This window comes from Enterobacter cloacae complex sp. 385G4 (assembly GCF_057320665.1).
On sequence record NZ_JBXWDD010000002.1, the window covers coordinates 458,030 to 514,377 of the forward strand.

A 56,348-nucleotide genomic window follows, 5' to 3' on the forward strand; every position below is an offset into this window, starting at 1 on the left:
GTTGAAGTTTTTGTTGAAGTAGTAAGTGGTACCAACCTGGATGAATTTAGCCAGGTCTGCATCGCCACCGCTGAAGCCGCCGACGGCAGCCAGGTCTTTACCTTTGGTCTGCACGTAGGAGATTGCTGGACGCAGGCCGAAGTCGAACTGGTACTGAGCAACCACTTCGAAGTTCTGAGTTTTGTTAGCAAAACCTGCATCACCGCTAGAACCGGTACGGGTGGTGTTACGGGTTTCTGCATAGGTAGTTGCCAGGTAGAGGTTGTTAGCGTCGTATTTCAGACCCACGCCCCATGCTTCAGCTTTATCACCCTGGCCATCAGCTTTCTGGTTCAGAGTACGGTTAGCGTTGCTGTAAGATGCGATTGCACCGAAGCCTTCGCCGAAGTCGTAACCCAGGGAGTAACCTACGCCGTCACCGTTAGAGGTTTTAACGTCAGCACGGTCATTTTTACCCTGATACTGTACGCCCAGGCTCAGACCGTCAACCAGACCGAAGAAATCGCTGTTACGGTAGGTCAGCAGGCCGGTGCTGCGGCTGGTCATAAAGTTATCAACGTAGTTACCGCCCCAGGTCATACCGGAGAAGGACGGCGCCATATCGGTGTATGACTCAACGTCGTATACGATACCGTAGTTACGACCGTAGTCGATGCTGCCAGCGTCGCCCGCTTTCAGACCAGCAAAGGCCAGACGGTTTTTGTTAGACTGAGCGGTGTTCTCAGCCTGGTTAGCCATGAAGCGGTATTCCCACTGGCCGTAACCGGTCAGCTGGTCGTTGATCTGAGTTTCGCCTTTGAAACCGATCTGCGCGTAGGTAGCGTCGTTATTGTTAGTGTCATCGCCGGAGGTCACGAAATCGTGCTCGGCGTTAACTTTACCGTAGAAGTCCAGTTTGTTGCCGTTCTTGTTATAGATTTCTGCAGCGTTAGCTGCACCGGCTACCAGCAGGGCAGGGATTACCACTGCCAGAATATTGCGCTTCATCATTATTTATTACCCTCATTGGTTTTTTTATGACACTCGCCACTGCCGTCAATAAATTCTGTCAATAAATATTTCCGGAACTATTGATGAGAGTTTGGTGTCTTTATGTATCTGACAGGCATCTTTCCATTCACCGAAGCGTTTCGCTAGCCTGAAAGTGCTACAATTCTCAAGATTGAGTTACAGAAAGAAAATATGTGTAACTAAATGTGTATTTTTGGGAACTTTGTGAACCATCTCAAATTTCAGAACCCCCTGGCGAATTAAGCATCGGTTTGTTTCCTATATATATGAATTCCTTATGTTTAATTTGGATAAAGGCAATTCCTATAAACGAATGTTAAACGACTCGTTTTTTCTTATGACCCAATAAAGACTTCTGGATGGCTGAAAAATTGGTTGAAATTTGTGCTATTACTTCAGGATGTAGTAATCGCAATAAGAATGAGGTTAATTTTTTGTGGCTGGATATTTCGCGGAAACAAAACGTAACAGGTAGCGGTTGTGACGGGGTAGTGGTTTAAAAACGCTGACTTTACGCTGACAAAAACTGACAGGGCAGAATAAAATAATGGCCAGCAAATGCTGGCCATTGTCTGTTGCGTTGCTTAGAAGCTGGCGTTGCGTGGTGTACGCGGGAACGGAATTACGTCACGCACGTTCTGAACGCCAGTAACGTAGGCGATCAGACGCTCGAAGCCCAGACCGAACCCAGCGTGCGGAACGGTGCCATAACGGCGCAGATCGCGATACCAGCTATAGTCCGCAGGGTTGAGCCCCATCTCTGCCATGCGCGTGTCAAGCACGTCCAGACGCTCTTCACGCTGAGAACCACCAATGATTTCACCGATGCCCGGCGCCAGTACGTCCATCGCTGCCACGGTTTTCCCGTCTTCGTTAAGGCGCATATAGAAGGCCTTAATGTCTTTCGGGTAGTTTTTAACGACAACCGGCGCTTTGAAATGTTTCTCGGCGAGATAGCGTTCGTGCTCAGACGCCAGATCGACGCCCCAGTAAACCGGGTTCTCGAACTTCTCACCGCATTTCTCGAGGATCGCCACCGCATCGGTGTAGTCCACCTGCGCAAAGTCGGCAGAGACGAAACGCTCCAGACGTGCTACAGCATCGCTGTCTACGCGTTCGGCGAAGAACTTCATGTCGTCAGGACGCTCTTCCAGCACCGCTTTGAAGACGTACTTCAGCATCGCTTCTGCGAGACCTGCAACGTCATTCAGATCGGCAAACGCCACTTCCGGCTCCAGCATCCAGAATTCCGCCAGGTGGCGGCTGGTGTTGGAGTTTTCGGCGCGGAAGGTTGGGCCGAAGGTATAGATCTTAGACAGCGCACAGGCGTAGGTTTCGCCGTTGAGCTGGCCGGATACCGTCAGGAAGGCTTCTTTACCAAAGAAGTCTTTGTCGTAGTCGACTTTACCTTCCGGCGTGCGCGGCAGGTTTTCCATGTCCAGCGTCGAGACGCGGAACATTTCGCCTGCGCCTTCCGTATCGGACGCGGTGATCAGCGGGGTAGACACCCAGAAATAACCCTGCTCATCGAAGAAGCGATGCAGCGCCTGGGCCAGCGTATGGCGCACGCGAGCCACCGCACCAATCAGGTTGGTACGCGGACGCAGGTGTGCGACTTCACGCAGGTATTCAATGCTGTGACGTTTTGCCGCCATCGGGTAGGTGTCCGGATCTTCAACCCAGCCAGTCACTTCAATGGCAGAAGCCTGGATCTCGAAACTCTGGCCCTGGCCCGGGGATGCCACAACCACACCGGTGACGATAACGGAACAACCCGTTGTCAGGCGCAGAACGTCATCATTGTAATTGGGCAGAGAATTATTAATGACGGCCTGTACAGGATCAAAGCAGGAACCGTCATAGACGGCAAGGAAGGAGATGCCAGCTTTAGAATCTCGGCGAGTACGCACCCATCCGCGCACGGTGACCTCCTGGTCAACGGCGACACGGCCCTGGAGTACGTCGGCTACAGGCACAACGCTCATAATATTCTCTCTGTTAATAGTCGGAAAAAATAAACACTTGTCCACCCCAAGACGGGGGGATATCTATGTTACCTGCCAACCGCTATCAGACAAGTAAATTTCGCAGTCAAAAGAGAAGAATTGAGAAATAAATAAGGGAAGGGAGCCCTGAAGGCTCCCGTAAGCGCTTAACTGGCTTTTTTGATCTGGGGGAGATCGAACGCTTTGCGCAATGCGCGAACAAACGCTTTGTCATGGCATATGGTTTTACCCGGGCTGTCAGAGAGCTTAGCCACCGGCTTGCCGTTACATTCCACCAGCTTTATCACAATATTCAGAGGTTTTACCTGAGGAATGTCGCAGGTCAACCGGGTACCGATCCCGAAGCCCAGGTTAATTCTGGCATTGAAATGACGATACAGTTCGACGGCTTTTGCCAGGTCGAGATTATCGGAGAAGACCAGCACCTTGCTCATCGGGTCAATGCCGAGTTTTTGGTAATGAGCAATCGCCTTTTCGCCCCATTCAACCGGATCCCCTGAGTCGTGGCGTAACCCCTGGTAACGCTCAGCGAACTCGGGACCAAAGTCGCGCAGGAAGGCATCCATCGTAATACAGTCGGTCAGGGCGATCCCGAGTTGATTCGGGTACTCTTCAAGCCACGCAGCCAGCGCCGCACGCTGGCTGTTAGCCAGGTCCGGGCTAATTTGCTGATGCGCCTGGAACCACTCGTGCGCCTGGGTGCCCATTGGCGTCAGGTTGAGGCGACGCGCCAAATCGTAGTTGCTGGTACCCACGAACCACGGCTCCTGCTGCAAACGTTCAACGATAGCTTGCTGAACCTCGCGAGAGAAGCGGCGACGGGTGCCGAAATCCATCAGGCGGAAGCGGGACATATCCAGCCCTTCGGTCAGCGATGAGAATGCCTCAAGTTTGTTCTCCAGCGAGGCGACCGCCTGTTCGACGCCCGTTTCAGGCGAACGGTAGCGGTGAGCCAGCTCGCTGATGACGGCCAGAAGCGGCACTTCCCACATGATCACTTCCCGCCACGGACCTTCAAGACGAATATCCAGCTTGCCGTTCTCGTTGGTCACGGTGACCTGTTCAGGCTTATAGCGGAAGTCGCGCAGCCAGTTCAGATAGTCCGCTTTAAAGAAAGGCAGGCCAGAAAGCCACTGATATTCGTCATCGGTGAGCGCCAGATGCTGCATCGCATCGACCTGTTCACGAATGGAGTCTGCGTAGATACCGAGCAAGTCGTCACCACGGCAGCGGAATTCCGCCGCGACGTGAACGTCATAGTAATGGTGGAAAACGGCTTGCTGCATATGCAGTTTATACGCGTCGGTATCCAGCAACGTATGCAGAACCGGAGAAGCGAATTGAGTCATAGGTGCGCTGTAGCATCCTCTCACGGGAGCGTTTAGTACAATAAACAACTCCGGAGTATACCTTGTTTAGTGATTTATTGAACCCCGATCACAACATAAGCACACTTTATGGTCGAGAGCATTTCGTGCCCCGTGTTATACAAATGTAGCGAAAAAGGTGTTTAAGCCTGAAAAGATGAACATTCTGCATAGCGCGTTTTACGCAACAGGAATATATTGAAACGTTACTCGACAAACGATGCATAAGGTTTTCTATGACACAACAGCCACAAGCCAAATACCGCCACGACTACCGTGCGCCGGAATACCTGATTAGCGATATCGACCTGACTTTTGACCTGGATGCCACAAAAACCGTTGTGACGGCGGTAAGCCAGGTGACGCGCCACAGCGCGACTGCCGTACCGCTGCGTCTGGATGGCGAAGACCTGACGCTGGTCTCCCTGCACATTAACGATGAAGCCTGGTCAGATTATAAAGAAGAAGGCAACCAGCTGGTCATCGACAACCTGCCGGAACGCTTTACGCTGCGCATCGTGAATGAAATCAGCCCTGCCGCCAACACGGCGCTGGAAGGGCTCTACCAGTCAGGCGTGGCCCTGTGTACCCAGTGTGAAGCCGAAGGTTTCCGCCACATTACCTGGTACCTGGACCGCCCGGACGTGCTGGCGCGTTTTACCACCAAAATCATTGCCGATAAAACCCTCTATCCGTTCCTGCTCTCCAACGGTAACCGCGTGGGTGAGGGCGAGCTGGAAAATGGCCGTCACTGGGTGCAGTGGCAGGATCCGTTCCCGAAACCGTGCTACCTGTTTGCGCTGGTGGCGGGTGATTTCGACGTGCTGCGCGATACCTTCAAAACCCGCTCTGGCCGCGAAGTGGCGCTGGAGCTGTTCGTTGACCGCGGCAACCTTGATCGCGCGCCGTGGGCGATGACTTCACTCATTAACTCCATGAAATGGGACGAAGAGCGTTTCGGCCTCGAATACGATCTCGACATCTATATGATCGTCGCTGTCGACTTCTTCAACATGGGCGCGATGGAGAATAAAGGCCTTAACATCTTTAACTCCAAGTACGTGCTGGCGCGTACCGATACCGCCACCGATAAAGACTACCTCGATATCGAACGCGTTATCGGCCACGAGTATTTCCATAACTGGACCGGTAACCGCGTCACTTGCCGCGACTGGTTCCAGCTGAGCCTGAAAGAGGGGCTGACCGTCTTCCGCGATCAGGAGTTCAGCTCCGATCTGGGCTCGCGGGCGGTCAACCGCATCAACAACGTGCGCACCATGCGCGGCCTGCAGTTTGCGGAAGATGCCAGCCCAATGGCGCACCCGATCCGTCCGGATAAAGTCATTGAGATGAATAACTTTTACACCCTGACGGTGTACGAGAAGGGCGCTGAAATTATCCGCATGATCCACACCCTGCTGGGTGAAGAGAATTTCCAGAAAGGGATGCAGCTTTACTTCGAACGTCACGACGGCAGCGCGGCTACCTGCGACGACTTCGTGCAGGCGATGGAAGACGCGTCCAACGTTGATCTTTCTCACTTCCGCCGCTGGTACAGCCAGGCCGGGACCCCGATTGTCACCGTTAAGGACGACTACAACCCGGAAACCGAGCAATACACTCTGACCATCAGCCAGCGCACGCCGCCAACCGCCGAGCAGGAAGAAAAATATCCGCTGCACATTCCGTTCAGCATTGAGCTGTACGACAACGAAGGCAACGTCATCCCGCTGCAGAAGGGCGGCCACCCGGTGCACCACGTGCTGAACGTGACCCAGGCAGAGCAGACCTTTATCTTCGATAACGTCTACTTCCAGCCGGTGCCTGCGCTGCTGTGCGAGTTCTCCGCGCCGGTGAAGCTGGAGTACAAGTGGAGCGACCAGCAGCTGACGTTCCTGATGCGTCACGCCCGCAACGATTTCTCCCGCTGGGACGCGGCGCAGAGCCTGCTGGCAACCTACATCAAGCTTAACGTGAACCGTTACCAGCAGGGCCAGCCGCTGACGCTGCCGGTGCATGTGGCAGACGCGTTCCGCGCCATCCTGCTGGACGAGAAGATTGACCCGGCGCTGGCGGCTGAAATTCTGACGCTGCCGTCCGCGACTGAAATTGCGGAGCTGTTCGACATTATCGACCCGATTGCCATCGTGGCGGTGCGCGAAGCGCTGACCCGCACGCTGGCGACCGAACTGGCGGATGAATTCCTGGCGCTCTACAACGCTAACAAGCTTGACGCGTATCGCGTGGAGCATGCGGATATCGGCAAGCGTAGCCTGCGCAATACCTGCCTGCGCTATCTTGCGTTTGGTGAGCCCGAATTGGCGAACGCGCTGGTGAGCAAGCAGTATCACGAAGCGGATAACATGACTGATGCGCTCGCGGCCCTGGCGGCAAGCGTTGCCGCTGAACTGCCGTGCCGCGATGCGCTGATGCAGGAGTATGACGACAAGTGGCACCAGGATGGTCTGGTGATGGACAAGTGGTTTATTCTGCAGGCGACCAGCCCGGCGGCCGATGCGCTTAGCAAAGTTCGCAGCCTGCTTAAGCACCGTTCGTTCACCATGAGCAACCCGAACCGCGTTCGCTCGCTGATTGGCGCATTTGCCAGCAGTAACCCGGCCGCGTTCCACGCCGAAGACGGCAGCGGATACCAGTTTATGGTGGAAATGCTGACCGAGCTGAACAGCCGTAACCCGCAGGTTGCATCACGTCTGATTGAGCCGCTGATCCGCCTGAAACGCTATGATGCGCAGCGTCAGGCGAAAATGCGCACCGCGCTTGAGCAGCTGAAAGGGCTGGAAAATCTGTCTGGCGATCTGTACGAGAAGATTGCTAAGGCGCTGGCCTGATGTAAAAAAGCCCGGTGGCGCTACGCTAACCGGGCCTACGTGAGGGCGCGGGACATCGGTTTTCTCCCTCTCCCTGTGGGAGAGGGCATCAGGCATTGGCCTTTATCCGCTGAATCTCCGCTTCCCCACGTTTCATCACCCGATTCAGCACTTCGGCTTCCAGCTCCGCCAGTCTGGCCGATCCCACGCGGCGAGGACGTGGAATATCTACCGTCAGATCCAAACCGATTTTCCCGTTTTCTATAAGCAATACCCGGTCCGCCATCGCCACGGCTTCGCTGACGTCATGCGTCACCAGCAGTACCGTAAAGCCGTGCGCCTGCCAGAGGGATTCAATCAGATCCTGCATTTCTATCCGCGTCAGGGCATCAAGAGCGCCGAGCGGCTCATCAAGCAGCAGCAGGCCGGGACGGTGAATCAACGCTCGCGCCAGCGCCACGCGCTGCTTCTGGCCGCCCGACAGCGCCGCAGGCCATTCACCTGCACGGTTTTCCAGCCCGACGGCGGCCAGCGCCTGACGGGCTTCATCCCGCCAGTTGCCTTTGAGCCCCAGCCCGACGTTATCAATCACCGTTTTCCACGGCAGCAGGCGCGCATCCTGAAACATCATGCGCGTATCGTCCTGAATATTGGCCAGCGGCGTGGTTCCTGCCAGAATCTCTCCACCGTTGGGGGCCTCCAGCCCGGCTAAAAGACGCAGGAGTGTGCTTTTTCCGCCGCCGCTGCGCCCGACTACAGCCACAAACTGGCCGGCGGGAATGTGCAGATCCAGCCCGTTAAGAATGGTGTTTTCGCCGTAGCGTTTGGTTACGCCGTTCAGCAGCAGCGGCGTGCCCTGATTTAGTCGTGCGGTATTCATGCTTTCGCCTCCTGAAGGGTATAGGCCGGATTCCAGCGCAGCCAGCTGCGCTCCAGCCACTGTGCGCTGACGTCGGCGAGTTTGCCGAGCAGTGCATACAGAATGATGGCGACCACCACCACGTCCGTTTGCAGGAATTCGCGGGCGTTCATCGCCAGGTAGCCAATACCGGAGTTGGCTGAGATGGTTTCCGCCACAATCAGCGTCAGCCACATCAGGCCGAGCGCAAAGCGCACCCCGACCATAATGGAGGGCAGGGCGCCCGGCAGAATCACGTGAGCAAAGAGGGAAAAACCCGATAAGCCGTAGCTGCGTGCCATCTCCACCAGACCGCGATCGATATTGCGGATGCCGTGCCAGGTGTTGATGTATATCGGGAACAGCGTGCCCAGCGCCACGAGGAAGATTTTGGCGCTCTCATCGATCCCAAACCACAAAATGACCAGCGGGATCAGCGCCAGATGCGGCACGTTGCGCAGCATCTGGATGGAGGTATCCAGCAGCCTTTCCCCCCAGCGTGAAAGGCCGCTGATCAGACCCAGCACCAGACCGATGCTGCCGCCGATGGAAAACCCAATCACCGCGCGCCAGGAGCTGATCGCCAGATGTTGCCACAGCTCTCCGCTGACGCTCAGCGACCAGAACGCTTCGATAACGCCCTCCGGAGAGGGCAAAATGCGGCTCGACAGCCAGCCGGTGGTCGACGCGAGCTGCCAGAGCGCCACGATGCCGACGGGCAAAAACCACGGGGCGGCGCGCAGCAGCCATTTTTGTGAGGTGGCAGACATGGTCACTCCTTAGCTCTGTGCGGCTTTGCGCGGAATAAACTCGTTTGCCACGGCTTCGCCCTGCAGCTGGAGCCGCTGCGGCTGCGGAATTTCCGGAACGGCGACATCCAGATGCGGGAATAACAGCTCGCCCACCCTGTAGGCCTCTTCCAGGTGCGGATAGCCGGAGAGAATAAAGCTGTCGATGCCCAGGTCAGCGTATTCATTAATACGTGCAGCCACGGTTGGCCCGTCGCCGACCAGCGCCGTGCCCGCGCCGCCGCGTACCAGACCCACGCCCGCCCACAGGTTCGGGCTGATTTCCAGATTCTCGCGCTTGCCGTTGTGCAGAGAGGCCATGCGGTGCTGCCCGACGGAGTCGGTTTTGGCAAACGCAGCCTGCGCCTTCGCAATGGTCTCATCGTCCAGATGGGAGATCAGACGGTCTGCCGCCTGCCAGGCTTCTTCATTGGTTTCGCGCACAATCACGTGCAGGCGAATCCCGAAGCGCACCTTGCGGCCATGGGCGGCGGCTTTGGCGCGGACCTGGGCAATTTTCTCTTTCACCAGCTCGGGCGGCTCGCCCCAGGTCAGATAGAGATCGACCTGCTCGGCGGCCAGATCCTGGGCCACATCCGACGATCCGCCAAAATAGAGCGGAGGGCGCGGCTGCTGCACTGGCGGGAAGTAGAGCTTCGCGTCGCGAACGTGAATATGCTTACCTTCAAAGGTGACGGTTTCGCCTTCCAGCAGGCGTCGCCAGACGCGGGTAAATTCGGCGGAGGCTTCATAGCGCTCGGTATGGTCGAGGAACACGCCGTCACCCGCCAGCTCCTGCGGATCGCTGCCCGTCACCAGGTTAAACAGAGCGCGGCCGTTGGAGAGCCTGTCCAGCGTTGCTGCCTGACGCGCCGCCACGGTGGGTGAAACGACGCTCGGACGCAATGCAACCAGGAATTTAAGGCGCTGGGTGACCGGGATCATCGACGCGGCCACCAGCCAGGCATCCTCGCACGAGCGTCCGGTCGGGATCAGCACGCCGGTAAAACCGATTCGGTCCGCCGCCTGGGCAATCTGCTGAAGATAGCCATGGTCAACCGGGCGCGAGCCCTCTTCTGTACCAAGATAGTGTCCATCACCGTGGGTGGGTAAAAACCAGAAAAGATTCAGACTCATGATTTAGCTCCTTCTTTGCCAGCGGGCTGCCAGATGCGTTCGCGAATATCGACCTGTTTTGGTACCAGGCGGTTTTGATAGAAGAGGTCAGCAGTCTGTTGCTGAAGCGCGGCGACGTGTGCGTCGACAGGCGCAATGGTGGTGGGCGGACGGTGACTGAGGTAGCTCGCGATCACCGGCTCAGGTAAGCCCATGGTTTTTGCCAGCAGGGCGATGCTCGCCTGACGCTGGCTCTGGGTCAGGGCATCTGCCTGCGTAAAGGTATCCAGTACGCCCTGAATAAACGCGCCGTTTTTTTCGGCGTAAGGGCGTGAGGCGAGGTAGAACGAACCGGTTTGCTTCAGCGTGGTACCGTCTTTCAGCACCCGTACGCCACCCTGCAGTAATGCCGCGGAGTAGTACGGATCCCAGATAGCCCAGGCATCAACGTTTTTCTGCTGGAACGCGGCGCGCGCGTCGGCGGGCGTCAGGTAAACGGGCTGAATGTCGGTGAACTTGAGCCCAGCTTCCTGTAAGGCGCGCAGCAGCAGGTTGTGCGAGCTGGAACCTTTCTGGAAAGCGACCTTACGCCCTTTAAGGTCGGAGACGCTTTTAATGTCACTGTTTTCAGGTACCAGGATGACTTCGGCTTTCGGCTTAGCGGGTTCTACACCGACGTATACCAGGTCTGCCCCGGCAGCCTGAGCGAAAATAGGCGGGATGTCGCCCGTACTGCCCAGATCGATACTGCCGACGTTCAGGGCTTCAAGCATCTGCGGCCCTGCCGGGAACTCCACCCATGAGAATTTGGTGTCCGGGAAGCGTTTTTCCAGCAGCTGGTGGCTTTTTGCCAGCACCATACTGACGCTGCCTTTTTGGTAGCCAATCCGTAAACTGTCCGGTGCGGTTTCTGCGGCATGTGCCAGCGCGGTAAACGCCATCAGGCCAGCCAGTCCGAGGCGGGTTAAGGTTTTAAACATGTGCGACTCCCTGCGGCGGATTAAAAGAAGGAACCTGGATATCCCGGCGATGCAGCGCGTGCCAGAAAGTTTCCAGCGAGGCATCAAGGCGCGTTTGCAGATTCGGCGTGAAGTGCGGCTTATGCTGGTAGTCAATGACCTGCGAATCATCCGCGAAAACGCCGTGAAGGATCTCCTGCGCCTTCAGGGCGTTTAGCACCGGCTTCAGGGCGTAATCTACCGCCAGTAAATGGGCCACCGTGCCGCCCGTTGCCAGCGGCAGAACCACTTTGCCGTCCAGTGCGCGCTCGGGGAGAAGATCGAGCAGCGTTTTCAGCGCGCCCGAAAAAGAGGCTTTATAAATCGGGGTCGCAACGATGAGGCCGTCCGCTTCCTTGAGCTGCTCAGTGAGGGTTTTCAGCGCGGGGCTGTCGAAGCGGGCATACAGCAAATCTTCAGGTTCGAAGTTATGCAGATTCCAGTGGCACACTTCCACGTCCAGGGCATTGAGCTTGTCGCGGGCATATTCCAGCAGGGCGCTGGAACGCGAAGGGAATCGTGGACTTCCGGCCAGGGTAATGACGCGCATACTTCCTCCTTATAACTAATTGTTTGCTTTTATCTAACATTCATAACAATTTTCAGGAGTGTGACACCGCGCGGTTATTCCACTAAATGATTTATCCGCAATTAAACTGCGAAAAACTGCATAAGAAAGAGAGTGGGAGGTAAACGATTGCGTTTTACACCGATTTTTTTGCCGCAGGTCAATTCCCTTTCGTGACGGGATCGCCCATAATCCCCTCCCGGTTTGCACACCGGGAATCCAGGAGAGTTCATGTACTACCCCTTCGTTCGTAAAGCCCTTTTCCAGCTCGACCCCGAGCGCGCTCATGAATTTACATTCCAGCAATTACGTCGTATTACAGGAACGCCTCTGGCGGCCCTGGTGCGTCAAAACGTGCCGGAAAAGCCTGTGCAGTGCATGGGGCTGACCTTTAAAAATCCGCTGGGTCTGGCGGCCGGTCTGGACAAAAATGGCGAGTGCATTGATGCCCTGGGCGCGATGGGCTTTGGCTCCATCGAAATTGGTACCGTCACGCCGCGCCCGCAGCCGGGAAATGACAAGCCGCGCCTGTTCCGCCTGGTCGAAGCCGAAGGGTTGATCAACCGCATGGGCTTTAATAACCTCGGCGTTGATCATCTGGTAGAGAACGTGAAGAAAGCCCATTTTGATGGGGTGTTAGGCATCAATATTGGCAAAAATAAAGATACGCCCGTTGAGCAGGGTAAAGATGACTACCTGATTTGTATGGAAAAAGTCTACGCCTATGCCGGGTATATCGCGGTGAATATTTCCTCACCCAATACCCCGGGGCTGCGCTCCTTACAATATGGCGAAGCGCTGGACGATCTTCTGAGTGCCATTAAAAATAAACAAAATGAACTCCAGGCGATCCACCATAAATATGTTCCGGTCGCGGTGAAGATCGCGCCGGATCTTTCTGTCGAAGAATTGATCCAGGTTGCCGACAGTTTGGTTCGCCATAATATTGACGGGGTGATTGCAACGAATACCACGCTCGATCGTTCGCTCGTTCAGGGAATGAAAAACTGTGACGAAGCGGGTGGGTTAAGTGGCCGTCCGGTACAATTAAAAAGCACCGAAATTATTCGCGCGCTGTCTGCGGAATTAAAAGGCCGTTTACCGATTATTGGCGTCGGCGGTATCGACTCGGTGATTGCTGCGCGCGAGAAGATGGCGGCCGGTGCGTCACTGGTGCAAATCTATTCCGGCTTTATTTTTAAAGGCCCGCCTTTGATTAAAGAAATCGTTACGCATATCTAATCTTTTTTCTTAATCAGACAACCAGGGCTTTATTTCCAGCCCTGGTTGTTTTATATTCCGTCACTGTTGCTTATTTAGACATTATCGTCTTTTATTACTAGTGTTATAAACGAAGCGGCGAACAGGACATTTTTAGTACAGGACGTTTGGGGACGGGAGAGGCACATGCGAATTAAACCTGACGATAACTGGCGCTGGTATTTTTGCGACGAGCATGACCGTATGATGCTCGATTTAGCCAATGGCATGTTGTTTCGTTCTCGTTTTGCCCGCCGAATGTTAACCCCGGACGCGTTTTCTCCATCGGGCTTTTGCGTTGACGATGCGGCGCTTTATTTCTCCTTCGAAGAAAAATGCCGCGACCTGATGCTCTCTAAAGAGCAGCGTGCCGAACTGGTATTAAATGCGCTGGTGGCTATCCGTTTCCTGAAACCGCAAATGCCGAAAAGCTGGCATTTCCTGCCTCACGGCATGGACTGGACGCCAGCAACGGGCGATGCGGCCAGCGTTAACCTGAGCGATACCGCCGAAGAGGTGAGCCTGTTAGTGGTTGAACCGGGCGAAAACGCCGCACTCTGTCTGCTGGCGCAGCCCGGCGTGACGATTGCCGGGCGCGTAATGCAGTTAGGTGATGCGATCAAAGTCATGAATGACAGGCTGAAGCCACAGCTGCGCGTCGATGCCTTCCGCCTCGAACAAGCGGTTTAAGCTTCCAGTTGTACCGACGTTTTCGGTACGCAGCTACAGCACAGGATTGTGCCGTCATTTCCAATTGCAGATTTTTTCAGTGCACTCACTTCTCCCTCCAGCAGCTTGATGCGGCAGCATCCGCAAATTCCCGCGCGGCAGGAATACGGTACGCGAATACCGGCTTGCTCCAGCTGCTCCAGTAAAACCTGTTGATTGTTGCCACGAATAACCTTGCCCTGCCAGTGAATATCCACCCCAGTGGCGACATTCGTCTCAACCTCGACCATTTCTTCTTCCTGGCCTGAGCCGTACACTCGCGCCGGCCCGCGGGCGAGAATTTCAACCTCATCGCCTACGCGGATTGCGCCGCTGGATCGCGGGATCAGGTTCTGGCCGAAATCGACATCGCCGTTGTCCTGCGCGGTACGGAACGATTGCAGCGTTTTCAGCGGCTCGCCGGAAGGATGCTTTTGGCCTTTCTCAGGACTTACCGTGGTGAAAATGCAGCGGCTGCAGGGTTTGACGACATCAAAGATGACGCTGCCAATGCGGATGACTTTCCAGGTGTCTTCATCCCAGGCGTCCGCTCCGGTCACGACCAGATTCGGGCGGAACTGTTCCATCTGTACGCTGGCTTTACAGCGATTCTGTAAATCACGCAGAGACGCTTCGTTGGTGAGCAGGAACGGGAAGCCATCCGCGAAGGAGAGGGGAACGGCGTCGTGGCGCTTTACGCGACGCGTCAGTTCCGGCCCAACCCACCGCAGCTGCACGTCGCGGGAGAAGAAGCCGCTCAGCCAGCGGTTAATTTCATCCGGGGCGATGCGCGCGGTAAAATGGTTGCCCCATACTTCCGTTGGCGCGTCGACAGCCGCAAAATCCGCAAAGCGAATCACCGCGCTGGAACCGTCCGGCGCGGTAAGGTGCAAACCGTCGTGAAGCGGGGAAGGGGTAAAGCGAACCATCTGAGGGAACTGGCGTGCGGTGATAAACGTACCGTCAGGCTCGGTGACCATAAAAATACGATCGAAGGCGAACCCGCTCATGTCTGCCAGCGCGTGAGTGACGCCGATGCCGCGCATGGATTTCACCGGATGAATAAAAAGCCTGGATAACGTCGCCACTGCACACTCCCTCGAATGAAAATAAGCCTTCAACTTTATGACATACACGCCATATTAGCTATAATGCGCGACAATTTTCTAAGAGTAAAAGTGACGATATGAATTCTCTGTTTGCCAGTACGGCCCGTGGGCTGGAAGAGCTGTTAAAAACTGAACTGGAAAGCCTGGGCGCGCAAGAGTGTCAGGTGGTTCAGGGTGGTGTCCATTTTGAGGGCGACACGCGGCTTATTTACCAGAGCCTGATGTGGAGCCGTCTGGCGTCGCGCATCATGCTGCCGATGAAGGAATGCAAGGTCTATAGCGACCTGGATCTCTACACCGGCGTACAGATGATCGACTGGACAGAGATCTTCACGCCTAACGCCACCTTCGCGGTGCATTTCAACGGCGTGAACGACGAGATCCGCAACAGCCAGTACGGCGCCCTGCGCGTAAAAGACGCCATTGTGGACTGCTTCACGCGTAAAAATAAGGAACGTCCGAACGTTGATCGCGAAAACCCGGACCTGCGTATCAACGTCTGGCTGAACGGCGACACGGCGAGCATCTCCCTCGATCTGAGCGGCGCGGGTCTGCACCTGCGCGGCTACCGCGATCGCACCGGTATGGCGCCGATCAAAGAAACCCTGGCCGCCGCCATCGTGATGCGCTCCGGCTGGCAGCCGGGCACGCCGCTGCTCGACCCAATGTGTGGCTCCGGTACGCTGCTGATTGAGGCTGCAATGCTGGCAACCGACCGTGCGCCGGGGCTGCACCGCGGCCACTGGGGCTTCAAAGGCTGGGCGCAGCACGACGAAGCGCTCTGGAAAGAGGTTAAAGACGACGCGCAGACCCGCGCGCGTAAGGGGCTGGCGGAATATACCTCTCATTTCTACGGTTCGGATAGCGACCCTCGCGTCATTGAGCGCGCGCGCAGCAACGCCCGTCGCGCCGGTATCGGCGAGCTGGTTACCTTCGAGGTGAAAGACGTGGCGAACCTGACCAACCCGCTGCCGAAGGGCCCGTACGGGACCGTAATCAGCAACCCGCCATACGGCGAGCGTCTGGACAGCGAGCCTGCGCTGATTGCCCTGCACAGCCTGCTGGGCCGCAATATGAAGGACCACTTCGGCGGCTGGAATCTGTCTCTGTTCAGCGCCTCGCCGGAGCTGCTGAGCTGCCTGCAGCTGCGTGCCGATCGCCAGTTTAAAGCGAAAAACGGCCCGCTGGACTGCGTGCAGAAAAACTATCATCTGGCAGAGAAAGCGGCGGACAGCAAGCCAACCGGCGTGGCAGAGGATTACGCCAACCGCCTGCGCAAGAACCTGAAGAAATTTGAAAAATGGGCGAAGCAGGAAGGGATCGAGTGTTATCGCCTGTACGATGCCGACCTGCCGGAGTACAACGTGGCGGTTGACCGCTATGCGGACTGGGTGGTGATTCAGGAATATGCTCCGCCGAAAACCATCGATGCGCAAAAAGCGCGCCAGCGCATGCTGGACGTCATTGCGGCCACCATTGCCGTGCTGGGGATTGTGCCGAACAAGCTGGTGCTGAAAACCCGCGAGCGTCAGAAGGGTAAAAACCAGTACCAGAAGATGGGCGAAAAGGGCGACTTTATCGAAGTGGGCGAATACAACGCTCGCCTGTGGGTGAACCTGACCGACTATCTTGATACCGGCCTGTTCCTCGACCACCGCATCGCCCGCCGTATGCTCGGCCAGATGAGCAAGGGCAAAGATTTCCTCAACCTGTTTTCCTACACCGGCAGCGCCAGCGTGCATGCCGGTCTCGGCGGCGCGCGCAGCACTACCACGGTGGATATGTCCCGCACCTATCTCGAGTGGGCCGAGCGTAACCTGCGTCTGAACGGCTTAACCGGACGTCAGCATCGCCTGATGCAGGCCGACGTGCTGGGCTGGCTGCGCGATACCGACGAGCAGTTCGACCTGATCTTTATCGATCCGCCGACCTTCTCTAACTCCAAGCGCATGGAGGATAGCTTTGACGTTCAACGCGATCACCTGCGCCTGATGACCGACCTGAAGCGCCTGCTGCGCAAAGGCGGCACCATTATGTTCTCGAATAACAAACGCGGCTTCCGTATGGATCATGACGGCCTGGCAGCCCTGGGACTGAAAGCACAAGAAATCAGTCAAAAAACGCTGTCTCAGGACTTCGCCCGTAACCGTCAAATTCATAACTGCTGGTTGATTACCGCGGTCTGAAAGGAAAAATAAATGTCATTAATTAGTATGCACGGCGCGTGGCTCTCTTTCAGCGACTCACCGCTTCTCGATAATGCAGAGCTGCATATCGAAGATAACGAGCGCGTCTGTCTGGTGGGCCGTAACGGCGCGGGTAAATCCACGCTGATGAAAATCCTCAACCGCGAGCAGGGGTTGGATGATGGCCGCATCGTATACGAGCAGGATCTGATCGTCTCCCGCCTCCAGCAGGATCCGCCGCGTCATGTGACCGGCAGCGTGTACGATTTCGTGGCGGAAGGCATCTCCGAGCAGGCGGAGTACCTGAAGCGCTATCACGAGATTTCGCATCTGGTGATGACCGACCCGAGCGACAAGAATCTCAACGAACTGGCGAAAGTGCAGGAGATGCTCGATCACCACGGTTTGTGGCAGCTGGAAAACCGCATTAACGAGGTGCTGGCGCAGCTCGGGCTGGAACCCGACATGGAGCTGTCGGCGCTCTCCGGCGGCTGGCTGCGTAAAGCGGCGCTGGGGCGCGCGCTGGTCAGCGGCCCTAAGGTACTGCTGCTGGACGAACCAACCAACCACCTGGATATCGAAGCAATTGACTGGCTGGAAGGTTTCCTGAAAACCTTCAGCGGCACCATCATCTTCATCTCGCACGACCGTTCGTTTATTCGCAATATGGCGACGCGCATTGTTGACCTCGACCGCGGCAAGCTGGTCACCTATCCTGGCGATTACGACACCTATCTGCTGGAGAAAGAAGAAAACCTGCGCGTGGAAGAGCTGCAGAATGCGGAGTTCGACCGCAAGCTGGCGCAGGAGGAGGTCTGGATCCGCCAGGGCATCAAAGCCCGCCGTACCCGTAACGAAGGCCGCGTGCGTGCCCTGAAGGCGATGCGTCGCGAGCGCAGCGAGCGCCGCGAAGTCATGGGCAGCGCCAAAATGCAGGTGGAAGAGGCGTCCCGCTCCGGCAAGATTGTCTTCGAAATGGAAAACGTTAACTACCAGGTTGACGGCAAGGTGCTGGTGAAAGATTTCTCTGCGCAGGTTCAGCGCGGGGACAAAATTGCGCTCATCGGCCCGAACGGCTGCGGCAAAACCACGCTGCTGAAGCTGATGCTGGGCCAGCTGCAGGCCGACAGCGGTCGCATTCACTGTGGCACCAAGCTGGAAGTGGCCTACTTCGATCAGCACCGTGCGGAGCTGGATCCGGACCGCACGGTGATGGACAACCTCGCCGAAGGTAAACAGGAAGTGATGGTAAACGGCAAGCCGCGTCACGTTCTGGGCTACCTGCAGGACTTCCTGTTCCACCCGAAACGCGCCATGACACCGGTGCGCGCGCTGTCTGGCGGGGAGCGTAACCGTCTTCTGCTGGCCCGTCTGTTCCTGAAGCCAAGTAATCTGTTGATCCTCGATGAACCGACGAACGATTTGGATGTCGAAACGCTGGAATTACTCGAAGAGCTGATCGATGGGTATCAGGGAACCGTGATGCTGGTTAGCCACGATCGTCAGTTCGTGGATAACACCGTGACCGAGTGCTGGATCTTAGAAGGTGAAGGGCGAATTGGCCAGTACGTGGGCGGTTATCACGACGCAAAAGGGCAGCAGTCGCAGTCTCTGGCGCAGAAACAGTCGAAGTCCAGAACAAGTTCTGAACCTGCTGTAACAAAAGCAGAAACTGTCAAGAAAACCTCGGCTAAACTAAGCTATAACCTGCAGCGCGAACTGGAGGGGCTACCTCAGCGTCTTGAAGAGCTGGAGGCCGCGCTTGAGGAGCTGCAAGCGCAGGTTGCTGATGCCTCATTCTTTACCCAATCGCATGACTATACTCAGAAAGTACTGGCTGAAATGTCCGCGGCTGAAAAAGCCCTGGAAGAAGCATTTGAGCGCTGGGAGTACCTTGAGTCTCTGAAAAACGGCGCATAACAGGGATTAAATATGTGTGACCAGCACCATGCCGACAGGCATATATTATGCTCGCAATGCGATTTGCTCGTGGCGTTGCCAGAGCTTGGTCACGGACATAAAGCCCAGTGTCCACGCTGTGGCGCGACGTTGACAACAGAGTGGGACGCGCCGCGGCAGCGTCCCACCGCTTACGCGCTGGCAGCACTGTTCATGCTGCTGCTCTCCAATCTCTTCCCCTTCGTCTATATGAAGGTAGGCGGGATGACAAGCCAGGTGGATCTGCTTGAAATCCCGGGCGTGATGTTCTCGGAAGATTACGCCAGCCTCGGCACCTTTTTTCTGCTCTTCGTCCAGATAGTCCCGGCGTTCTGCCTGGTCATCATCCTGCTGCTGGTTAACCGCGTCAGGATGCCGTCACCGCTGAAAATCCGGCTCGCGCGCATCCTTTTTCAGCTCAAAAGCTGGGGGATGGCCGAGATCTTTCTCGCAGGGATACTGGTCAGTTTCGTGAAGCTGATGGCGTACGGCGACGTGGGGATAGGCAGCAGTTTTATTCCCTGGTGTCTGTACTGTGTCCTGCAGCTGCGTGCTTTCCAGTGCGTGGACAGGCGCTGGGCCTGGGACGATATCGCCCCGGCACCGACGCTCGCGCAGACGGTGAAGGTCGGCGTGCCGGGTATCCGCCAGGGGCTCCGTTCTTGTCCGTGCTGTACCGCCGTGCTGCCCGCCGATCTTGAGGTTTGTCCGCGCTGCGAAACGAAGGGCCATGTTCGCCGTAAAAATAGCCTGCAGTGGACGATGGCACTGCTGGTCACGTCCGTCATGCTGTATCTGCCCGCTAATATTCTGCCGATTATGATCACCGATTTGCTCGGCGATAAAATGCCCTCGACGATCCTCGCCGGGGTCATACTGCTGTGGAGCGAAGGATCCTATCCTGTCGCCGGCGTGATTTTCATCGCCAGTATCATGGTGCCCACTTTAAAAATGATCGCCATTGCCTGGCTCTGTTGGGATGCAAAAGGCCACGGAAAACGCGACAGTGAACGCATGCATCTGATTTACGAAGTGGTCGAATTTGTCGGTCGTTGGTCAATGATCGACGTGTTTGTGATTGCCGTTCTCTCTGCGCTGGTGCGGATGGGCGGTTTGATGAGTATTTATCCCGCGATGGGGGCTTTAATGTTTGCACTGGTGGTAATTATGACCATGTTTGCGGCCATGACCTTCGACCCTCGTTTATCGTGGGATCGTGAGCCTGAATCAAGCCATGAGGAAGAGTAAGAGCATGGAAAATAAGAGTGGAGAGGCGAAAGTGCAGAAGGTCAAAAACTGGTCGCCGGTGTGGATTTTCCCCATCGTGACCGCGCTGATCGGTGCATGGATCCTGTTTTATCACTACAGCCATCAGGGACCGGAAGTGACGCTGATTACCACCAATGCCGAAGGAATTGAGGGCGGTAAAACGACCATCAAAAGCCGCAGCGTGGATGTGGGCGTGGTGGAAAGCGCAACCCTGACCGACGATTTAACCCATGTGGAGATTAAGGCGCGTCTTAATGCCGGCATGGAAAAACTCCTGCACGGCGATTCTGTTTTCTGGGTGGTTAAACCGCAGGTGGGACGTGAAGGGATCAGCGGCTTAGGAACGCTGCTCTCAGGTGCCTACATCGAACTGCAGCCGGGTGCAAAAGGCAGCCAGCCGGCGCAGTACCAGCTTCTGGATTCACCGCCGCTAGCACCGCCTGATGCAAAAGGTATCCGCGTGATCCTCGACAGTAAAAAAGCGGGCCAGCTCACGGCGGGCGACCCGGTACTTTTCCGCGGCTATCGCGTGGGTTCGGTGGAGAAAAGCACCTTTGATCCTCAGAAAAGATCCATCAGCTATCAGCTGTTCATCAATGCGCCTAACGATCGTCTGGTTACCAGCAACGTCCGTTTCTGGAAAGACAGCGGCATCGCGGTGGATCTGACCTCGGCGGGCATGCGTGTAGAAATGGGCTCGCTGACAACACTGTTTGGCGGCGGCGTGAGTTTTGACGTACCCGAAGGTCTGGACCTGGGGCAGCCGGTTGCGGAGAACACTGCTTTCCGCCTGTTCGACGATCAAAAAAGCATTCAGGATGCACTCTATACCGATCACATCGACTACCTGATGTTCTTTAAGGATTCTGTTCGCGGCCTGCAGCCTGGGGCGCCCGTTGAGTTCCGCGGTATTCGTCTGGGGACGGTGGGACAAGTGCCTTACTTTGTTCCAGGCCTTAAGCAGATGCTTGATGATGATTACCGTATTCCGGTGCTGATCCGCATTGAGCCTGAGCGCCTGATCAACCAGATTGGTGAGAATCAGGATATCGGCGAGCACATCACCGACCTGATGAATCGCGGTCTGCGCGGCTCGCTGAAAACCGGTAACCTGGTGACCGGCGCACTGTATGTCGATATGGACTTCTATCCAAAAGCGCCGCCGATTACCGGTATGCGTGAGTTTGGTGGTTACAAGATCATCCCAACGGTAAGCAGCGGTCTGGCCCAGATCCAGCAGCGTCTCATGGAAACGCTGGATAAAATTAACAATCTGCCTCTGAACCCAATGATTGAGGCGGCGACAGGTTCGTTACATCAAAGCCAGGCGACAATGCAGCGCCTGCAGACCACGCTGGATAACATCAACAAGATTACTGCAAACCAGAGTATGCAGCAGCTGCCGCAGGATATGCAGAAAACGCTGCGCGAGCTGAATCGCAGTATGCAGGGCTTCCAGCCTGGCTCGGCGGCGTACAACAAGATGGTGGCAGATATGCAGCGTCTCGATCAGGTCTTGCGTGAACTGCAGCCGGTTCTGAAAACGCTCAACGAGAAGAGCAACGCGCTGGTGTTCGAAGCGAAAGATAAAAAGGATCCTGAGCCGAAGAGGGCGAAACAATGAAAAAATGGCTAGCGATTGCAGGAGCGATGGTACTCACGGCCTGTAGCTCCGGGAGCGAAACGAAAAGCTACTACCAGCTGCCTCTGGTGACGCATGCGGTTACGCAAAGTTCCGCCTCGCAGGGCAACCGTCTGCTGTGGGTTGAGCAGGTCGCCGTGCCGGATTACCTGGCCGGCAACGGGGTGGTCTATCAGACCAGCGATGTACAGTACGTTATCGCCAACAACAACCTGTGGGCCAGCCCGCTGGACCAGCAGTTACGCAACACGCTGGTGGCGAATCTGGGCAGTCAGCTTCCGGGCTGGGTTGTTGCCTCCCAGCCTTTGGGAAGCGATCAGGACACGCTGAACGTCACGGTAACGGGCTTCCACGGCCGTTATGACGGTGCCGTTGTCATCAGCGGCGAGTGGCTGTTGAATCATCAGGGACAGCTGATTAAGCGTCCTTTCCATCTGGAGCTGAAGCAGCAGAAGGATGGCTATGATGAAATGGTGAAAGTGCTGGCTCAGGGTTGGGCGCAGGAGTCAGCCAGTATCGCCAGGGAAATTTCCCGGCTGCCATAAGTAAAATTCATCGTCAAAAACCGCAATCGGCCTGGTGCTGATTGCGGTTTTTTTTTCGTTTTTGCGTCAGGTTGTTACTTGTGCCGGGTCACATTTTTTGTACAAATGATCTTCTGGCTAGCTCACAAATATGACACCCGTATGAATTTTGAACATTGACGCTGGGACTAATTCGGGGTATTCGTTATCTGTGCCTGCGCATCTGGCGCGGACACTGTTTTCTTTCCACCAGACAAAAGAATGAGGGAAACGAGGCATGAAGAGACAGAAACGAGATCGCCTGGAACGGGCTCATCAACGTGGTTATCAGGCCGGCATCGCTGGACGTTCGAAAGAAATGTGTCCTTATCAGACGATAAATCAAAGGTCACAATGGCTTGGAGGCTGGCGAGAAGCCATCGGCGACAGGGCACTTATAGCCTGATAACGTCTCTTTAAAAAAAGAAACCTCCGCACTGCGGAGGTTTCGCCTTTCCGGGGTCGCTTAAAGCGATATCAGAACGCGGAAGTGTCCTGGAACAGACCCACTTTCAGGTCGTTCGCGGTATAGATCAGACGACCGTCTACCAGCACTTCGCCATCCGCCAGGCCCATAATCAGGCGACGGTTAACGATGCGCTTGAAGTGAATACGATAGGTGACTTTCTTCGCCGTAGGCAGAACCTGACCAGTGAATTTCACTTCGCCCACGCCCAGCGCGCGGCCTTTACCTTCACCACCCAGCCAGCCCAGATAGAAGCCAACCAGCTGCCACATGGCATCCAGGCCCAGGCAGCCAGGCATTACCGGATCGCCAATAAAGTGGCAACCGAAGAACCACAGGTCCGGGTTGATATCAAGTTCTGCTTCTACGTAACCCTTATCGAAGTTGCCGCCGGTTTCGGTCATTTTCACGACACGGTCCATCATCAGCATGTTCGGGGCCGGTAACTGTGGGCCTTTCGCGCCAAACAGTTCTCCGCGACCAGAGGCAAGAAGATCTTCTTTTGTATAGGATTCGCGTTTATCTACCATGTTCTCAGTAAGCCTTATTTTAGTGAAGGACGCAGGATAGCTAACACGTGTACGCTGAACAAGTCCGATCAGTTCGAACTGAACCAGCCCAGCCAGCGTAACGGCCATGGATAACGATGGCGAGCATCCTGCTGCGTCGCCTGAGCAATGCGCTCCTGGATAGTCTGCATCAAAGTTGTCTGACCTTCGCCATCCCAAACCAGGTTTGTCAGTAAGGGTAGTGCATCCTCAATCCCTTCGATGGCCCAGATGGCGAATTGTTCCTGTTCAACCGCGTCCAGAATATCCTGGCACAGGCTGAGATGGCGTACGTTAGGCGCCGGAATAATCACACCCTGTTTGCCGTTTAAACCGCGCTGCTGACAGACAGAGAAGAAGCCTTCAATTTTTTCGTTCAGACCGCCAACGGGCTGAGCACGACCAAATTGATCGACCGAACCGGTAATAGCAATGTTCTGGTTGATCGGCACGTCCGCCAGGGCGCTGATTAAGGCACACAGCTCCGCCATTGAGGCACTATCGCCATCCACTTCGCTGTAGGACTGCTCAAACGTCAGCGAGGCGGAGAAGGGGATTTGCTGCTCAAGCTGCAGCTCAGACATCAAAAATGCCTGCATGATCATCATGCCTTTGGCGTGAATGTTGCCGCCCAGTTCGGCCTTGCGTTCAATATCGGTAAACTCGCCGTCGCCAATATGCACAACGCAGCTGATTCGCGAGGGTTCACCGAACGCGCGCGGATGGCCAGGAAACTCGATCACCGAGAGGGCGTTGATCTGCCCAACGCGTTCGCCTTCTGTCTCGACCAGAATTTGTTCCAGCAGAATTTCATCCTGCATGCGGTCAGCAAGATAGCCTTCGCGCCACTCTCGCTGCGCCAGCATCTGCGTGAGCTGTTCGCCAGTAAACGCACCGTTACCGCTGATCGTACCGACTTCACGCAGCTGCTTGCCGATCCAGAGCGGGCAGAGAGGCAAGGTTTCCTGGTCACCGGTATAGCGAACGGCTTCGCGGATTAAACCCGGCCACGCGTCGGCGGCAGGCGCTGGCAATGCAAAACGTTCCGCCACGGCCATCACCCACTGACACCACTGCGCCATGTCGTCCGCATCGGCAATCTGAATGTTGTCTTCGTATTCGCTGTAAACTGCCTGCTCGGCCAGTTCCGGCTCCATCTCCTGGAAGTCCGCCAGCGATTCGCGGTCACCCGTCAGCACGACGGTCAGCGACAGCGGCATTGACGGCACGGAGACAGGAAGAGGACGAGACTCGTCGTAACCGACCCAGTCAAAGCGCTGTTGGGTCACAACGGTTTTCAGACGCATCCACAGCAGCGGCTGCGCGAGCAAAGTGCTTAGAGAGATGATGAGCACGCCGCCGTTTGCACGATGCACCAGCCCCGGCTGCAGGGAAAGCTCGCCGTTAAACTGGCGCAGACAGCCAAACAGCTGTTCAGCCTCGACCCAATTAGCGGTAATTACCTCGCCGTTAGTAGCAAAACGACCGTCGGCCTGGTCCGCCGGTCCGAAGGTAATATTATGCCCCGCGATACGATACTGGCCGCCAAATACCGCGGTGGTGTCTGGCCGCAGCTGGCGCGTGGCATCCCCAAGCAGCGACAGATATTCCGCTTCTTCCGGGGCTTTCAGCAGCATGAAGGGCGATGTCGCCCACGGGCTTAACGTCTGCTCCAGCGCATAATGTAAGCGTGGTTGCGTATCGCTAAGGATGAATTCGTGTTCTTTTGCGAGATCGGGCTGTGCAAACAGTTCCTGATAGCTCTCGGCATCCGGAACAAGGTCACGCCATGCTAGTTTCGTAATGGTCAAAGTTGATGTTTTTTAGTCAGATGTAAAAGCGTGGAGTATACCGTAAGCGGGGGGCTCTACCCAAGCAGGATTGGTATTTCAGCAGGCGGATTGGCTGCAGTCACTCACAGGATATGATTTCTTTTCAGCAGATTGCTAAAAAACTGATATTCTGAACAGAGTTACGTGGTAACACTGAGATCGCAATGAAATATCAACAACTGGAAAATCTCGAAAGCGGCTGGAAATGGAAGTACCTGGTCAAAAAGCACCGTGAAGGGGAGCTGATCACCTGCTACATCGAAGCCAGCGCTGCGCAAGAAGCCGTGGATATTTTGCTGACCCTCGAAAATGAACCGGTACAGGTCAATGGCTGGATTGAGAAGCACATTAATCCTGCGTTGTTAAACCGGATGAAGCAAACTATCCGCGCGCGACGTAAACGGCATTTTAATGCTGAGCATCAGCATACCCGGAAAAAATCCATCGACCTGGAGTTCGTGGTTTGGCAGCGTCTGGCCGGGCTGGCACAACGGCGTGGTAAGACCCTGTCGGAAACTATCGTGCAGCTGATTGAGGATGCCGAACATAAAGAGAAGTACGCCAACCAGATGTCGTCGCTGAAAAACGACCTTCAGGCGTTGTTGGGCAAAAAATAGATTTTAGTTTTCTTCAGACAATAAAAAACCCCGCATGGCGGGGTTTTTTTATAAGACGATAACTTATGCCGCTGGCTGAGTTACAACGTCTTTAACGCCTTTAACTTCGATCTCTACGCGACGATCTGGTGCCAGGCAGTCGATCAGTGCAGCGCGAGCTTTAACGTTGTCACAGGTGTTGCCAGTAACTGGGTTAGATTCGCCCATACCACGTGGGGAGATCTTGTTAGCTGGGATACCTTTAGAGATCAGGTAATCAACAACAGACTGAGCACGTTTCTCAGACAGTTTCTGGTTGTAAGCGTCAGAACCGATGCGGTCGGTGAAGCCCAGAACCACTACAGAACCGTCTTTAGGATCCAGGTTGCTCAGCTGGGTGTACAGCTGATCCAGTGCCTGCTGACCTTCTGGTTTCAGGGTCGCTTTGTTGAAGTTGAACAGAACGTCAGACTTCAGAGTGAAGTGCTTGGTCTGTACTTCTGGAGCTGGAGCCGGCGCTGGAGCAACAACTGGTGCTGCATCTTCCTGCTGGCCGAAACGGTAGGAAACACCTACGCTCAGCATGCCGTTGTCTGGACGAACGCCAACGGTAGCACCGTCACCGATGTTGTTAACCCACTGGTATTCCAGACGGGTAGCGATGTCACGGGTCATAGCCCACTCAACGCCACCAGCGAATACTGGGGAAACGCCAGTGTCATGGTCGTCGCCAGCGATGTTGTTGCTGGAGTCTGCACGCCATACCATGCCGCCCAGACGGGTGTACACGTCCAGATCGTCAGTTACTGGGTAACCCAGTTTAGCGGTCAGCTGAACGCCCTGAGCTTTGAAAGCGCCATTGATGGTGTCGCCTTTGTATGGCATACGACCTAACCAGTCGTAACCCATTTCAAAGCCAACATACGGGTTAACCTGATAGCCACCGAACGCACCTGCACCAAGCTGGCTCTCGTGAGTAGGGCCATCGTTGTTCAGGCTGCTGTTGTACCAGCCAGTGTCATGGAACTGAGACCAGCCCAGTTTACCACCTGCATACCAGGTATTATCTTTCGGAGCGGCCTGCGCTACGGTAGCGAAGCCAGCCAGTGCCACTGCAATCGCGATAGCTGTCTTTTTCATTTTTTGCGCCTCGTTATCATCCAAAATTCGCCATGAAGGTCTCAAGAGAGAATCACGGTTAAATCCTTCACCGGGGGGCGTGGTCAAATATAAATCTACCGATATCTTCGGCTTAGGCCGAGCACCCCTGGCGATGTAAAGTCTACAACGTAGCTGAAAACTTACAAGTGTGAAGTCTGTCAGGCATATGAAAAAAAAAGTTCCGTATACCTATTATTTAACATTTTTAGAACGAATTTTGTGCAATAAAATTAAGGAGAACCGCACCAGACAAGCCTTGCCGCAATTTTGAGGCCGGGAACTAAAACCGCATCCTGCGGTCAAAAAAAATTCCAGGAAAAATCTTAATTTCACTCAATGATACAAATTTGAGTGAATTTTTAGCCCAGAAAGTTGTCCTCTGCGATAAGAATCTGGACGAACCGGGCGCATGATAAACCCGATCGCATTCCCTTCTTCAGCCGCTTCGGTCAGACGAAAATGTTCCTCTTCCGTCAACTCTTCCGGTAACCACCCGATCACCACGCTGTAATTTCCGGTGCGTAACGCGCGAATCATCGATTCGACGGTATCGCAGGGAGAAAGCTGGTTGATCTGCATAACCTTTGCCAGCGGCAGGCCTGCAGACTGCACCCATTGGCGGCTCAGTTTTTGCTGCGGCGTCAGCCAGAGCTGCCAGCGTGATTGCTGACCAAGCTGCTGTAATAACGGAAGCAGCAGGAGTTGGGTCAACAGAGGCTGGTCTTCACGGTAAACCACTTCACTAATAAGCCCCGTCGAAGCACCCCCAACGGTGTTCTGCGCGACAGTGCCCGCGGTAGAGGAGAGAGAAGTTGAGCGATTTGCATAGCCTGAAGTGTACATATTCATTCCAGCCCTGTAGTTACTGTATGGATATACAGTAACCCCTGCATGCATAAAGATCAACCTCATTTTCGGAAAGCGACTCGCAAAATTCATTCAATGTTGATGTCCTTCGAAAAATCATCTTGCTCAACGACGCTAAGTTGCCTATTTTCCTGCTAACGGATCCGCTAGTAAGAAATTTCGTTGTTACTTTATGATTTTGAAGGGAAATATCATGAAAAAGATATCTTATGAACGGATTTATAAATCCCAGGAATACCTGTCACCACTGGGTGAAATTCATCATCGCGCGCTGTTCGGCGGCTATACCCTGGCAGTGGATGATGCGGTTTTTGCCATGGTGTCAGAAGGTGAGCTCTACCTCCGCGCCTGTGAAGAAAGTGCGAAATACTGTGTGAAAAATGCCGCGTCTTTTTTGACCCTGATGAAGCGGGGCCGTCCGGTGCTTCTCAACTATTACCGGGTGGATGACGGGCTATGGCAGGACAGGGAGCGTCTGCTTCAGCTCTCCACTTTCGCACTTAATGCGGCAAGAAAAGAGCGTTACCAGCGGCATCAGCGCAATCGACTTAAGGACCTGCCAAACCTGACCTTTCAGCTGGAAGTGTTGCTCTTTGAAGCGGGCATCACCAACGAAGAAACGCTGCGGGCGCTTGGCGCTAGGGAGAGCTGGCTGAAGATGCGGGCGAAAAATAAAGCGCTGAGTATCAAAGTGCTATTCGCGCTGGAAGGGGCGATCGAGGGGCTGCATGAGGCGGCACTCCCGGCCGGCATTCGCCGGGAGTTGACGGAGTGGTTTAATGCGCTGCCTGAGCCACTGGAGAATCACTCCTCCAGGTAGCGATTTGTTGTTGCAGCCGGCAAATTTCTGGCAGCAGGGCGATGAGCAGGCCAATCTGCTGTAACACCAGAGGCGCTTTGCTGTCGTTTCCGGGCTCAAGATGCGCAATACGTTGGGTAAGTTCATCCAGCGCCTGTCTCACGCGCGGTTCATCGGCTGGCCGGTGATGCAGTGCATCATCGACATAACAGACCGCGTCATCCAGCAGATTGAGGATGCCCGGGTTGGTGAGTTTTTCGCGATGGGCGCCCAGCGTGGAAATATAGCTGGTGAAGGTATGGTTCAGGCAGAGCAGACGGAAAGCCGTCTCACGAATCTCGGCCGTGGCGCGAGGCTCCGTTGACATGTTAGAGACCACCGAGGCCAGTTCCGCATCGCTGTTGTGCGCATCGCGGCGCGCTATCCGGTAAGCCAGGCGGTTATCGCGGCCCTGATGATACTGCTCAAGGATGGCGTCCAGGTATCGGCAGTTGGCGTTCATAGCCCTGTCTAACACGCGCGGTAGATTACGGAAACGCCAGTCCGGCCAGATAAAGCTGACGGCGGCCCAGGCGATAGCGCAGCCAATCAGGGTATCGAGTACGCGGGGCAGGGCGACCTCGAACCCTTCACCCAGCAGGTTAAAGCAGAGCAGAACCAGCAGCGTGATGAACATTGTGGCATGGGCGTACTGCACGTTGCGAAACGCGAAGAACAACACGCCGGTGATCACGATCAGGATCAGCTGTCCTTCAATGGACGGCACGAAATAGAGCACCGGAAGGCCGATCGCGACGCCGACCAGGGTGCCGATAATACGCAATGCCAGGCGGTGTCGGGTGGCGTTATAGTTCGGCTGACAGACAAACAGGCTGGTCAGCAGGATCCAGTAGCCGTGGTGCAAACCGGTTATCTGGATAAAAGCATACCCCACGCATAAGACCAGGGACATTCGCACCGCGTGACGAAACAGCGCCGACTCCGGCGTGAAGTTGCGGCTCAGCCTTAGCCACATATCGCTCACGCTGTGCACGCTGTCATCTGCAAGCTGGTTATCCACCTCGCTGCCCGGCAGTGCCATCGCCTGCTCGGACTCAATCGTCGCCAACTGAGCATCAATCGCCCGCAGGTTGTTGAGCAGAAAACCCAGCGCTTTGATCTGTTCCGGTGACGTTCCGCTGGCCTGCACGCGGTCGAGCGCCGCATCAAGATGGCTAAACACGCGTTCGAAGCGGGAGTCGTGCTGATAGGGCGTGCGCAAAAGAATGGAGCGCGCGAGCTGCTGGCATGCCTGTGACTGCATGGACAGCAGGCGCTGAAAGCGGAACATGACGTCGCTGTAGCGGAACTTCTCGCGCAGGGCGGCATACTGAACGTGTGAGGAGCTGGCGCGCTCATGAATGTCCTGAGCGGCAAAATAGTAGTGCAAGGTTCTGCGCGTGCCGCGCTGGCCGCGATCCCCGCGCAGACGGGTAAGCAGCGAGGCTTTCGTCTGGTTAAGGGTGGCGACCAGCTGGCCGTTTGCCAGCGCCAGATCGTAAAGCGGCGCCTGGCTTTCTTCCTCGATATCCGGGTCGAACAGCCGGGATTTCAGTTCCAGATAATGGGCTAGCTGCTCATAGCTGCGGGCAAGGTTATCCTGCAGAGGACGAACCGGGAAGATTAGGTGGCCGGTTAACGTCAGCAGGTTATACCAGATGGCGCCCAACAGCAGCAGCACAGGCTGCTGATACCACTGGTCGTACAGGGAAACGCCCAGCATGGTGTAGATGGCGATCAGCAGGGCCCCAAAGGCGATAGTGGCATAGCGCTGCCCCAGACCGCCCAGCAAAATAAACCCGCTGGTGGAGAGTGTAAGGCCCAGAGCAAACAGCCACGGCCAGGGGAAAAGTAACTCAACGGACGCGGAGGCGATAAAAAAACAGACGAGCGTAATGACAAGATTCCGCAAACGCCCGGCCAGGCGATCGTCCAGATCCGCCAGCGCTCCGGCCACCACCCCCAGCGTGAGGGGGATGGTGAGCTTGACATCATTCAGCCACCACGGCAGGGCAGCCGTGCCGCAAAGCGCGATAAATATCCTGACGTTGTAGAGCCAGGCGCTGTTCCAGGTATAACGGCGAAGCAGTGGACTTAGCATAAACGCGGCCAGACCTTATTTACTGAAAACGACGACGTGCGTTCGCTTCACGCGCCGCCTGGGCCACTTCGACCGGAACCACCCTACGCCCGACGGGCCAAAGGGCGATGGCGGCGATCTTAAAGTTCGCGAGCCCGACCGGAATACCAATTATTGAGATGCACTGCGCAATACCGGCAAAAATATGCATGATGCACAGCCACCAGCCGAAGAAAATCAGCCACATAATGTTCAGCAAAGTTCCCCCCGTATTCATCAGGGCGCTTTTGCTCTCCGGGTTCAGCTCGTTAACGTGGATAGCTTCGTTACCGTAGGGGATGAACGAGAGTTTCGTGATTTCCCAGCAGGAACAGGTCAGGGGAAGGGTGAAGATCAGGACGATGCTCACCAGCGTGGCAAAAAGCCAGGAAAGGGTGGTGGCAAAACCGCCCAGCACAAAATTCAACACATTCAGAACGGTACGCATAAACCCTCACTTCCTTTCGATAAAATTAACGCCCAATGATTGTAACGTTTTTTTAGGCTGGAGCACCTTAAAACTGGCAGTTAAACTGTCAGGTAAATTATCTCTTCGTGGATTTGGCGGGACATGGAACTGAAAGCAACTTCTTTAGGCAAACGCCTGGCGCAACACCCCTATGACAGAGTTGTTCTGCTCAACGCCGGGGTTAAAGTCTCCGGAGAACGCCACGAATACCTTATTCCGTTTAATCAGCTTCTGGCTATTCACTGCAAGCGCGGGCTGGTGTGGGGCGAGCTCGAGTTCGTTCTGCCTGACGACAAAGTCGTGCGCCTTCACGGTACCGAGTGGGCGGAAACCCAGCGTTTCCACCATCACCTGAACGCGCTCTGGCAGCAGTGGAGCCACGACATGAGCGTGATTGCCGCTCAGGTGCTGCAGCAGGTGCTGGACGATATCGCGCAAAGCAACGCGCAGCAAACGTGGCTGACGCGCCAGCAGACCGCCGGTCTGCAGCAAAAGATTCGACAGGCACTTTCGGCGCTGCCGCTCTCCGTGACGCGTCTTGATGAGTTCGACAATTGTCGCGATGCCTGGCGTCAGTGCCAGGCCTGGCTGAACGATATGGATAAAAGCCGGCTGGCGCATAACCAGGCCTGGACGGACGCCATGCTCACCCAATACGCCGACTTTTTCAGTACGGTGGAGTCTTCACCGCTCAACCCTGCTCAGGCGCGCGCGGTGGTGAACGGCGAGCAGTCGCTGCTGGTGCTGGCGGGGGCTGGAAGCGGTAAAACGTCGGTGCTGGTGGCGCGTGCGGGCTGGCTTCTCACCACCGGGGAGGCCGTTGCCGATCAGATCCTGCTTCTGGCTTTTGGCCGTAAGGCGGCACAGGAGATGGACGAACGCATCCAGGAACGGCTGCACACCCGGGATATTACCGCCAGAACCTTCCATGCCCTCGCGCTGCATATCATTCAGCAGGGCAGTAAAAAAGTGCCTGCCATCAGTAAACTGGAAAACGACGCGCAGGCGCGACAGGCGTTGTTTATTAAAACGTGGCGTCAGCAGTGCAGTGAGAAAAAGGCGCAGGCGAAAGGGTGGCGTCAATGGCTGGAAGAGGAACTCAACTGGGAGGTGCCGGAGGGCAGCTTCTGGCAGGATGAAAAACTGGCGCGTCGGCTCGGCTCGCGTCTTGACCGCTGGGTCAGCCTGATGCGGATGCACGGCGGCTCGCAGGCAGAGATGATTGAAAGCGCGCCGGAGGCGATCCGCGATCTGTTTTCAAAACGGGTCAAGCTGATGGCTCCGCTATTGAAAGCCTGGAAAACCGCGCTGAAAGAGGAAAATGCCGTTGATTTCTCCGGTCTTATCCATCAGGCGATCGTCATTCTGGAGAAGGGGCGCTTTGTCAGCCCGTGGAAGCATATTCTGGTGGATGAGTTCCAGGATATCTCACCCCAGCGTGCGGCACTGCTCTCGGCGCTGCGGGCGCAAAATAAACATACCTCGCTGTTTGCGGTGGGGGACGACTGGCAGGCCATCTACCGCTTCAGCGGGGCGCAGCTTTCACTGACGACCGCCTTCCACCACTATTTTGGCGAAGGCGACCGCAGCGATCTGGACACGACATACCGCTTCAATTCACGGATTGGTGAGATCGCCAACCGCTTTATCCAGCAGAACCCGCACCAGCTGGCCAAGCCGCTAAACAGCCTGCGGGCAGGGGATAAAAAAGCGGTCACCCTGCTGGCGGATGACCAGCTGGAGCCGCTGCTGGACAAGCTCAGCGGCTATGCGAAACCCGATGAACGTATCCTGGTGCTGGCGCGTTATCATCACCTTAAGCCTGCTGCGCTGGAAAAAGCCGCTACCCGCTGGCCGAAACTGCAGCTTGAATTTATGACCATTCACGCCAGCAAAGGGCAGCAGGCCGATTATGTGATTGTGGTGGGGCTGAAGGAGGGCAGCGACGGATTCCCGGCTCCGGCCCGCGAGTCGGTCATGGAAGAGGCCCTGCTGCCGGTGCCGGAAGACTTCCCGGATGCCGAAGAACGACGTTTGCTGTACGTGGCCATCACCCGCGCGCGTCATCGCGTGTGGCTGCTGTTCAATAAAGAGGAGCCATCCGTGTTTGTCGATATTCTGAAGAGTATTGATGTGCCGGTGGCGCGGAAGCCATAACGGCGTCAGGCAAGATTTCCAGGCCGGGTAGACGTAGCCGCCACCCGGCAAAAAAGCTACTTCAGTCTCTCGGAAAGATAGCGCTGATAGTCCGGAATAAGGATCTCAACCGGCGAGTTAAACTGCGGTGATTCAATGATGAAATCCGCCGTTGACAGGTTCGTCGCCACCGGAATATTCCACACCGTTGCCAGACGCAGCAGCGCTTTGACATCCGGATCGTGCGGAACCGCATTCAGCGGATCCCAGAAGAAGATCAGCACATCAATTTTCCCTTCGGAAATCTGTGCCCCGACCTGCTGATCGCCGCCCATCGGGCCGCTCAGCATCGCATTCACCTCCAGACCCGTTTCGCGCTGGATCAGGTTACCGGTAGTGCCGGTCGCTGACAGGGCGTGCTTTTCCAACAGCGGCTGATGGCGGCGAACCCAGTTAAGCAGCATTTGTTTACAGTGATCGTGCGCCACCAGCGCAATATGTTTGCGTTCAGGCAGCGTGCGTGTTGTCAGTTCCATAATCATATCCATCAGGTTAACTGACTACACGATGACGGGAACCGTCTGACGCTGCAAGAGAAAGGCGTAAAAAATGTGGCTTAAGATGAAGGTTGTTGCTTTGCCCACTGTAAAAACCGGGCCCGCGTGTCGGGATCGGCCTGCTGGAACCAGAATTTAAGGCGCTGTTCCGTCAGGCTCTGGGACTGCGGCGGAATGACGTCCAGTTCCGAGACGCCGGATAGCAGCGTACTGTCGTCCGCCATCATGGTGGCAAACTGCGGAAGGGAGGCGCGTTTGCCGGCTTTGTTATAGACCTGCGTTGCGGCCTCGTAGTCCGGGCTTTTTGTGGCGCTGGTCAACGCCAGAATATCCAGCTTGACCGGGATCGGCATTGCATTCCCGTCCAGCAGCTCAACGCGCGGCGAGGCGTCGAAGGCCGCTGATTCCTTCTCCGTTTCAAGGCGAGGCAGGGTAATGTTCACCTGGCTGATTTGCCGGGTATTAAAGCTGACAATCAGCGGCGGAGAGATGTACATTCGCTGCTCATGGTTAGTCAGGCCGATTGCTTTTTCGACCCGGAACACCAGCTGATGCGGCCCGTTATCTAACTCAATGCTGTCAGCTCCGCGCAATAACGAGCTGGAAACCTTTTTCCCGTCCAAAACCAGAAGATCAATGTCGCCAGAGAGCCGAAGCGTGGTGGCAAAAACGCAAACCGGCATCGCTAACGCAATCAGAGCAGTGGCAAAACCGGTTTTCATAGAAGGCTCCCGTCAGAGATACTGTCGCCGCATTAATGTATCTAAATCTTTCGATAATCACGTTTACTAACATATAGACATATTTTGCCGTTTTGCCCTCATACATCTGTATGGGATGGATGGTTGAGATGTGCGCTTTGGCGTACACTTTTAAAAAAGCCAGGAGAAAAACCATGAAAGAGAACGATATTGCCGAGATTCTGACATCCACGCGTACCATTGCGCTGGTGGGCGCGAGCGATAAACCCGACCGTCCCAGCTATCGGGTGATGAAATACCTTCTCGATCAGGGCTATCACGTCATCCCGGTGTCGCCAAAAGTGGCGGGGAAAACCTTACTGGGCCAGCAGGGTTATGCCACGCTCGCTGACGTGCCGGAAAAAATTGATATGGTCGATGTCTTCCGTAATTCCGAGGCTGCATGGGAAGTGGCGCAGGATGCGATTGCCGTCGGGGCGAAAACATTGTGGATGCAGCTGGGCGTGATTAACGAGCAGGCTGCCGTGCTGGCGCGGGATGCGGGATTGAAGGTGGTTATGGATCGCTGTCCGGCAATCGATATCCCCCGTCTGGGGCTGGCGAAGTAATAAAAAAAAGCCCGTTCATCGGGCTTTTTTTACACGCTTAGTTCCGCAGGCGCGGAGCCTGTAACTGTTTGCGGATAGTCTGAGCAAGTTCATCCATCGTGGGTTGTTCCGGATGCTCTTCCTGCAGCTCGCTACTCAGCTGCGCTTCGGCAAGGTAGGTATGTACGGGTTGTCCGTCGTCACCTTCCATCACCACATGGTACCAGGGTGCAGCGCGAAGCTCTGCGTTCACCGCCAGTTCGTCCGCTGACGGTTCATCAAGGGAATACTCCGGGTCGATATCCACGACCACACCCAAATACCCAAGCAAAGTGTGGCGGACCTGCTGGCCGATACCGAATTTGCTGGCAATCATAGTCACCTCCCGGGAAATACGACTTACACATTAAGTGCGGGCAATATTTCTCTTTTCAAGTTACATGACGCGACAGGCAAACCCTTTCAGATACAGTCCTTCCGGGTAGGTAGCAATCACGGGGTGATCGGCTGCCTGACGGAACTGCTCTATAAATTGTACATCACGACCAGCATCTATTGCGGCATCGGCGATGATTTTTTGGAATAAATCGGTGGTCATCAGCCCGGAGCAGGAGAAGGTGAGCAGCACCCCGCCCGGGTTCAGCAGCTGGATGGCCAGCATGTTGATATCCTTATACCCACGGCAGGCGCCCATCAGCTGGCTTTTGTTTTCCACAAACTTTGGCGGATCCATCACGATGACGTCGAACTTCTCGCCCTGATCGCGATATTTACGCAGCAACTTGAAGACGTCGTCGCGTATAAATTCGGCTTTGCTCAAGTCCAGTTTGTTCAGCTCGACGTTCTGTTTTGCCACGTCCAGCGCTTCCTGCGAGGTATCCACGCTGACCACCTGGGCACAACCGCCCATCAGCGCCGAAACGGCAAAACCGCCGGTGTAGGAGAAGCAGTTCAGCACGCGTTTGTCGGCAACGTACTGACGCGTAGCCAGGCGGCTGTCGCGCTGGTCAAGGTAGTAACCCGTTTTGTGCCCGCCCTGAATATCCACCAGCAGCTTCATTCCGTGCTCTTCAATTGGCAGCAGGGCAGGCGGCAGCTCACCCGTGACCGGGCCCTGCGTCAGCTCCATGCCCTCTTTTTTGCGCACCGCCACGTCGCTGCGGTCGTAAATAGCGCATTCCGGGAACAGGGTTTGCAAGGCGCTAATCAGCGCGGCACGCTGGTATTCCGCCCCGGCGCTGAGGAGCTGCAGCACCAGGAAATTGCCGAAGCGATCAATGGTTACGCCCGGCAGACCGTCGGACTCACCGGCAATCAGGCGATAGCTGTCCAGCCCGTCGCGCTTTGCCAGCCACTCGCGCCACTGCTGCGCCTGCTGCAGACGGCGGACAAAGAAATCGATATCGATGGTTTCGTCTTTATCGAAGGTCCAGACGCGCGCGCGGATCTGGGAGGCTGGCGAGTAAGCGCCTCGCGCTAACCATTTCCCCTGATGGTCAACAATATCAATGGTTTCACCGAGGCTGGCTTTGCCTTCCATACGGGCAACCGCGCCGGAAAAGACCCAGGGATGACGGCGCAGTAATGACTTCTCACGCCCTTTGGCTAACACTAAACGTACACTCATAATTTGCTGTTCTGTCGATTCAAGAAAATGGCCGCCATTTTCCCGAGTTCGCTGGGGAAATGCAACGCGCCAGACGGATAAGGAGAAGGAAGATGTCAAAAGTCTGCACCATTGCCTGGGTCCACGGCCTTGTTCAGAGCGTCGGGTTCCGCTACAGCACCCAGCGCGAAGCGATGACGCTTGGGCTAACGGGATACGCGCGAAATATGGACGACGGCAGCGTTGAGGTGGTCGCCTGCGGCGACGCGGAGCAGGTTGAAAAACTGATGGCGTGGCTGAAAGCAGGCGGGCCGCGCAGCGCCCGGGTTGATAAGGTCTTAACGGAACCGCATCAACCCGGCAGGGAATATGTGAACTTCGGTATTCGGTATTAAATACACTTCACCGGTTTAGGCAGGCCGGCAATTTTGGTGGCCTGTTTTGCCGGGCCCTTCGGGAACAGGCGATACAGATAGCGGCTGTTGCCTTTTTCTTCGCCAAATTTGTTGGCCATTGCTTTAACCAGCATGCGGATCGCCGGAGAGGTGTTGAACTCGAGATAAAACTCGCGCACAAAACGGACCACCTCCCAGTGTTCGGGGGAGAGGGCGATACCTTCGTTTTCGGCGATTTTCTCCGCCAGCGGCTCGCTCCATAGCGTGGTGTCTTTCAGATAGCCTTCGCTATCGGTCTCAATTTCCTGGCCTGCAAAAATGAACATAGTGCTCTGTCGATAAAGTAAAAACCGCCCCTAGTCTAGCAAATAAGGGGCGGCGTGAGAAACCTCGACCTACAGAAGAAGCTGGAGCAGATTGTTGGCATTAAGCTTTTTCAGCGCGTTGCATTTATACGTCGACACCTGTTTTTCACTCATCTGCGTCATATGCGCGACATGCCGTACCGATTGTCCGTTCACCAGCCTGTGCAAAGCCATTCGCTACAAAAGCGGAGCAGAAAAATGAAAATGAGACTTCTGTTCGCCGCAGGCGGTGCGCTGGCCTGCAGTACGGAATTTAACTTTACGCGCAACGAGGGAAAAGCGAATGAGGTCCAGGTCAATACCGTGGCTCAGTTCTATTTTCATCGGGACGGGACCGGCTCTATCCCACCTATATTTGCCGCGGTGACCAGGGCATAAAAAAAGGAGAATGCCTGAGGCATTCTCCTTTTTGTTTCAGCAGATCTGCTTAATCGCGGCTGGCGAAGCCCAGGATGCTCAGCAGGCTGACGAAGATGTTGTACAGCGACACATACAGGCTCACGGTCGCGCGGATGTAGTTGGTCTCACCGCCGTGAATAATGTTGCTGGTTTCATACAGAATCGCGCCGGATGACAGCAGGATAAACACCGCGCTAATCGCCAGGTGCAGAGCAGGCAACTGCAGGAAGATGTTTGCCACCATACCAATCAGCACCACCACGATACCCGCCATCAGCATACCGCCGAGGAAGGACATATCCTTGCGCGTGGTCAGCACGTAGGCCGAGCAGCAGAAAAACACCAGCGCGGTACCGCCCAGCGCCATGCCAATCACGTCACCCATACCGGCAGACAGGTACGCATTCAGGATCGGCCCCAGGATATACCCCAGGAAGCCGGTGAAGGCGAACGCGGAAAGAATACCGACCGGTTTATCAGCAGTTTTGTAGGTCAGGAACATCAGACCGTACATCCCCACCAGCGTCAGGATCAGGCCCGGAGACGGCAGCATCAGCACGGTGCTGGCGGTAGCGGTGATCGCCGAAAACGCCAGCGTCAGGCTGAGCATGAAATAGGTATTGCGCAGCACCTTGTGGGTGCTGAGTAGCGATGTGCGGTCGCGTGAGGAAGTAATTATACGATCCATGAGTCACTCTCTTATGACAGATGTAATTAACGGAAAGAATAGGAAACGGCGCGCCAGTCTCAAAGTGGTTTTACCCATCTTTACTCAGCACGTTAGCGCTGAAGGTGGTCGTTTCTTCTGCAAAAGCATGTGTAACCAGTATGAACGGCGGTTTAAAAGTATTTACCAGATCAACCTCTTATAGGTTACTGAAAAATATTGCGTTATTGCCTTTCGGGCGCTAAGAGTTATCTCCGGATCGTCATAAAACAGACAATAAGGCGAAGGAAATGAAACCACAAACACGCACGCGCTTTACGCTCTCTTTACTCACCGCCGGGATCCTGTGCGCCAGCACGGCGACCTGGGCGGCTAACGTGCCGGCAGGAACAGCGCTGGCCGAAAAACAGGAACTGGTCAGAAACAATGGCAGCGAACCGGCTTCGCTCGACCCGCACAAAGTCGAAAGCGATGTCGAATTCAATATTATCAGTGATTTATTCGAAGGGCTGGTGAGCGTCTCCCCGTCAGGGGAAATCCAACCCCGGCTGGCTGAAAAATGGGAGAACAAGGACAACACCGTCTGGACGTTCCACTTACGTCCGGGCATCACCTGGAGCGACGGGACGGCCATTACCGCAGAGGATGTGGTCTGGAGCTGGCAGCGCCTGGTTGATCCAAAAACCGTTTCACCGTACGCCAGCTATCCCGGCAACATGCATATCGTCAACGCGGCCGATATCGCTCAGGGGAAAAAATCCCCCGACACGCTGGGCGTAAAAGCAATTAACGACACCACGCTGGAAGTGACGCTCACCCAGCCCAACGCGGCGTTCCTGGCGATGCTGGCGCACCCGTCGCTGGTGCCGGTGGATAAAGTGCTGATTGGCCGCTTCGGTGAAAAGTGGACCAAACCGGAGCATTTCGTCAGCAGCGGAGCGTATAAGCTGTCCCAGTGGGTGGTCAACGAACGCATTGTGGCGGAGCGTAACCCGCGCTACTGGGATAACGCGCATACCGTTATTAACAAAGTCACCTATCTGCCGATCACCTCCGAGGCCTCGGATGTGAACCGCTATAAAGCGGGCGAAATTGATATTGTGTATACGGTACCCATTAACCAGTTTGCTCAGTTGAAGAAAACGCTGGGCAGCCAGCTGGACGTCTCCCCGCAGCTGGCGACCTATTACTACGAATTCAACACCACCCGTCCGCCGTTCAACGATGCCCGCGTGCGCAAGGCGCTGAACATGGCGCTGGATAAAGACATCATCGCTGAGAAGGTGATGGGGCAGGGGCAGCGTCCCGCGTGGCTGATTAGCCAGCCGGACATTGGCGGGGTCAAGCTGCAGAATCCGGATTACGCCAGCTGGCCGCTGGACAAGCGTATTGCTGAGGCGAAAAAACTGCTCAACGAGGCCGGGTATAACGAAAGCCATCCTCTGAGCTTCAACCTGCTCTATAACACCTCTGAATCGCACCAGCGCATCGCGATTGCGGCCAGCTCTATGTGGAAGAAAAACCTCGGCGTAGACGCGAAGCTGCAAAATCAGGAGTGGAAAACCATGCTGGATACCATGCACACCCACAACTTTGACGCGGTGCGCTACGCCTGGATTGCCGACTACGACGACGCGGCGACCTTCCTGAACAACTTCCGTACCGGCGACAGTGAAAACACCAGCCAGTACAGCAACCCGGACTACGATCAAGCCTTGATCAACGCCGCAAAGGCCAAAACGCCGGCAGAGCGGGGTAAGTTCTACCAGCAGGCAGAGGATCTGCTTGGGCGCGATGTGCCTGCCATTCCGGTTTATCACTACGTCCGTACGCACCTGGTGAAACCATGGGTGGGTGGCTTTACGCCGGATAAGCTGGGGTACTATTTCACAAAAGATATGTACATCAAAAAGCACTAAGCGAGAGGGCTGGATTTTATGCTGAGAAAATCGCCGATGTGTTGTCAGTTCAACCGATTAAGCACATTTTGGCTAATTTTAAAGCGAACGATTGCAGCCACTCTTTACAGCATGCGGTGAGGTGTTTATAGTTCGCCTCACTCAGGAAGTGTGGCCGAGCGGTTGAAGGCACCGGTCTTGAAAACCGGCGACCCGAAAGGGTTCCAGAGTTCGAATCTCTGCGCTTCCGCCAGATATAAACCCCAGCTTACTCGTTAAGCTGGGGTTTTTCTTTTTGCGCGTATCTGAAAACCTGACGTCTATGAGCGGATAAAGGCCAGAATATCCGCGTTAATGGTATCCGCGTGGGTGGTATGCATCCCGTGCGGGAAGCCCGGATAGATTTTCAGCACGCTATTCGCCAGCAGCTGGTCCTGCAGAAGGGCGGCATTCTTATAAGGCACGACCTGATCGTCATCCCCCTGCATCACCAGAACGGGAACCGTAATGGTTTTCAAATCCTCTGTCTGATCGGTTTCTGAAAACGCCTTAATTCCCTCATAGTGGGCCCTGGCGCTACCGATCATGCCCTGACGCCACCAGTTCTGAATGGTGCCCTGTGAAACCTCGGCCCCCGCCCGGTTAAACCCATAAAAAGGACCGCTGGCGACGTCGAGGTAAAACTGGGCGCGATTCGCGGCCAGCGCTTTACGGAAGCCGTCGAAAACCTCTACAGGTGTCCCGCCAGGGTTGTTTTCTGTTTTCACCATCAACGGTGGAACGGCGCTAACGAGCACCGCTTTGGCAACGCGCCCCTGCGGCTGGCCGTACTTCGCAACATAGCGGGCCACCTGGCCACCGCCGGTAGAGTGGCCGACGTGCACCGCATTGTGCAGATCCAGGCTTTCAACCACGGCCGACGCGTCAGCCGCATAATGATCCATATCGTGCCCTTCGCTGACCTGGTCCGAACGCCCGTGACCACGACGATCGATAGCGATAACGCGGTAGCCTTCCGCAAGGAAGAAGAGCATCTGGTTATCCCAGTCATCGGCACTCAATGGCCAGCCGTGATGGAAAACAATGGGCTGAGCCTCTTTCGGACCCCAGTCTTTGTAGTAAATATTGACGCCGTCTTTCGTTGTTACGAATGCCATACCGCAGACTCCTCTGTTAAAGACGCAACGATCGCTGGCTGAGCGCAGAGCGAACCATTATTGTCTTCATGATGTTGGCTTGTTTTGTTTCCCGTACCGACAGTACCCCTAAAGTGTAGGAGAAATAGTAAAACCGGTGGGTTTCATTCGTGTGAATGGTATCCAGAAGGGAAAAGCGAATGATGGGCTCTGGAGTGAGTCCCAGAGCCATCAGAGAAGGGGGCGTTAACGGTTCTCTTCAATATAACGGGCGAGATCGGCCGGGGTTTTCAGCACTGTCGCCACGTCGGTAGGCGGGATCATACAGCCGTAAACGTCCTGCACCTCCAGCACCATGTCGACTGCCAGAATGGAGTCGAGAATGTCCGATTCAATCAGCTCATCGTGAAAGCCAACCTTGCGGGATAACACTTTTTCAAACAGGGCGAGAATATCGTGTTCCATCATTTTTCCTGGGATAATTAATGTGTGCGGGCGTAAGCGTCCAGCAGCTTGCGGTCAATTTTGCCGTTAGGATTTAGCGGGAAAGCGTCTTTTACGATAATTTGTGAAGGCACCATGTAGTGGGGCACCACGTTTGCCAGCGAGGTTTTGATTGCATCCGGTGCCAGCTCCGTCACGCAGAACGCGGCGATGCGCAGCACGCTGCCGCAGGGTTTCATCAGCGGCATCACCACCGCTTCGCTGATGCCGGACATGGCCAGCAGGCGGTTTTCAATCTCGCCGATCTCGATGCGGTAGCCATTCAGCTTGACCTGGCTGTCGTTGCGGCCCTGGCAGTAGATGAGCCCGTCTTCATAACCCAGATCGCCGGTCCGGTAGCCGCGGAACGCATCATTTTCCCGACGCAGCAGTTTTGCCGCGTTCTCCTGCGGCAGGCCTAAATAGCCGCGCATGACGTTTTTGCCCCAGATAATCAGCTCGCCCTCGGCGGAAATTTCCATTCTGCTGTCCGGCATCATCACGCCCACCGGCAGCACCGCGCTGTCGCTGTTAAGGATCTCATCCGTGATCTCAACCACGGTTGTCGCAATGGTCGCTTCCGTTGGGCCATAGGAGTTGATGATTTTGGCCTGCGGGAAACGGCGGCGGAGCTGTTTCACAAGCGCTTTATTGAGCACTTCGCCAATGAAGATAAAGACGTTAAGTGCAGGCAAATACTCGCTGTTAAAGTGCGGAGAAAGCAGTTGCTGGTAGGCAAAAGAGGGGGTGGAAACCCAGGCGGAGACCGCGTTGCTTTGCAGTCGCTCGAGCCAGTTCTCTTTCTGGATATCCTCTTTGGCATTCAGCACGATGTGGCCTCCCATCGCCAGGTTCGCCAGCAGAGGGATCAGGGAGAGGTCAAAGCTGAACACCGCGTGGTTCATCAGCACCGGTTTTTCCGGCAGCGAAAAGTCCTGGCTGACCCACTTCATGAAGTGCCATACGCTTTCACGTCCAATCTGCACGCCTTTCGGTTTTCCGGTGCTGCCTGAGGTAAACATGATATAGGCCAGATCCTGCTCCTCCAGCACCTTGCCCGCCTCGCCGGTGGCGATGAACTGCCGCGTCGCCACGTCGTAGTAGTAAGGGGCGCCGGTCAGGTTGCAGATCTCGCGAAGCCGCTCCTGCGGGTAGATGCAGTCCACCGGGATGTACGGAATGTTGTGCAGCAGGCAGCTATAGATTGCCACGGCGAACTCGGCCTGCTGATGGCCGTACAGCACGATCGGCGTACCGTCTGCGGGCTGGCAGCGTCGATAACGCTCTGCCCAGTCCGTCACGGCAGAGGAAAGCTGGAGCCAGCTTAAGGTTTCGTCGCTGCCGCTGATGGCCAGCTGCTGCGGGGAGGCGGGATCGCACAGTGCCGCACGCAAGAAATCCTGCAGTTCCTGAAGATCGGAGTAATTTTTCATAGAGGTGACATTCCACTGAAGATGTAAAGGGATCCTGCGGCGCTTCCCAGCGTCAGAATTCGTCCCAAAAACGCAACGGCCGGATACTGCAATCCGCGGTGTAACGTTGGGCTGCGTTTGGCTGACCACAGCAGCATATTGTGCGCGACGGAAATCGCGCCAAACAGCGCGCCGCTGATGACGTAATGGCGTTCCAGGCCATTCCACGCCCCCATGCAGAACAGGGTGCAAAAAATACCGATATTTTGCGCCAGCGTTTTGTTCTGGCGGAAAAAGTTAAACTTCATCAGGTTCATATAGACGGGCATAAAGACCACGTCGCGCAGCCATTCGGACAGGCTGATGTGGAAGCGGCGCCAGAAATCCTGCGGGTTCTTCGCAAGGAGCGGCATGTTGAAGTTTGCCGGAATATTCAGCCCAAACAGCCGACCCGCGCCGATGGCCATATTGCTGTAGCCCGCAAAATCGAAGTACAGATAGGCGCTATAGGCAATCGACATCACCACGCCCACGGTCAGGGTAAACGGCTTATGGCTCCAGGGCTGCACGACGAGCGAATCGATCAGCATGGCAAACAGGAACTTCTGAATGATGCCGGTAATAATTTGCTCCAGCGCCGTTAAAAACTGTTCGCGGTTCAGGACAAATGCCGGCTTATTCACATCGCTCATCCATGTCCGCCAGCGATACATCGGGCCGGCCAGAATAATAAAGGGCATAAAGAGATAGCAGAAATAGTGCAGGAAATTCTGGCCCTCTTTTTTACTGCGATACAGCAGTACATCCACAGCACGGAAGGTCATAAAAGAGAGACCGATTGTGCCGAGGTGATAATTAAAATGTAATTTCACCAGAACCAGGGGCAGCAGCGTTAAAACGACCGCCTGCCAGGTTTTTAATCTGCCTTTTTCTTTTAACGTGGCGACAAGATAAAACCAGCAAAATACGGCCACGGGAACACTGTAATTGCCCTGAAAAATATAACCCCAGCCTAATGCTGTCACCACGGTTAAGGAAACTAGCCAGGTCAGACGGTGGCGTAAAACACGATTAACCATCGCAAACGCCAGCGCGGATGAAAATAAACAGACAAAAAACATTCCTGAGCTGTACATCATTTCGCCTCAGAATTTTTGATATTCAAAATGCAGCTGCATACTCATGCTGTCATCGACAGCGGTCCATGCAACGACGGTGATCGCCAGCAGTAAATAAAGGCAAAAAAGACGGATCGCGATTTTCATTATTTAAAACTCTGTGCAATAAAGCGAAGCATTGGCACCCAGGCCAGTTCGGTAGGGTGCAGACGATCCCAGTTCCAGCCGTTCTGATACGGCATGGCGTACATATCCAAATACGGGATCTGGTTCTCTTTCAGAATGGTTTGAATCTGCTTATCGAACGGGCGGAAGGTGTCGGTATTGTAAAGCGCCCAGGGGTTAACCGGGTCGACGATAGCAATCACCTGCACGTGATGCGCTTTCAAAAGCTGAACGGTTTTCCTGAACGCGGCGAACTGCCCCGGCACCACCGGCGTGTCATCCCACTGCTGCGGCTTACCGTCCTCGTCGTAAATCGTTTTGTCCATCCACAGCGTGGCCGCGCTCTGATGGCGCTTTTTATTCAACTCGCGGGCATTCGCCAGCGCTTTATCCCAGTCAGGGGAAAGACGGGCGGTTGGCTGCTGAGGCCAGGGCTGCGCCGTCTGTGGTCTGATGTTGAGCAGCGACAGCCAGTCGTTTTTAATCAGGGTGCAGAAGTTTGCAAACTGAAAACTCAGCTCGTCCCACATCAGCGCCGGATGCCAGCCATACACACGCATTTGCCCGAAGGTTAAATGGCTTATCTCTTTCGCATCAATATGCTTCAGGTAATTAACCAGGAACGGGCGCGCCTGCGGATCCTTCATCAGAGGATTAAAAATCGAGCCCGGAAAATTATCCGCATAGATAGCGGGCGGCAGGCCTTTTGAATAAAAGCCGTCAGGCGCCAGAAGCAGCACCACTTTGCTGTTTGCATTAAGGCTATCTTTAAAACGCGAGAGAAGTAAAAATTGCGTTTCGTCATCGACAAACGCATCGCCATAGGCCACGACGGGCTGGTGCAATTGCTTATTAAAATAATTAAATACGGCGTAATGTTCCTCTTCTGAGGTGGCAACCTCAGACGCACCAAGGAAGAAAATAGCATTCCCTTCTAAGGCATGGGAAATTGTGGCTATTTTTTCCGCCTGTTCTTTTGTCGTCCCTGCCATGGACTTGATCAGCGGCTGGAATTTAAGCGGCGGATCAAAGCTTGTCACCAGCGGGTGAAAACTCAGGACTAAAATGGCCAAAACGGCCATCAGGATATGTAAGCAAAACGTATTTTTGATTTTCATCATCAACCAGTAAGGCGCTATGACAGTAATGCGTTAAAACCCGCATTACCCGGATTTATTACCATTACAAAACACATGGCCGTCTATTTTTTTTGGCATTCTATACCACGGTGATTTAAAAGGATGAGCGTTGCTGTGTAACGGTATGTACAAGGGGGGAAGGGGGGAGGGCAGGAAAGCGTCCGGGTGACTTTTTGCGCAGTCAAACGCCTGCAGGCAAAAATAGAAAAATTCCTGCTTTACAAGGCGCTAATAGATGTTTATAGTGCGCCTCACTTTGGAAGCGTGGCCGAGCGGTTGAAGGCACCGGTCTTGAAAACCGGCGACCCGAAAGGGTTCTAGAGTTCGAATCTCTACGCTTCCGCCAAATTCGAAAACCCTGCGATAGCAATATCGCAGGGTTTTTTCGTTTTACAGCGCAATCACCAGCTCCCCGGAGTGACTCCGCGAACAGCAGAGCGCCACCTGCTGGTCAGCCGCGCTTTTTTCTGCCTCCGACTGCACGCTATCTCTGTGGTCCACCACGCCGTCAATCACCGGCGTCAGGCAGGCGCCGCAGATCCCCATTTCGCAGGACAGCGGCACGTCCACGCCGTTTTCCTGTAATACCTGAGCGATGGTCTTATCCGCAGGCACCGGCCAGCGCTCGCCGGTAGAGGCAAGTTTGACCGTAAAGATCTCGCCTGCGACGCCGCTTGTGACAGGGGGAGCGGGCTGAAACGCCTCGCTGTGGATATGGGCGTCATTCCATCCCTTCGCCGCCGCCACATCGCGCGCTTTCTCCATAAACCCCGCAGGTCCGCACACCCACACGTGCAGCCCCGCTTCAGGCGCGGGGAAATACTCCGCCAGCGTGGTTCGTGGGGTGGTGGTATGAATAATGCAGTCACCGCACTGCGAGAGCTCGCGCGCAAACGCCGCGTTTTCCCGGTTTCTGACGTAATAGTGCAGCGTAAACGGCGTTCCGGTCGCTTTCAGCTGCAATGCCATCGCATACAGCGGCGTAATGCCAATCCCTGCCGCCAGCAGCAATACCCGCTCAGCCTGATGCAGCGGAAACAGATTGCGCGGGGCCGAGATCGAAAGCCTCTGTCCCGGACGCAGCGTTTCGTGAACGTAGCGCGACCCGCCGCGCGAGGCGGCTTCTCGCCCCACGCAGATAAGATAGCTCTCGTCGCCACATGCCCCGGTCAGAGAGTACTGGCGGACCACGCCGCAGGGCAGGTGGACATCAATGTGCGCGCCGGGTTGCCACGCCGGTAGCGCGTCGCCGTTTTCGGCCACCAGCCTGACGGCGAGGCTTTTATCCCCCTCGCGCCACAGCCCGTCAACGATCACGTTCAGCATATTGGCCTCCGTCATACCAGGAAAAATTCGCCAAAGCCCATCTTCTTCAGTCCCCGACGGTAGGCAATCGAACTCTTATCTGCCGGAATATGGGCTTCCAGATTGAGATCCAGCGGCAGACTTTCCGGGCGCTGGGTTTCGACCATCAGGCGATCCTCTTCAAAAATGCGCAGGTTAAAGGCATGCACGTCCTCCACCGGAATATGCAGATCAAAGTTGCGCGCGATGGGCGCGAACATGCGGGTCACCCGTGACGAGACGGGCGAGGCGGCGTTCATAATCACCAGCCGCGATTCACCCGGAAAATGAATCGTCAGGGTGGCGGTAAACGGCAGATGCATTTCAAAATGGCGCAGCCACTGGAACCCTTCTGGCGCCTGCACGGGTGAACTGGCGGGATAGTTGCTCACGGAACTCCAGTAATCGGCCACGAAACCGAAGGGCGTCTCCTGCGGCTGATAGATAGGGACAAGCTGATTATTGGGATCGGCAAAGGTATCGGTATGGATCCACGCAAAGTGGGCAACATCCAGAAACCCCTCCACCTGGCGCCCGGCGAAGCCGTTCACCTCAAACGCCGGGCAGTTGATCTGCTGAAATCCGTTGTCGCTCCAGTGCGGCATGGTGGGCAGCGGCACGGGATTGTCCGGGTCAAACGCCAGGCAGGTCCAGATCAGGCCGAAGCGCTCTTCCACCGCGTAGTTAATCAGGTTCAGCTTCGCCGGAACGGGCTGGTCGGGGCTGGACGGAATACGGTTGCAACGGCCGTCTTCACCAAAGCGTAAGCCGTGGTAGGGGCAGATAATCCCGTGCTCGTCGTGAAAGCCGAGCGTCAGCGGCACGCCGCGGTGCGGACACACGTCCCGGGCAACCACGACCTGGTCGTTAATTCGGTAAATCACCAGCTGTTCATCCAGCAGGGTGGCCTTGACGGGGGCCGGGCCGACGTCGCAGGCGCGCGCAACCGGATGCCAGCATTTCGCCAGGCGCAGCCAGTCCTCTGGCTCAAACGTGCAGTGGGCGGGTGGTGTCGGTTCTCTTTTCATCGTTGTCCCTCTTGTTCAGCCTAACGGGCCGCCCTGAATGGTCTCGCACAGACCGTTGATAATGCGTTCCCCGGTCTCCTCTTTGAGTTCCTGATACCAGGCCTGCGTCAACGCCATATCTTTCCCGTGGGTGACGTCGCAGCGTTTACGCGCTTTCAGCACCAGGTCACGCACCCGGTCACAGCGCAGGGCTTCGTACTGCCGCAGCGCCAGAGTAATGTTGTGGTTTTCACGCAGGCATTCGCCCAGCACCACGGCGTCCTCCATGGCCGCGCAGCCGCCCTGGCCGATATCCGGCGTGGTGCTGTGCCCGGCATCGCCGAGCAGCGCGACGTTGCCGCGTACCAGGCTGTCGAACGGCTCGATGTCATGGATTTCAATGCGGTTGGTGGTATCGGGATCCAGCGCGGCGATAAGCTTCTGTACCGGCGGCGCCCAGCCGCGGAAGTAGCCCGTGAGATCGGCGCGCAGGGTGGTGCGATCCTCCGCCAGGCCCGCGGGCAGCGGCACGTCAAAAAAGAAATAGAAGCGTCCGTTGGAGACGGGCATCAGCGACACGCGTTTACCCTCGCCAACGAAGGTGGTCCACTGGTGCGCCGGGGCAATCTCTTCATCAATCTTCACCAGCCCGTTCCAGTTCACATATCCGGCGTAGCGGCGCTCCGGGGTATAGCCCAGCACGTACGGACGAACCGCCGAGTGGCTGCCGTCGGCGGCAATCAGAAAATCGCCTGTTGCCGTGGTGCCATCGGTAAAGGTCACGCTTACGCCCGCGTCGTCTTCATGAACGTGTTCCACGCGCTTGCCGAACTGCACCTTGTCGCGACCCCAGAAGTCCAGCATTTCGCGCTGGAGTTCAGCGCGCGAGACGGGGCAGGGACGCCCTCCGGTACGCTCAACCAGCGGGGCAAGGCTGAAGCGGGTCAGGGTCTCGCCGCGCCGGTAATCTTTGTAGGCCATAAAACGCATCGGACCGCCGTAGGTTTCGATAATGTCGCCCATGCCGAGGTGCTGCATACACTTCACGCCGTTAGGCCAGATGGAGATGGCCGCCCCGACGGGCCGGATCTCTTTTACGGCTTCGAACACGGTACAGTCGATTCCCGCTTTCTTTAGCGCGACGGCAGCGCTCAGGCCGCCAATACCCGCGCCAATGACGATTGCTTTCATGCTTCTCTCCTTTTGCAGGGTGTAAAAACCTTCAGCAATTTGCGTACCAGGCTGCAGAGTGGCGAAAACGGCGTTGTGGGAGGTGAGTTTGCACTGCTAAGGTGCGCAAACACGGTGAATATGCCTTTTTATGAATCAATAATTTCCTGTCCAGCCATACAGAATCGACTGTTTCACATCGGCGACAAGAGTGGCGTGGTTTGTGCAACAACCCGGAGGAGGACAATAAAGGAGACACTATGATCGCACTGCACGACTTCAATCATCTTCCTGAGAAAGAGGCTCTCGCGCTGCTCACCCCCTGCGTGGCGCTCCCCGGCTGGGCTGAGGCGCTGGTTTGTGGACGGCCTTACCCGAGCCGGAGTGAATTGACGATCGCGGCGCAGGCGCTGATGCAGCGCTGGGACGAAGTGGCGTTAGCGCAAGCCCTGAGCGCGCACCCGCGCATCGGGGAAAAGCCCGCGGGTGCACAGGTGGAGGCGGCGCTGTCGCGTCAGGAGCAGGGCGCGGTGAATGACCGTGACGCGGCGCTTGCGCAGGCGCTGCGCGAGGGTAACGCCCGCTACGAGGCCCGCTTCGGCCGGGTGTTTCTGATCCGCGCGAAAGGCCGGAGCGGCGAGGACATTTTACAGATACTGAATGCACGGCTGGAAAACAGCGACGCGCAGGAAATCCATGCTGCGCTGGAACAGCTGCGGGAAATTACGCTGCTGCGCCTTGAAGGAGTGATTAGCGAATGAGCACGCTCAGCACCCATATTCTCGATATTTCAACGGGCAAACCCGCAGCGGGCGTGACGGTTCACCTAGAACGGGAGGGCGAAATCATGGCGACGGACGTGACCAACGCTAATGGTCGCATCACCGAATTTGTCCCTTTCCTGCCAAAAGGCCGCTATCGGCTGGTGGCGGAGATCGGCGGGTGGTTTCGCGCAACCGGCCGGGAGACGATCTACCCCTGCGCGCAAATTGAGTTCGTGACGGGAGAAGCGGCAGACGAGCACTTCCATCTGCCGTTTGTGATTGCGCCAGGCGGGTGGTCAACCTACCGGGGCAGTTGACCACACCCGCTCGCCGTTGACCCAGGTCTCACTGATGTTGCGCTCGTCGCCCAGGGTCATCAGCACAAATAGCTGCTCGTAGATATCCTGACAGCGGCGATTGCGCAGGCGCTGCAGCGGCGTCACGTCAGGATCGATAACCACGAAATCCGCCTCTTTGCCGGGGGCGAAGTTGCCAATCTTATCGTCCAGCCTGAGGGCGTGCGCGCCGCCCAGCGTGGCGTGATAAAACGCCTCGCTGGCGCGCAGGCGGTAGCTCTGAAGCTGGCCGACCTTGTAGGCTTCTCCCAGGGTGCGCAGCATACTGAAGGTGGTGCCCGCGCCGACGTCGGTGCCGATGCCCATCCGCACCTTGTGCTGCCAGCAGGCGGGCAGGCGAAACAGCCCGCTGCCGAGAAACAGGTTCGAGGTGGGGCAAAACGCCACCGCCGAACCGGTGTCGTGCAGGCACTGCCACTCGCTGTGATGCAGATGAATCGCGTGGGCAAACACGCTGCGCTCGCCGGTCAGGCCGTAGTGGTGATATACGTCCAGATAGCGCTCGTGCTCCGGCCAGAGATCGTTCACCCAGGCCACTTCGTTTGGGTTTTCGCTGAGATGGGTCTGCAGCCAGGTATCCGGAAACTCCTCTCTGAGCAGGCTGACCGCGGCGAGCAGCTCGGGTGAGGACGTCGGGGCAAAACGCGGCGTAATGGCATACCCCAGCCGACCCCGTTGATGCCAGCGCTGGATCAGCTCCCGCGTCTGCCGATAGCTCTGCTTTGCATCTTCGCTCAGGTAGTCCGGCGCGTGCCGGTCCATCATCACCTTTCCGGCTATAAGGCGCATGTTGAGGCGCAGGGCTTCGGTAAACAGCGCTTCGACCGATTGCGGATGCAGCGTGCAAAACACCAGCGCGGTGGTGGTGCCGTTGCTCACCAGTTGGTTAATGAAAAATTCGGCGACCTCTTTCGCGTAGGCTTCATCGGCAAACTGGCTCTCCACCGGGAAGGTGTAGGTGGTTAGCCACTCCAGCAGCTGTTCGCCAAAGGCGCCGATCATCTCCGTTTGTGGATAATGAACGTGGGTGTCGACAAAACCGGGCAGCAGCAGCCTGCCGCGCAGGTCCGTGTAGCCTTTGTGGGGGTCGAGATACTGCTCGCCCTCCTGCCACGCCATGTGCGCCAGAATTTTTCCGTTCTGGATAAACAGCAGCCCGTCCTCAAGGTAGCGGGCGTGTTGGGCAATCGCGTCTGCGCTGTCGCAGATCTGCGCGATATCGAAAAATGCACCGCGTATCGCAGTCTGGTATTCCATCGTGGGTCCTGCCTTAGTGTTTGCGTAGCGGGGTGAAAAAGCTCAGCAAGAACGGTGCCAGAATGAACGGGCCGCAGATAAACTGCGGCCGGAGGGAGGGGGTTACTCTTTTTGCGTCGCCACGCGGGAGCTGAACGAGGCCGCGCCTGCCGTCTCGCGCTCTTCCCGCGCCAACCAGCGGTAGGTCACGCCGCCGAGGAAGACGCCGATAAACCAGCTGAAGTTTGCCACTTCATGCAGGGCCGGGATAAAGCCAATCACCAGACCTACGGCAACGGATGGGATCAGCGTGCCAATAGCCTTCGGGTTAAAGCCGTTGCGGTACCAGTATTTGCCCTTTGGCGTGTCGTCGAACAGATCGTCTACCGACACCTTGCCGCGCTTAATCAGGTAGAAATCGGCAATCAGAATGCCGAACAGCGGGCCGATAAACGCTCCGAGCACGTCCAGGGTGTAATGGATGAGCTCCGGCGAGTTGAACAGGTTCCACGGGGTGAGCAGGATCGAGCCGACGGCGGCAATCATCCCTCCGGTGCGGAAGCTGATCTTCTGCGGCGAGCAGTTAGAGAAATCAAACGCCGGTGAGACAAAGTTCGCGACGATGTTGATCCCGATGGTGGCGGTGATCATTGTCAGCAGGCCAATTGCCACGGCCAGATCGTTGCCCACGCGGCTGACGGTCTCGATCGGATCGGTGATCATGCGGCCAAACAGCGACTGGGTGCCGGACACAATCACCACGGTGACGATGGAGAACAGCAGGAAGTTAAACGGCAGCCCCCAGCGGTTGCCGCGGCGGATCTCGCCCATGCTTTTCCCGTAGCGGGAGAAGTCGCCAAAGTTGAGCAGCGGGCCGGAGAAGTAGGAGACCACCAGCGCGATCGCGGTGATCATCTGCCAGGTCTGCTCGCCCGCGCTCAGGGATTTGCTGGCGAGAGTGAAAGAGATCCCGTCAAAACCGGTCTTGTATACAATCCAGCCCGCGAGGGCCAGCATCACCACATAGACCGCCGGACCGGCGATATCAATAAAGCGCTTAATGGCGCTCATGCCGTGCCAGAATACCATCGCCTGAAGAACCCACATAATGGCAAAGCAGATCCAGCCCAGCGGCGACAGGCCCAGGAAGGCACCGGTGGTAAGGCTCGCCAGAGAAGGCCAGAACTTCAGCACCACCAGCATCAGCGCGTTGGCGGCAAGCCAGGTCTGGATGCCGTACCACGCAAAGGCGATAAGCCCGCGGATCACCGCCGGAATATTGGCCCCGAAGACGCCAAACGCCTGACGGCTGATCACCGCATAGGGCACGCCCGCCATCTGGCTCGGTTTGGCTACCAGGTTGGCGCACAACTGCACAATGCAGATCCCCACCAGCAGGCAGAGCAGCACCTGCCAGCTTGCCAGCCCGAGCGTAAAGAAGCTCGCGGCAACAACGTAACCCCCCATGCTGTGAACGTCGGACATCCAGAAAGAAAAGATGTTGTACCAGCTCCAGTTCTGGTCACGCGTCGGTGCCAGATCCTCATTGCAAAGACGTGGGCTGTAAACCGCACCGGAATCAGCGGCCGTACTCTGCTGTGCGTTTTGACTGTTTGGCATGAAACCTGCTCCTGTGAATGAAAACCCGTTGAGTGGGAGTGCAAACGGTGTTGCAGGATTCAGGCCAAAATAATAAATCTTGTATGCAATATTTTATTTTTATGTATACGATTCGATAACGGAAAGTAAAATTCGGAGTGGTGAATGAACAACATAAACGCCCTGCAGACCGCGCCAGACCTGCATGACAAAGACGAAACCATCTTCCAGGCGCTGATGACCGCGATTGTGGAACATCAGCTGCTGCCGGGGAGCAAATTGCCGGAAGAGGCGCTGGCCGAGGTGTTTGGCGTGAGCCGCACGGGCATCCGCAAGGTGCTTCAACGACTCGCCGCTGTGCAAATGGTCACCCTGACGCCCAAACGTGGTGCACACGTCGCCAGCCCGACGGTGGAAGAGGCGCGGCACATCTTCCGCACCCGCGCGCTGCTGGAGGTCGCTAACCTGCCGGATGTGCTGGCGCACTGTCAGCCGCCGCACCTTGCCGCGCTGGAGGCCATTATTCGTCAGGAGCAGCAGGCGCACGAGGCGTACGACGGCCCGGCGGCAATCCGACATTCCGCCAGTTTCCACATACAACTGCAGGCCATCTCCGGCAACCAGGTGCTGACGGAGATGGTGACAAGCCTGAGCCAGCGCTCCTCGCTGGTGATTGCCACCTGGGGCGCGCCGTGGCGTCAGGGCTGTCGCTGCAACGACCACGAACAGCTTGTAGATCTGCTGCGCCAGAAGGCGCTGCAGCCGCTAAGCGATGCCCTCATGCACCATTTTGAACACATCGTTGCCAGCCTCTGCTTCGAGCGGGCGGGCGAGTGCCTGCCTGATTTTGCCCGGCTGTTTGCCGGCCACAAGGAGTCGTAATGTCTGTCTGTATACAAGTGATCAACCCCAACACCAGCCTCGCGATGACGGAAACCATCGGCGCGGCGGCCCGCGCGGTGGCGGCGCCGGGAACGGAGATCCTCGCGGTCTGTCCGGGCGCGGGCGTGCCGTCTATAGAAGGCCACTTTGATGAGGCCATCGCCGCCGTTGGTGTCCTGGAACAGATCAAAAAAGGCAGGGAGCAGGGCGTGGACGGTCACGTGATTGCCTGCTTTGGCGATCCGGGACTGCTGGCGGCGCGCGAGCTGGCGCAGGGGCCGGTAGTCGGCATTGCTGAAGCCGCTATGCATATGGCGACGCTGGTGGCGACGCGCTTTTCGGTGGTCACCACGCTGCCGCGCACACTGATTATTGCCCGCCATCTTCTGCACCAGTATGGCTTTCAGGACCACTGCGCAGCGCTGCACGCCATCGACCTTCCGGTGCTGGCGCTGGAGGACGGCAGCGGTCTGGCGCAGGAGAAGGTGCGCGCGCGCTGTATACAGGCACTGAAAGAGGATGGCTGCGGCGCCATCGTGCTCGGCTGCGGCGGCATGGCGACCCTTGCGCAGGAGCTGACCCGCGAGCTGCGCGTGCCGGTGATCGACGGCGTCAGCGCGGCGGTGAAGATGGTGGAATCGCTGGTGGCGCTGGGGCTCTCGACCAGCAAGCATGGGGATCTGGCCTTCCCGGAGAACAAACCGTTAAGCGGGCATTTTCAGGTATTGAATCCATTTTAACTTTTGGGGGTGGTATGGGGCTTTTCGAACAGGATTATCCGCGGGATCTGCGCGGCTACGCGGGCAACCCGCCGCACGCGCGGTGGCCGAATCAGGCGCGTATCGCGGTGCAGTTTGTGCTCAATTATGAAGAAGGGGCGGAAAACCACGTTCTGCATGGCGATGCAGGATCCGAACAGTTCCTGTCGGACATCATCGGCGCGGCCAGCTACCCGGATAAACACATGTCGATGGACTCCCTCTACGAATACGGCAGTCGCGCCGGGTTCTGGCGGATCCACAATGAATTTCAAAAACGCGGCCTGCCGCTGACGGTCTTTGGCGTGGCAATGGCGCTGGCGCGTCACCCGGAGATCGTTGAGGCGATTAAGACGGCGGATTACGACGTGGTCAGCCACGGCTGGCGCTGGATCCACTATCAAAATATGGACATCAGCCAGGAGCGCGACCACCTGCATAAGGCGGTGCAGGTTCTTACCGACCTGTTCGGCAAGCCGCCAACCGGCTGGTACACCGGGCGTGACAGCCCCAACACCCGCCAGCTGGTGGTAGAGCACGGTGGTTTTGACTACGACAGCGACTACTACGGCGACGACCTGCCCTTCTGGACGGAAGTGGCCTGCGGCGACGGCACCCAAAAACCGCACCTGATTGTGCCGTATACGCTGGATGCGAACGACATGCGCTTTGCGACCGCGCAGGGTTTTAACACCGCCGAGCAGTTTTATACGTACCTGAAGGACAGCTTTGACGTGCTGTACGAGGAGGGGGAGAGCGCGCCAAAGATGATGTCCATCGGCATGCACTGCCGCCTGCTGGGAAGGCCGGGGCGTTTTCGTGCGCTGCAACGGTTCCTGGATTACGTTGAGCAGCACGAGCGGGTGTGGGTCTGTACCCGCCAGCAGATCGCCGACCACTGGCGGGAGGTGCATCCGTTTCAGAAGTAATTGAGCCGTGTTTTGCCGGGTGGCGGCTGCGCCTTACCCGGCCTACGGCTACGACATCAAACTCACCTGCGCCGCCACGATCCGCCACCCGTAGGCAAACCTTACCCACGTCTGCTGCTGGCGGCCAATCCGCTCCGTACCTTCACGGGTAAACTCGGTGCTGCACACGGCATAATCCTCCCCGAAGGTGGTAATCACGGTGTGGCGCAGCGTCCGCTGAAGCCCGGCAGACGGGCGCGCCGCCCTAAAGGCGCGGATTTCATCGATCCCGTACAGGTTTTCACCCGCCCCCAGACGCACCGTGTTTTTGTCGTGCCAGAACAGCTCGTCCAGCACGGCAATGTTGTTACTCACCAGCGCGTCTTCATAGCGATAAAACGCGGCGGTC

At 56.2% G+C, this 56,348-nt stretch carries 53 protein-coding genes, 2 tRNA genes and 1 pseudogene (2 of these 56 running past the window's edge); 23 read left to right on the plus strand and 33 right to left on the minus strand.

The features are described 5' to 3' along the window. The 3 genes from AC2FAJ_RS09990 to pncB all read right to left on the minus strand — a co-directional run. Window positions 1-990, minus strand: partial view of a porin gene (locus AC2FAJ_RS09990; RefSeq protein ID WP_041910616.1) — the 5' portion only. The gene continues 117 nt to the left of window position 1, outside the view; 990 of the gene's 1,107 nt are visible here — the first part of the coding sequence; it begins with the start codon at window positions 988-990; its stop codon lies off the left edge, out of view. 605 nt (window positions 991-1,595) lie between these two features. Further along, entirely contained in the window at window positions 1,596-2,996 is a 1,401-nt protein-coding gene (gene asnS, locus AC2FAJ_RS09995; RefSeq protein WP_047362727.1) for an asparagine--tRNA ligase, read from the minus strand. 167 nt (window positions 2,997-3,163) lie between these two features. Beyond that, the gene (gene pncB, locus AC2FAJ_RS10000) at window positions 3,164-4,366 is read right to left on the minus strand and encodes a nicotinate phosphoribosyltransferase (RefSeq protein WP_485454096.1); all 1,203 of its coding nucleotides are present in this window, start codon (window positions 4,364-4,366) and stop codon (window positions 3,164-3,166) included. Window positions 4,367-4,620: 254 nt separating this feature from the next. Here pncB and pepN point away from each other — a divergent pair, with 254 nt between their 5' ends. After that, window positions 4,621-7,233 carry an aminopeptidase N gene (pepN, locus tag AC2FAJ_RS10005; protein ID WP_485454097.1) on the plus strand — a complete coding sequence of 871 codons (2,613 nt, stop codon included), beginning with the start codon at window positions 4,621-4,623 and terminating at the stop codon, window positions 7,231-7,233. Between the two features lie 88 nt (window positions 7,234-7,321). Here pepN and ssuB read toward each other — a convergent pair whose 3' ends face one another. From ssuB to ssuE, 5 genes are read right to left on the minus strand one after another with little or no spacing between them, the layout of a single operon-like run. Beyond that, the gene (ssuB, locus tag AC2FAJ_RS10010; RefSeq protein ID WP_047368222.1) at window positions 7,322-8,092 is read right to left on the minus strand and encodes an aliphatic sulfonates ABC transporter ATP-binding protein; all 771 of its coding nucleotides are present in this window, start codon (window positions 8,090-8,092) and stop codon (window positions 7,322-7,324) included. After that, a complete protein-coding gene (gene ssuC / locus AC2FAJ_RS10015; RefSeq protein ID WP_028012588.1) occupies window positions 8,089-8,880 on the minus strand; it encodes an aliphatic sulfonate ABC transporter permease SsuC in 792 nt (263 codons plus the stop codon). Before ssuC ends, ssuB begins: the two co-directional genes overlap by 4 nt. 9 nt (window positions 8,881-8,889) lie before the next feature. After that, window positions 8,890-10,035, minus strand: a complete 1,146-nt coding sequence (gene ssuD / locus AC2FAJ_RS10020; RefSeq protein WP_028012589.1) for an FMNH2-dependent alkanesulfonate monooxygenase — start codon at window positions 10,033-10,035, stop codon at window positions 8,890-8,892. Beyond that, window positions 10,032-10,994, minus strand: a complete 963-nt coding sequence (locus tag AC2FAJ_RS10025) for a sulfonate ABC transporter substrate-binding protein (RefSeq protein WP_028012590.1) — start codon at window positions 10,992-10,994, stop codon at window positions 10,032-10,034. Before AC2FAJ_RS10025 ends, ssuD begins: the two co-directional genes overlap by 4 nt. Then, entirely contained in the window at window positions 10,987-11,562 is a 576-nt protein-coding gene (gene ssuE / locus AC2FAJ_RS10030) for an NADPH-dependent FMN reductase (RefSeq protein WP_028012591.1), read from the minus strand. Before ssuE ends, AC2FAJ_RS10025 begins: the two co-directional genes overlap by 8 nt. 249 nt (window positions 11,563-11,811) lie before the next feature. Here ssuE and pyrD point away from each other — a divergent pair, with 249 nt between their 5' ends. Together pyrD and zapC are read left to right on the plus strand one after the other, a co-directional pair. Further along, window positions 11,812-12,822, plus strand: coding sequence for a quinone-dependent dihydroorotate dehydrogenase (pyrD, locus tag AC2FAJ_RS10035; protein ID WP_045261711.1), 1,011 nt, complete (start codon window positions 11,812-11,814; stop codon window positions 12,820-12,822). Window positions 12,823-12,987: 165 nt separating this feature from the next. After that, the gene (zapC, locus tag AC2FAJ_RS10040; RefSeq protein WP_045630034.1) at window positions 12,988-13,530 is read left to right on the plus strand and encodes a cell division protein ZapC; all 543 of its coding nucleotides are present in this window, start codon (window positions 12,988-12,990) and stop codon (window positions 13,528-13,530) included. On the opposite strand, the gene AC2FAJ_RS10045 is transcribed toward zapC, so the two are convergent. Next, window positions 13,527-14,636 (minus strand): YcbX family protein, encoded by a 1,110-nt coding sequence (locus AC2FAJ_RS10045; protein WP_047368226.1) that lies wholly within the window; start codon window positions 14,634-14,636, stop codon window positions 13,527-13,529. The genes zapC and AC2FAJ_RS10045 overlap by 4 nt on opposite strands. Window positions 14,637-14,734: 98 nt before the next feature. On the opposite strand from AC2FAJ_RS10045, the gene rlmKL reads away from it, so the two are divergent. The 6 genes from rlmKL (at window position 14,735) to rmf (ending at window position 22,661) form a co-directional block, all read left to right on the plus strand. Next, window positions 14,735-16,843, plus strand: coding sequence for a bifunctional 23S rRNA (guanine(2069)-N(7))-methyltransferase RlmK/23S rRNA (guanine(2445)-N(2))-methyltransferase RlmL (gene rlmKL / locus AC2FAJ_RS10050; protein WP_485454098.1), 2,109 nt, complete (start codon window positions 14,735-14,737; stop codon window positions 16,841-16,843). A gap of 12 nt (window positions 16,844-16,855) precedes the next feature. Further along, window positions 16,856-18,763: an ABC transporter ATP-binding protein gene (locus tag AC2FAJ_RS10055; RefSeq protein WP_485454099.1), complete on the plus strand. Its 1,908-nt coding sequence runs from the start codon at window positions 16,856-16,858 to the stop codon at window positions 18,761-18,763. 12 nt (window positions 18,764-18,775) lie between these two features. Then, window positions 18,776-20,029 (plus strand): membrane integrity-associated transporter subunit PqiA, encoded by a 1,254-nt coding sequence (gene pqiA / locus AC2FAJ_RS10060; RefSeq protein WP_041910607.1) that lies wholly within the window; start codon window positions 18,776-18,778, stop codon window positions 20,027-20,029. A 4-nt stretch (window positions 20,030-20,033) separates the two neighbouring features. Beyond that, a complete protein-coding gene (pqiB, locus tag AC2FAJ_RS10065; RefSeq protein ID WP_028012598.1) occupies window positions 20,034-21,674 on the plus strand; it encodes an intermembrane transport protein PqiB in 1,641 nt (546 codons plus the stop codon). Then, window positions 21,671-22,237 carry a membrane integrity-associated transporter subunit PqiC gene (pqiC, locus tag AC2FAJ_RS10070; protein ID WP_041910606.1) on the plus strand — a complete coding sequence of 189 codons (567 nt, stop codon included), beginning with the start codon at window positions 21,671-21,673 and terminating at the stop codon, window positions 22,235-22,237. Before pqiB ends, pqiC begins: the two co-directional genes overlap by 4 nt. Window positions 22,238-22,493: 256 nt before the next feature. Then, window positions 22,494-22,661 (plus strand): ribosome modulation factor, encoded by a 168-nt coding sequence (gene rmf / locus AC2FAJ_RS10075; protein ID WP_013097261.1) that lies wholly within the window; start codon window positions 22,494-22,496, stop codon window positions 22,659-22,661. A 71-nt stretch (window positions 22,662-22,732) separates the two neighbouring features. Here rmf and fabA read toward each other — a convergent pair whose 3' ends face one another. Beyond that, on the minus strand, window positions 22,733-23,251 hold the full coding sequence (gene fabA, locus AC2FAJ_RS10080; protein WP_000227926.1) for a bifunctional 3-hydroxydecanoyl-ACP dehydratase/trans-2-decenoyl-ACP isomerase: 519 nt from the start codon (window positions 23,249-23,251) through the stop codon (window positions 22,733-22,735). A gap of 68 nt (window positions 23,252-23,319) precedes the next feature. Then, entirely contained in the window at window positions 23,320-25,080 is a 1,761-nt protein-coding gene (locus AC2FAJ_RS10085; RefSeq protein WP_485454100.1) for an AAA family ATPase, read from the minus strand. A gap of 185 nt (window positions 25,081-25,265) precedes the next feature. Between AC2FAJ_RS10085 and matP the strand changes: the two genes are divergently transcribed. Then, a complete protein-coding gene (matP, locus tag AC2FAJ_RS10090; RefSeq protein ID WP_023332611.1) occupies window positions 25,266-25,718 on the plus strand; it encodes a macrodomain Ter protein MatP in 453 nt (150 codons plus the stop codon). A 63-nt stretch (window positions 25,719-25,781) separates the two neighbouring features. On the opposite strand, the gene ompA is transcribed toward matP, so the two are convergent. Together ompA and sulA are read right to left on the minus strand one after the other, a co-directional pair. Further along, window positions 25,782-26,837, minus strand: a complete 1,056-nt coding sequence (ompA, locus tag AC2FAJ_RS10095; protein WP_108780329.1) for a porin OmpA — start codon at window positions 26,835-26,837, stop codon at window positions 25,782-25,784. Window positions 26,838-27,191: 354 nt separating this feature from the next. Further along, window positions 27,192-27,701 carry an SOS-induced cell division inhibitor SulA gene (gene sulA, locus AC2FAJ_RS10100; protein WP_041910604.1) on the minus strand — a complete coding sequence of 170 codons (510 nt, stop codon included), beginning with the start codon at window positions 27,699-27,701 and terminating at the stop codon, window positions 27,192-27,194. Window positions 27,702-27,918: 217 nt separating this feature from the next. Between sulA and AC2FAJ_RS10105 the strand changes: the two genes are divergently transcribed. Next, window positions 27,919-28,545: a TfoX/Sxy family DNA transformation protein gene (locus AC2FAJ_RS10105; protein WP_041910603.1), complete on the plus strand. Its 627-nt coding sequence runs from the start codon at window positions 27,919-27,921 to the stop codon at window positions 28,543-28,545. On the opposite strand, the gene yccS is transcribed toward AC2FAJ_RS10105, so the two are convergent. Together yccS and AC2FAJ_RS10115 are read right to left on the minus strand one after the other, a co-directional pair. Then, window positions 28,502-30,664, minus strand: a complete 2,163-nt coding sequence (yccS, locus tag AC2FAJ_RS10110; protein WP_041910602.1) for a YccS family putative transporter — start codon at window positions 30,662-30,664, stop codon at window positions 28,502-28,504. The genes AC2FAJ_RS10105 and yccS overlap by 44 nt on opposite strands. 19 nt (window positions 30,665-30,683) lie before the next feature. Beyond that, complete coding sequence (locus tag AC2FAJ_RS10115) at window positions 30,684-31,130, minus strand: YccF domain-containing protein (RefSeq protein WP_485454101.1); 447 nt, start codon at window positions 31,128-31,130, stop codon at window positions 30,684-30,686. Window positions 31,131-31,253: 123 nt separating this feature from the next. Between AC2FAJ_RS10115 and helD the strand changes: the two genes are divergently transcribed. After that, window positions 31,254-33,308 carry a DNA helicase IV gene (helD, locus tag AC2FAJ_RS10120; RefSeq protein ID WP_045261704.1) on the plus strand — a complete coding sequence of 685 codons (2,055 nt, stop codon included), beginning with the start codon at window positions 31,254-31,256 and terminating at the stop codon, window positions 33,306-33,308. Window positions 33,309-33,364: 56 nt separating this feature from the next. Here the strand turns inward: helD and mgsA are convergent, their stop codons facing one another. Both mgsA and csgI read right to left on the minus strand, forming a co-directional pair. Further along, window positions 33,365-33,823 (minus strand): methylglyoxal synthase, encoded by a 459-nt coding sequence (gene mgsA / locus AC2FAJ_RS10125; RefSeq protein ID WP_041912035.1) that lies wholly within the window; start codon window positions 33,821-33,823, stop codon window positions 33,365-33,367. Between the two features lie 80 nt (window positions 33,824-33,903). Beyond that, window positions 33,904-34,566 carry a curli synthesis inhibitor gene (gene csgI / locus AC2FAJ_RS10130; RefSeq protein WP_041910599.1) on the minus strand — a complete coding sequence of 221 codons (663 nt, stop codon included), beginning with the start codon at window positions 34,564-34,566 and terminating at the stop codon, window positions 33,904-33,906. A 173-nt stretch (window positions 34,567-34,739) separates the two neighbouring features. Between csgI and AC2FAJ_RS10135 the strand changes: the two genes are divergently transcribed. Beyond that, entirely contained in the window at window positions 34,740-35,153 is a 414-nt protein-coding gene (locus AC2FAJ_RS10135) for a CoA-binding protein (RefSeq protein ID WP_028012609.1), read from the plus strand. A gap of 37 nt (window positions 35,154-35,190) precedes the next feature. On the opposite strand, the gene hspQ is transcribed toward AC2FAJ_RS10135, so the two are convergent. Next, a complete protein-coding gene (gene hspQ, locus AC2FAJ_RS10140; RefSeq protein ID WP_008499919.1) occupies window positions 35,191-35,508 on the minus strand; it encodes a heat shock protein HspQ in 318 nt (105 codons plus the stop codon). Between the two features lie 60 nt (window positions 35,509-35,568). Continuing rightward, complete coding sequence (gene rlmI, locus AC2FAJ_RS10145) at window positions 35,569-36,759, minus strand: 23S rRNA (cytosine(1962)-C(5))-methyltransferase RlmI (RefSeq protein ID WP_045261702.1); 1,191 nt, start codon at window positions 36,757-36,759, stop codon at window positions 35,569-35,571. 92 nt (window positions 36,760-36,851) lie between these two features. Between rlmI and yccX the strand changes: the two genes are divergently transcribed. Continuing rightward, a complete protein-coding gene (yccX, locus tag AC2FAJ_RS10150; protein WP_485454102.1) occupies window positions 36,852-37,133 on the plus strand; it encodes an acylphosphatase in 282 nt (93 codons plus the stop codon). On the opposite strand, the gene tusE is transcribed toward yccX, so the two are convergent. Together tusE and AC2FAJ_RS10160 are read right to left on the minus strand one after the other, a co-directional pair. After that, on the minus strand, window positions 37,130-37,459 hold the full coding sequence (gene tusE / locus AC2FAJ_RS10155) for a sulfurtransferase TusE (RefSeq protein ID WP_028012611.1): 330 nt from the start codon (window positions 37,457-37,459) through the stop codon (window positions 37,130-37,132). The two genes, yccX and tusE, sit on opposite strands and share 4 nt — an antisense overlap. A gap of 69 nt (window positions 37,460-37,528) precedes the next feature. Beyond that, complete coding sequence (locus AC2FAJ_RS10160; RefSeq protein ID WP_223239634.1) at window positions 37,529-37,672, minus strand: LuxR C-terminal-related transcriptional regulator; 144 nt, start codon at window positions 37,670-37,672, stop codon at window positions 37,529-37,531. 24 nt (window positions 37,673-37,696) lie between these two features. On the opposite strand from AC2FAJ_RS10160, the gene AC2FAJ_RS10165 reads away from it, so the two are divergent. Next, window positions 37,697-37,876 (plus strand): hypothetical protein, encoded by a 180-nt coding sequence (locus AC2FAJ_RS10165; protein WP_041910596.1) that lies wholly within the window; start codon window positions 37,697-37,699, stop codon window positions 37,874-37,876. A gap of 49 nt (window positions 37,877-37,925) precedes the next feature. Here the strand turns inward: AC2FAJ_RS10165 and yccA are convergent, their stop codons facing one another. After that, window positions 37,926-38,585 carry an FtsH protease modulator YccA gene (yccA, locus tag AC2FAJ_RS10170; RefSeq protein WP_013097244.1) on the minus strand — a complete coding sequence of 220 codons (660 nt, stop codon included), beginning with the start codon at window positions 38,583-38,585 and terminating at the stop codon, window positions 37,926-37,928. 269 nt (window positions 38,586-38,854) lie between these two features. Here yccA and AC2FAJ_RS10175 point away from each other — a divergent pair, with 269 nt between their 5' ends. Together AC2FAJ_RS10175 and AC2FAJ_RS10180 are read left to right on the plus strand one after the other, a co-directional pair. Next, entirely contained in the window at window positions 38,855-40,483 is a 1,629-nt protein-coding gene (locus AC2FAJ_RS10175; RefSeq protein WP_028012619.1) for an ABC transporter substrate-binding protein, read from the plus strand. 144 nt (window positions 40,484-40,627) lie between these two features. Then, window positions 40,628-40,715, plus strand: a tRNA-Ser gene (locus AC2FAJ_RS10180). 67 nt (window positions 40,716-40,782) lie between these two features. Here AC2FAJ_RS10180 and AC2FAJ_RS10185 read toward each other — a convergent pair. The 5 genes from AC2FAJ_RS10185 to AC2FAJ_RS10205 form a co-directional block, all read right to left on the minus strand. Then, window positions 40,783-41,619, minus strand: a complete 837-nt coding sequence (locus AC2FAJ_RS10185) for an alpha/beta fold hydrolase (protein WP_041910594.1) — start codon at window positions 41,617-41,619, stop codon at window positions 40,783-40,785. 225 nt (window positions 41,620-41,844) lie between these two features. Continuing rightward, window positions 41,845-42,063, minus strand: a complete 219-nt coding sequence (locus tag AC2FAJ_RS10190) for an acyl carrier protein (protein ID WP_028012621.1) — start codon at window positions 42,061-42,063, stop codon at window positions 41,845-41,847. Between the two features lie 17 nt (window positions 42,064-42,080). Next, window positions 42,081-43,514 carry an AMP-binding protein gene (locus AC2FAJ_RS10195; protein WP_485454103.1) on the minus strand — a complete coding sequence of 478 codons (1,434 nt, stop codon included), beginning with the start codon at window positions 43,512-43,514 and terminating at the stop codon, window positions 42,081-42,083. Beyond that, entirely contained in the window at window positions 43,511-44,629 is a 1,119-nt protein-coding gene (locus tag AC2FAJ_RS10200; RefSeq protein WP_163333287.1) for an MBOAT family O-acyltransferase, read from the minus strand. Before AC2FAJ_RS10200 ends, AC2FAJ_RS10195 begins: the two co-directional genes overlap by 4 nt. Window positions 44,630-44,757: 128 nt before the next feature. Beyond that, window positions 44,758-45,894 (minus strand): D-alanyl-lipoteichoic acid biosynthesis protein DltD, encoded by a 1,137-nt coding sequence (locus AC2FAJ_RS10205; protein WP_045630047.1) that lies wholly within the window; start codon window positions 45,892-45,894, stop codon window positions 44,758-44,760. Between the two features lie 279 nt (window positions 45,895-46,173). On the opposite strand from AC2FAJ_RS10205, the gene AC2FAJ_RS10210 reads away from it, so the two are divergent. Further along, window positions 46,174-46,261 (plus strand) — tRNA-Ser (locus tag AC2FAJ_RS10210). Window positions 46,262-46,305: 44 nt separating this feature from the next. On the opposite strand, the gene AC2FAJ_RS10215 is transcribed toward AC2FAJ_RS10210, so the two are convergent. Genes AC2FAJ_RS10215 through hpxO form a run of 3 tightly spaced genes read right to left on the minus strand, consistent with a single transcriptional unit; the run spans window position 46,306 to window position 49,457 of the window. Next, on the minus strand, window positions 46,306-47,241 hold the full coding sequence (locus tag AC2FAJ_RS10215; protein ID WP_045630048.1) for a PDR/VanB family oxidoreductase: 936 nt from the start codon (window positions 47,239-47,241) through the stop codon (window positions 46,306-46,308). Window positions 47,242-47,252: 11 nt separating this feature from the next. Beyond that, window positions 47,253-48,287 (minus strand): molybdenum cofactor-independent xanthine hydroxylase subunit HpxD, encoded by a 1,035-nt coding sequence (gene hpxD / locus AC2FAJ_RS10220; RefSeq protein ID WP_485454104.1) that lies wholly within the window; start codon window positions 48,285-48,287, stop codon window positions 47,253-47,255. A 15-nt stretch (window positions 48,288-48,302) separates the two neighbouring features. After that, entirely contained in the window at window positions 48,303-49,457 is a 1,155-nt protein-coding gene (gene hpxO, locus AC2FAJ_RS10225) for an FAD-dependent urate hydroxylase HpxO (RefSeq protein WP_473711624.1), read from the minus strand. A 239-nt stretch (window positions 49,458-49,696) separates the two neighbouring features. Here hpxO and uraD point away from each other — a divergent pair, with 239 nt between their 5' ends. Continuing rightward, window positions 49,697-50,197 (plus strand): 2-oxo-4-hydroxy-4-carboxy-5-ureidoimidazoline decarboxylase, encoded by a 501-nt coding sequence (uraD, locus tag AC2FAJ_RS10230; RefSeq protein WP_041910588.1) that lies wholly within the window; start codon window positions 49,697-49,699, stop codon window positions 50,195-50,197. Beyond that, complete coding sequence (gene uraH, locus AC2FAJ_RS10235) at window positions 50,194-50,517, plus strand: hydroxyisourate hydrolase (protein WP_041910587.1); 324 nt, start codon at window positions 50,194-50,196, stop codon at window positions 50,515-50,517. The genes uraD and uraH overlap by 4 nt, the downstream gene beginning before the upstream one ends. Here uraH and guaD read toward each other — a convergent pair. Beyond that, window positions 50,497-51,813 carry a guanine deaminase gene (guaD, locus tag AC2FAJ_RS10240; RefSeq protein ID WP_485454105.1) on the minus strand — a complete coding sequence of 439 codons (1,317 nt, stop codon included), beginning with the start codon at window positions 51,811-51,813 and terminating at the stop codon, window positions 50,497-50,499. The two genes, uraH and guaD, sit on opposite strands and share 21 nt — an antisense overlap. Before the next feature lie 102 nt (window positions 51,814-51,915). Continuing rightward, window positions 51,916-53,412, minus strand: a complete 1,497-nt coding sequence (locus tag AC2FAJ_RS10245; RefSeq protein ID WP_485454106.1) for an NCS1 family nucleobase:cation symporter-1 — start codon at window positions 53,410-53,412, stop codon at window positions 51,916-51,918. Between the two features lie 144 nt (window positions 53,413-53,556). Here AC2FAJ_RS10245 and AC2FAJ_RS10250 point away from each other — a divergent pair, with 144 nt between their 5' ends. The 3 genes and pseudogenes from AC2FAJ_RS10250 to puuE all read left to right on the plus strand — a co-directional run bounded on the left by AC2FAJ_RS10250 (window position 53,557) and on the right by puuE (window position 55,960). After that, window positions 53,557-54,273 (plus strand): GntR family transcriptional regulator, encoded by a 717-nt coding sequence (locus AC2FAJ_RS10250; protein WP_045630054.1) that lies wholly within the window; start codon window positions 53,557-53,559, stop codon window positions 54,271-54,273. After that, window positions 54,273-55,143, plus strand: a pseudogene (hpxA, locus tag AC2FAJ_RS10255) (allantoin racemase). The gene AC2FAJ_RS10250 and the pseudogene hpxA overlap by 1 nt, the downstream one beginning before the upstream one ends. After that, window positions 55,061-55,960, plus strand: a complete 900-nt coding sequence (puuE, locus tag AC2FAJ_RS10260) for an allantoinase PuuE (RefSeq protein WP_485454113.1) — start codon at window positions 55,061-55,063, stop codon at window positions 55,958-55,960. The pseudogene hpxA and the gene puuE overlap by 83 nt, the downstream one beginning before the upstream one ends. A gap of 48 nt (window positions 55,961-56,008) precedes the next feature. On the opposite strand, the gene hpxZ is transcribed toward puuE, so the two are convergent. Beyond that, window positions 56,009-56,348: the 3' portion of an oxalurate catabolism protein HpxZ gene (gene hpxZ, locus AC2FAJ_RS10265; RefSeq protein WP_047364248.1), read on the minus strand. It continues 47 nt past the right edge of the window; the window shows 340 of its 387 coding nt (coding positions 48-387); its start codon lies beyond the right edge, outside the window — the gene reads right to left on this strand; it ends in the stop codon at window positions 56,009-56,011.

Bases quoted from the DNA above. Each gene is read 5' to 3' on its own strand.
- asnS (WP_047362727.1), bottom strand. From the start codon at position 2,996: ATGAGCGTTGTGCCTGTAGCCGACGTACTCCAGGGCCGTGTCGCCGTT.
- pncB (WP_485454096.1), bottom strand. From the start codon at position 4,366: ATGACTCAATTCGCTTCTCCGGTTCTGCATACGTTGCTGGATACCGAC.
- pepN (WP_485454097.1), top strand. From the start codon at position 4,621: ATGACACAACAGCCACAAGCCAAATACCGCCACGACTACCGTGCGCCG.
- ssuB (WP_047368222.1), bottom strand. From the start codon at position 8,092: ATGAATACCGCACGACTAAATCAGGGCACGCCGCTGCTGCTGAACGGC.
- ssuC (WP_028012588.1), bottom strand. From the start codon at position 8,880: ATGTCTGCCACCTCACAAAAATGGCTGCTGCGCGCCGCCCCGTGGTTT.
- ssuD (WP_028012589.1), bottom strand. From the start codon at position 10,035: ATGAGTCTGAATCTTTTCTGGTTTTTACCCACCCACGGTGATGGACAC.
- AC2FAJ_RS10025 (WP_028012590.1), bottom strand. From the start codon at position 10,994: ATGTTTAAAACCTTAACCCGCCTCGGACTGGCTGGCCTGATGGCGTTT.
- ssuE (WP_028012591.1), bottom strand. From the start codon at position 11,562: ATGCGCGTCATTACCCTGGCCGGAAGTCCACGATTCCCTTCGCGTTCC.
- pyrD (WP_045261711.1), top strand. From the start codon at position 11,812: ATGTACTACCCCTTCGTTCGTAAAGCCCTTTTCCAGCTCGACCCCGAG.
- zapC (WP_045630034.1), top strand. From the start codon at position 12,988: ATGCGAATTAAACCTGACGATAACTGGCGCTGGTATTTTTGCGACGAG.
- rlmKL (WP_485454098.1), top strand. From the start codon at position 14,735: ATGAATTCTCTGTTTGCCAGTACGGCCCGTGGGCTGGAAGAGCTGTTA.
- AC2FAJ_RS10055 (WP_485454099.1), top strand. From the start codon at position 16,856: ATGTCATTAATTAGTATGCACGGCGCGTGGCTCTCTTTCAGCGACTCA.
- pqiA (WP_041910607.1), top strand. From the start codon at position 18,776: ATGTGTGACCAGCACCATGCCGACAGGCATATATTATGCTCGCAATGC.
- pqiB (WP_028012598.1), top strand. From the start codon at position 20,034: ATGGAAAATAAGAGTGGAGAGGCGAAAGTGCAGAAGGTCAAAAACTGG.
- pqiC (WP_041910606.1), top strand. From the start codon at position 21,671: ATGAAAAAATGGCTAGCGATTGCAGGAGCGATGGTACTCACGGCCTGT.
- rmf (WP_013097261.1), top strand. From the start codon at position 22,494: ATGAAGAGACAGAAACGAGATCGCCTGGAACGGGCTCATCAACGTGGT.
- fabA (WP_000227926.1), bottom strand. From the start codon at position 23,251: ATGGTAGATAAACGCGAATCCTATACAAAAGAAGATCTTCTTGCCTCT.
- matP (WP_023332611.1), top strand. From the start codon at position 25,266: ATGAAATATCAACAACTGGAAAATCTCGAAAGCGGCTGGAAATGGAAG.
- ompA (WP_108780329.1), bottom strand. From the start codon at position 26,837: ATGAAAAAGACAGCTATCGCGATTGCAGTGGCACTGGCTGGCTTCGCT.
- sulA (WP_041910604.1), bottom strand. From the start codon at position 27,701: ATGTACACTTCAGGCTATGCAAATCGCTCAACTTCTCTCTCCTCTACC.
- AC2FAJ_RS10105 (WP_041910603.1), top strand. From the start codon at position 27,919: ATGAAAAAGATATCTTATGAACGGATTTATAAATCCCAGGAATACCTG.
- yccS (WP_041910602.1), bottom strand. From the start codon at position 30,664: ATGCTAAGTCCACTGCTTCGCCGTTATACCTGGAACAGCGCCTGGCTC.
- AC2FAJ_RS10115 (WP_485454101.1), bottom strand. From the start codon at position 31,130: ATGCGTACCGTTCTGAATGTGTTGAATTTTGTGCTGGGCGGTTTTGCC.
- helD (WP_045261704.1), top strand. From the start codon at position 31,254: ATGGAACTGAAAGCAACTTCTTTAGGCAAACGCCTGGCGCAACACCCC.
- mgsA (WP_041912035.1), bottom strand. From the start codon at position 33,823: ATGGAACTGACAACACGCACGCTGCCTGAACGCAAACATATTGCGCTG.
- csgI (WP_041910599.1), bottom strand. From the start codon at position 34,566: ATGAAAACCGGTTTTGCCACTGCTCTGATTGCGTTAGCGATGCCGGTT.
- AC2FAJ_RS10135 (WP_028012609.1), top strand. From the start codon at position 34,740: ATGAAAGAGAACGATATTGCCGAGATTCTGACATCCACGCGTACCATT.
- hspQ (WP_008499919.1), bottom strand. From the start codon at position 35,508: ATGATTGCCAGCAAATTCGGTATCGGCCAGCAGGTCCGCCACACTTTG.
- rlmI (WP_045261702.1), bottom strand. From the start codon at position 36,759: ATGAGTGTACGTTTAGTGTTAGCCAAAGGGCGTGAGAAGTCATTACTG.
- yccX (WP_485454102.1), top strand. From the start codon at position 36,852: ATGTCAAAAGTCTGCACCATTGCCTGGGTCCACGGCCTTGTTCAGAGC.
- tusE (WP_028012611.1), bottom strand. From the start codon at position 37,459: ATGTTCATTTTTGCAGGCCAGGAAATTGAGACCGATAGCGAAGGCTAT.
- AC2FAJ_RS10160 (WP_223239634.1), bottom strand. From the start codon at position 37,672: ATGGCTTTGCACAGGCTGGTGAACGGACAATCGGTACGGCATGTCGCG.
- AC2FAJ_RS10165 (WP_041910596.1), top strand. From the start codon at position 37,697: ATGAAAATGAGACTTCTGTTCGCCGCAGGCGGTGCGCTGGCCTGCAGT.
- yccA (WP_013097244.1), bottom strand. From the start codon at position 38,585: ATGGATCGTATAATTACTTCCTCACGCGACCGCACATCGCTACTCAGC.
- AC2FAJ_RS10175 (WP_028012619.1), top strand. From the start codon at position 38,855: ATGAAACCACAAACACGCACGCGCTTTACGCTCTCTTTACTCACCGCC.
- AC2FAJ_RS10185 (WP_041910594.1), bottom strand. From the start codon at position 41,619: ATGGCATTCGTAACAACGAAAGACGGCGTCAATATTTACTACAAAGAC.
- AC2FAJ_RS10190 (WP_028012621.1), bottom strand. From the start codon at position 42,063: ATGGAACACGATATTCTCGCCCTGTTTGAAAAAGTGTTATCCCGCAAG.
- AC2FAJ_RS10195 (WP_485454103.1), bottom strand. From the start codon at position 43,514: ATGAAAAATTACTCCGATCTTCAGGAACTGCAGGATTTCTTGCGTGCG.
- AC2FAJ_RS10200 (WP_163333287.1), bottom strand. From the start codon at position 44,629: ATGTACAGCTCAGGAATGTTTTTTGTCTGTTTATTTTCATCCGCGCTG.
- AC2FAJ_RS10205 (WP_045630047.1), bottom strand. From the start codon at position 45,894: ATGAAAATCAAAAATACGTTTTGCTTACATATCCTGATGGCCGTTTTG.
- AC2FAJ_RS10215 (WP_045630048.1), bottom strand. From the start codon at position 47,241: ATGCTGAACGTGATCGTTGACGGGCTGTGGCGCGAGGGGGATAAAAGC.
- hpxD (WP_485454104.1), bottom strand. From the start codon at position 48,287: ATGAAAAGAGAACCGACACCACCCGCCCACTGCACGTTTGAGCCAGAG.
- hpxO (WP_473711624.1), bottom strand. From the start codon at position 49,457: ATGAAAGCAATCGTCATTGGCGCGGGTATTGGCGGCCTGAGCGCTGCC.
- uraD (WP_041910588.1), top strand. From the start codon at position 49,697: ATGATCGCACTGCACGACTTCAATCATCTTCCTGAGAAAGAGGCTCTC.
- uraH (WP_041910587.1), top strand. From the start codon at position 50,194: ATGAGCACGCTCAGCACCCATATTCTCGATATTTCAACGGGCAAACCC.
- guaD (WP_485454105.1), bottom strand. From the start codon at position 51,813: ATGGAATACCAGACTGCGATACGCGGTGCATTTTTCGATATCGCGCAG.
- AC2FAJ_RS10245 (WP_485454106.1), bottom strand. From the start codon at position 53,412: ATGCCAAACAGTCAAAACGCACAGCAGAGTACGGCCGCTGATTCCGGT.
- AC2FAJ_RS10250 (WP_045630054.1), top strand. From the start codon at position 53,557: ATGAACAACATAAACGCCCTGCAGACCGCGCCAGACCTGCATGACAAA.